This is a genomic window from Caldimonas taiwanensis NBRC 104434, from assembly GCF_001592165.1.
Classification (GTDB): domain Bacteria; phylum Pseudomonadota; class Gammaproteobacteria; order Burkholderiales; family Burkholderiaceae_C; genus Caldimonas; species Caldimonas manganoxidans.
Window position 1 is genome coordinate 57,672 of the sequence record NZ_BCWK01000003.1, and the last position, 55,812, is coordinate 113,483.

Genomic DNA, 55,812 nt, shown 5'->3' on the forward strand with positions numbered 1-55,812 from the left:
TACGCAGCTCGTCCAGCGTGTAGCCGACGGCCAACTTGGCCGCCACCTTGGCGATCGGAAAGCCCGTGGCCTTGGACGCCAGGGCCGATGAACGCGACACACGCGGGTTCATCTCGATCACGATCATGCGCCCGTTGTTCGGGTTGATCGCAAACTGCACGTTGGAGCCGCCGGTATCCACGCCGATCTCGCGCAAGATGGCGATCGAGGCGTTGCGCATCAGCTGGTATTCCTTGTCCGTCAGCGTTTGCGCAGGCGCCACGGTGATGGAGTCCCCCGTATGAATGCCCATCGGGTCGAGGTTCTCGATCGAGCACACGATGATGCAGTTGTCGGCGCGGTCGCGCACGACCTCCATCTCGTACTCCTTCCAGCCGATCAGCGATTCCTCGATGAGCAGCTCGTTGGTCGGCGACAAGTCCAACCCACGCTTGCAGATCTCCTCGAACTCTTCCGGGTTGTAGGCAATGCCACCGCCCGTGCCACCCAGCGTGAAGCTGGGCCGGATCACCATCGGGAAGCCCGAGCCCCCGATCTCCGCCTGGATGCGCTTTTGCACGGCCCAGGCCTCTTCCATCGAATGCGCGATGCCCGACTTGGCTGAATCCAGGCCGATCTTGGTCATCGCTTCCTTGAACTTCAGCCGGTCCTCGGCCTTCTCGATCGCATGCTCGTTGGCGCCGATCATCTCGACACCATACTTCGCCAGCACGCCATGGCGATGCAAGTCGAGCGCGCAGTTCAGCGCGGTCTGTCCCCCCATGGTGGGCAGGATGGCATCTGGCCGCTCCTTGGCGATGATGCGCTCGACGACCTGCCACGTGATGGGCTCGATGTAGGTCACATCGGCCATGTCCGGGTCGGTCATGATGGTCGCAGGATTGCTGTTGACCAAGATGACCTTGTAGCCCTCCTGACGCAACGCTTTGCACGCCTGGGCGCCGGAGTAGTCGAACTCGCAGGCTTGGCCGATGATGATCGGGCCCGCGCCGATGATGAGGATGCTTTGGATGTCTGTGCGCTTAGGCATTCTTGTTCTCCATCAGCGACACAAACCGGTCGAAGAGATAGCCAATGTCATGGGGTCCGGGAGAAGCTTCCGGGTGGCCTTGGAAACAAAAAGCGGGCCTGTCGGTGCGGGCCAGGCCCTGCAGCGTGCCGTCGAAAAGGCTCACATGGGTGGGGCGCAGATTGGCCGGCAGGGTCTTTTCGTCCACCGCAAAGCCATGGTTCTGACTGGTGATGCTCACGCGCCCGCTGTCCAGGTCCTTCACGGGGTGGTTGGCCCCGTGATGACCGAATTTCATCTTGAACGTGCGCGCCCCCGAGGCCAGCGCCATGATCTGGTGGCCCAGGCAGATCCCAAAGGTTGGAATGCCCGTGTCGATCAACTCACGTGCCGCCGCAATCGCATAGTCGCAGGGCTGCGGGTCGCCAGGCCCGTTGGACAAGAAGATGCCATCGGGACGCAGCGCCAAAGCCTCTTGGGCTGACGTGCGAGCCGGCACCACGGTGATCTTGCATCCACGCTGGGCCAACATGCGCAGGATGTTGCGCTTGACGCCGAAGTCATAGGCCACGACATGGAAGCGCGGCGCCGCCACGGTGCCATAGCCACGCCCCAGACGCCATTCGGTTTGCGTCCACTCGTAGGGCGCACTGACGCTCACCACCTGCGCCAGATCCTGTCCGGCCATGCTGGGCGCAGCCTTGGCTTTGGACACCGCCTCCTCGACATGCGCTTGCGTGAGGGGCTGCCCGGCCGGCAGGGCCAGAATGCAACCGTTTTGGGCGCCCGTGGTCCGCAAGATCCGAGTCAGGCGTCGAGTATCGATGTCGGCGATGGCCACCGTGCCTTCGTCGACCAGGTATTGCGACAGCGAGCGAGTTTGACGGAAGTTCGATGCCAGGACCGGCAGGTCCTTGATGATGAGGCCGGCGGCATGGACTTTCGACGCCTCGACATCCTCATCGTTGACGCCCACGTTGCCAATGTGCGGATACGTCAACGTGACGATCTGCCGGCAGTAACTGGGGTCGGTGAGGATTTCTTGGTAGCCGGTGAGCGCGGTGTTGAACACCACTTCACCGACCGTATGACCGGGCGAGCCGATCGAGGTGCCACGAAAGACCGTGCCGTCTGCGAGTGCTAAGAGAGCTTGGGGCAGTTGCGGCAGCACGGGGTTCTCCGGTGTTGTGCGCGCCCAGCGCTACGCCTCCAGCAGGCGTCCGGTCAGGATTCGGCGGGAAGTTTCGCGAGGGCGGGGGATGGTTGCAGGTAAACCTATCGATTATATCCTGCCGACCTTCCCGCCGCAGAGCCACGAAGAAGGATCACTGAAGGGTGGCCGGGGCCTTCACCCAGGGCAACCGCCCCTCGACGGCCGACGGGCTGGCCGCCCCCGCCCCGTGACGCGCCTCCGACTCGCAGCGGGCTTGCCAGCGCTGGCACAAGCCCCACAACACGGTTCTGAAGTTCGGGTTCAACAAGGGGTGCTCGCACAACGCCGCAAGGTTCTCACTGATCTTGCGCGCCAACAAGGGCCGGTGAGCCGGGCAAGCCGCCGGATCAGAGTAGCCGGTCATCAAGGCCAAGCTGGCCGCCAGCAAGCCCTCGGCGCACGGCAGCTCGTGCTCCTCCTCGTGCATCGAGACGGGGCTCAGGACATCGGGCTTCATGAGGTCTCCGGTGGGTCGATGCAAGCATATTAATGCGAACGATTCTCGTTTGCAAATCATTGGACAAATGCGGATGAGAATGCGAACGCCTGTCGCACGCACACGCAGCCCGAAGGGATCTCCAGGGATATGGCGTCACTCCTTCGGGCACCAAGGAGGATGGCCGCACAATGGAGTGTCGGTCGATCGTCCCCGACCCACGTTCAACAACACTAGGAGAGCCCCATGAAAGGTGATGCCAAAGTCATCGAGTACCTCAATGCCCAGCTCAAAAACGAGCTGACGGCCATCAACCAGTATTTCCTGCATTACCGCATGCTCAAGCACTGGGGCCTGGACAAGCTCGCGAAGAAGGAATACGAGGAATCGATCGGGGAGATGAAGCATGCCGACCGCTTGATCGACCGTATCCTCATGCTCGATGGTCTGCCCAACCTGCAGGATCTGGGCAAGCTGCTGGTGGGGGAAGACGTGGTGGAGATTCTGAACTGCGATCTCCAGCTCGAAACGGCGGCGCAATCCACCATCAAAGAGGCGATTGCCCACTGTGAGTCCGTGCGTGATTACGTGTCGCGCGACCTGCTGCAGGACATCCTGGACGACACCGAGGAGCACATCGACTTCCTGGAGACCCAGATCGAACTGGTGGGCAAAGTCGGGGTGCAAAACTACCTGCAGTCCCAGATGGGCGAGGTCTCCTGAGCAAGTGCTCCCGAATCAGCGCGGCCGCCTGGGCCACAGGCGGCCGGTGCGCTGCATGTAAGCCCGGTAGTCGTCGCCGAACACGTCGAGCATCAGCGCTTCTTCTCGGGGAACTCGCAAGGCATACAGCAGCCCGAACGCCAGCACCCCAAACGCGCCGGCCAGCCAGTTGTGCACTAGCAAGGGTTGCGCCAGAGCAAAGATCCAGATCGAGGCGTACATGGGGTGACGCACCCGAGCGTACACCCCTTGGGTGACCAGGCGATGTTCTTCATGCACTTCCAGCGAGGGCGACCAATGTCGCCCCAGGTCGGCGTGCGCCCGATGAAAATAAATCAGCGACGCCACCATCATCGCCGTGCCGACCCAGGGCGCCCAGTGCGGCAAGCGATAGTTCAGCGCATCGAACCATGGCGTGGCCAGCGCCAGCATGGGCAAGCACAGCAGCCCCAGAAACACCAGGAACATCAGCCACTGCTCGCGTCGATCCACTCGCTGCAGGCGCACCCGGTTGACCCGATTGGCCTGTACGTGCGGCCAACGAATGGCCGCCTGAACCAGCGAAGCCACCGCCCACACCAGTTCGTACCAACGCCAATCGTCGCCACGGCGCCAACAATAAGCCCCCACGACCAAGACGAACAGAACCACTGGAAACCAAAACCGCAACCGGTCGCCGTACACACCGGACGTCGCGTTCGACCGCTGAGCGGCCGAGGCTGCTTCGATGGGTTTCACGGCCGCGCCTCCATCATGGCCCCCCAACGGGGGCATACAGACAGAACGGGCCCACAGAGGCTGGTCCGAGTCGAACGCATGACGTCTACAGGAAGAGATCCAGTGCTGCGCGCAGCATGGGCACACGCTGCCCTGCGCAGTATCGAGGCAGCTTTGGGCCGTGCGCTTCCCCCAGAGGGGGGAAATCCCGTGCGGATTGGCAACCAAATGAAAGTCGCACGCCGTGCCGACCCGTACACATTCCGGACCTCAGCCGACTTGTAGTACGAATCATTCTTATTTATACTGATCCCAGTTCCAACCATGCCAAGGGCTCCGAGATGATCGTCTGTGTGTGCCGCCGGGTTTCCGACCGCGACATCGTGCATGCCGCGCATCGAGGCTGCGGGTCCCTCGAAGACCTGCAAATGGAGCTTGGCGTCGCAACTTGCTGCGGCCGCTGCGCCGATTGTGCTGCCTCGGTCTTGCGCGCCGCTCAAACGCACCCGGCCCAAGCCGCAGCCGCCTCGGTGATGGCCCCGGCCCTGGCGCTGGCCTGAGCCCACCCCATGGACTGGTTATTGAGTCTGCTGATCGTCGCCGCAGCGGCTTGGTGGGCTCTTGCCTGCTGAATCCCTGCTGCTCGGCGACCCGTTCACCATACAGGATGAGCGTCCACGCACAAAGGCCTGAGACATGAAACCGACCCTGAGTCTGCCTCGCCCGTCGACCGCACGCCTGCCCAAGCCGCCCCAGGAGCCCGAAGTCTTGGGGCAGGAGATCACCCTGCCCAGCAGCCGCCTGCTCCAGGGACGCAAATCAATCCAAATCGAACACAACGGCGCGCTGTATCAATTGCGCGCCACCAAGTTCGGCAAACTCATCCTGACCAAATAGAAGCGCCTCGGCCACGTCAGCCGAGGGCTTTTCTTCAGCCGATGAGGGCCGCAATGCCGGCACGGGCGATTTGTGCGTCTTCGGTGGATTTCACTCCACTGACCCCCACGGCCCCGACGCACTGCCCCTCCACCATGATAGGCACTCCTCCTTCGAGCAGACCATGCAACGTGGGCGCACTCAGGAACGCGGTGCGCCCCTGGTTGATGATGTCTTCGTAGACCTTGCTCTCACGCCGCCCCAGCGCGGCCGCATGAGCCTTGGCCGGTGCGATATGGGCCGAGATCGGCGCAGCACCATCCAAGCGCTGCAACCACAACAGGTGTCCGCCGTCGTCCACGATGGCGATCGACACGGCCCAATGGTGGGCCAGTGCTTCGGCCTCGGCGGCCTGGGCAATTTTCTTCACGTCTTCGAGCGTCAGCTGATATTTCTGTTGCATGGATGGTCCTTGGGAAGGAATCTGGCGACACCACGCCGCCCAGGCACAAGCCTACTCCAGAGTCGAGGCCGTCCGCGGCAGGGAGCTCAGCGTGCCCGGATCGTCGGGCATCCCAAGCACGGGTTGCACCGCAGATGGGAACCGTCTCGAACGGCTCGATGACCCAGGGTTTGCATGCGGCCTACACGGGGTGGACCGTCAGGACCGAGCCGCGCCATCCCGTGCTGCGCAACGCCTGGGGGATTGCTTGCGCTGTCCAGGGCCCCGCAGGGATCAGCCCCGCTCGAACACAGCCACGCTCTCGACGTGGGCCGTGTGAGGAAACATGTTGACCACGCCAGCGGCGGCGCAACGGTAGCCAGCCTGGTGCACCAACAGGCCGGCATCGCGGGCCAGCGTGGCAGGGTTGCATGACACGTAGACGATGCGCTGCGGAGGCTGGAAGTCTGGAGCCGACTGCGGACATTGGTGCCACTCGGCCAGGGCCTTGCTCAGTGCGAGTGCGCCTTCGCGGGGAGGATCGATCAGCCACTTCTGCGCCGACCCGTATCGCGCCAGGTCGGCCACCTCGAACTCGAACAGGTTGCGCGCCTCGAAGCGGGCCCGCCCATCCAGACCGTTGTGCCGCGCATTCTCACGCGAGCGTTGCACCAGGGTTTCGCTGCCTTCGATGCCCAAGACCTCGCGGGCTTGGCGCGCCAGCGGCAGCGTGAAATTGCCCAAGCCGCAGAACCAGTCGATGACTCGCTCATGCGGCTGAACATCCAGTAAACGCACGGCCCGCCCCACCAGCACGCGGTTGATGTGGTGATTGACCTGGGTGAAATCGGTCGGCCGAAACGGCATCTCGATCCCGAACTCCGGCAGTCGGTAGGCCAGCGGAACCTCGGCCGGGTCCAACAGATGGACGCTGTCGGGCCCTTTGGGCTGCAGCCACCACTGGATGCGATGCTCACGCGCGAAGTCCCGCAGCCGAGCCAGGTCGTGTTCGTCCAGCGGTTCGAGATGGCGCAACACCAAAGCAGTGACGCTGTGATCGACCGTGTCACCGACGGCGACCTCGATCTGCGGCAGGCGATCGCGCGAGTGCATGGCCGCGATCAGTTCGCGCAGGGGCTCCAGCAAGGCGCTGACATGCGGCGGCAGGATCTCGCAACGGCGCATATCGGCCACGTAACTGGACTTGCGCTCGTGAAAGCCCACGAGCACCCCGCCTTTCTTGGGCACGTGACGCACCGACAAGCGGGCACGGTAGCGATATCCCCAGGAAGGGCCTTCGATCGGCCGCAGCACCAAGTCCGGCCGCACCTTGCCCAAATGCCACAAGTTGTCTTCCAGTACCCTTTGCTTGACGGCCACCTGGGCGGTCACGTGGAAATGCTGCATCTTGCAGCCACCGCAGATGCCGAAATGAGGGCAGCGCGGCTGCACACGCTGCGGGCTTTGACGGCGCCAGGCCGTCACGGTGGCTTGCTCCCACTGATGCTTGCGGCGCAGCACCTTGACCTGGACTTCCTCCCCCGGCAAAGCGCCTTCGACGAACACGACCTTGCCCTGCGCATCGTGCGCCACGCCCTGCGCTTCGAGATCGAGGGACTCGATGCGCAGCCATTCATTCACTTCACTCATGACGCGGATTATCCCGCGGCCGCCGCCGACGCCGGATCGTCAAAAGATCGAATCGCGGTCCACGCCCTGCCGCATCATGCGACGCTTGAGTTTGACCAGCGCCTCCTGCTGGATCTGTCGGATGCGCTCGCGCGTGAGGCCCAGACGCTCGGCCAGCACCTCCAAGGTCTCGGGGTCGCGGTCATGCAAGCCATAACGGCCCGTCAGCACCTCGCGTTCCCGCTCGCTGAGGTCTTGCAGCCAAGTGTCGAGCAGCTGCTCGACTTCATGGTGCAACGCCAGCCCCATCGGATCGGTGGCTTGCTCGTCGGCCACCATGTCGATCATCGATTCGGTCGCGTCACGCTCCAACGGGGCATCGAGGGAGGTCGGCGTCTCCGCAAGCTTGAGCAGCTCGGCCACCTCTTGCACGGGTCGCCCCAACAGCGCCGCGACGTCTTCGACTCGGACAGGGCGATCCCCGTCGCCCAGGCGATCTTGGTGGGCTTCGATTTGCCGGCGTGCCTTGAGCACTTGATTGAGGTCGCGCACGACATGCACCGGCAAGCGCACCAGACGGGCCTGGTGCATGATGGCGCGCTCGATGCTCTGGCGGATCCACCAGGACGCGTAGGTGGAAAAGCGGAACCCCCGCTCCGGTTCGAACTTGCCGATGGCGTGCATGAGTCCGAGGTTGCCTTCCTCGATCAGATCGGTCATCGGCAGGCCGCGACCGAGGTAATTCTTGGCAATGCTCACCACCAGGCGCAGGTTGTGCTCGATCATCGCCTGGCGAGCCTGGAAGTCCCCTTCGCGGGCACGGGTGGCGGTGGCAAATTCCTCTTCCGGGCTCAGCAGCGGAGTACGGCGGATCTCGCGCAGGTAGCTCTGCAAGGTGTTGCCCACCTCGGACTCGCCGACCTCGAACTCACGGTCGGCCAGGCCCTCGGCCGAAGGCGAGCCCTCGACGGGCAGATCATGGATGGGCGGGATGTCGTCTGCGCGCGCACCGTCTTCCCCTTCGCCTCCAGGTTCGGCATGTCCGTTGGACTCGACACGCTTCCTGGTCATGGGGCCATCTCCGACAGGCGGGGCGATGTCTTCAGCGCGGTGGCAAATAGCGAGCCGGATCGACCGGCTTGCCTTCCTTGCGAATCTCGAAGTGGAGCTTCACCCGATCGGCATCGGTGGAGCCCATCTCGGCGATCTTCTGGCCACGCCGCACGGTTTGGTCTTCCTTGACGAGCAAGGCCTGGTTGTGCGCATAGGCCGTGAGGTAGCTGTTGCTGTGTTTGACGATCACGAGGTTGCCGTAGCCACGCAGCCCCGAGCCCGCATACACCACTTTGCCATCGGCCGCTGCGAACACCGGATCGCCAGGCTTGCCGGCAATGCCCAAGCCCTTGTTGCGCGTCTCGTCAAAGCCTGCGATGACCGACCCGGCGGCCGGCCAGGTCCACAGGATGTCGTCGACTTCACGCGCCTGCCCCGAAGCCACCGGCGCCGCAGCAGGCTGCGGCGGACTGGAGGGGGCCGGTGCGGACGTCGCACTGGGCGGTGCCGAGGCCGCCGCCGCAGCGCGCGCCTCCAAGGGGCGAGATTCGACCCGCGCCACGCCGACCGGCTTGGTGGAAGCCACCGTCGCATCGGCCGTCGGCGGCACCACGCGCAAGACTTGCCCGACCTCGAGAACGTTGGGGTTCTCGAGTTGATTCCACTGCATGATGTCGCGCCAGCTCTGGCCGGTCTCCAGGCCCACGCGGATCAAAGTGTCGCCAGGCTTGACGGTGTAGTAACCCGGTTGACCGGCATGGGGATGGGCCGCCGGCGCGGCCGGCGTCGCCTGGCCATTGGGAGATGATGGTGCTGCGCCGACAGAGCCGGTGAGATTGCGCTCTTCGACCGGCGCCCGATGCAGAGGCGAGGCGCAGGCGGACAACAGCACCGCTGCCGCGACGCACGTGCTCCATACCCTCCATGAACGGCCTGCGAGGCGGAAATTCATGACTTCCTTTTCGAGTGTTCAGGTCGTGCCTGATTTTAAGGGGACGAAGTGAACGGGCTCGTGCTCCGTGCGCACATAACGCCCGTCACGATGCTCGATCAACACCAGGACCTGGCCGCCCGCAGGGGTGAGCATCGGAGCCACCAAACGGCCGCCAGGGGCCAGTTGGTCGAGCCAGGCCTGAGGCAGTTGCGCACCACCGGCGGCGGCAATGATGCCGTCATAAGGAGCATTCGGGGCGTGCCCGAGCATGCCATCACCATACACCAGGCGCAGATTGTGATGCCGCAAAGGGGCCAGGAGTTCACGGGCTTTGTCGTGCAGCGGCCGCAAGCGCTCGATCGAGACGACTTGACGCGCCAGCAGACTGAGCACCGCCGCCTGATAACCGCAGCCGGTGCCGATTTCGAGCACCCGACCGAGACTCTGCGGTGAACGCCCCCCCATCATCAGCTCGATCATGCGCGCCACGACGGAAGGTTTGGAGATGGTTTGTTGCAAACCGATCGGCAAGCTGGTGTCTTCGTAGGCCTGGTTGGCCAGGGCCGAATCGACGAACCGGTGCCGTGGCACCTGCAGCATGGCCGCCAGCACATGCTCGTCGCGCACTCCTTGAGCCCGCAAGCGCTCGACCATGCGACGGCGCACCAGGTCGGAGTCCAGCCCCAGCCCCACCGGCACGGCCTGGCGGCGCTGATCCAGCGCCGCGGCCCGCACGGGCCCTTGCGGGCGCAGCAAACCATCGGCCGCACGGGGAGCCGGAGCATGGCCGCGGCTCAGCCGATCCAGACTGAGCGGGAAATGGCGCGGCCGCCTCATCCGCCCTCCGCCAGCCACTGGCGCCACGCCGGCGCTGCCGCATGGTCGGTCAGGTCGAACTGCAGGGGTGTGATCGAAACCCGCCCTTGCGCGATGGCATGGAAATCGGTGCCCTCACCGGCCTCACGTGCGTCGCCGGCCGGCCCGATCCAGTAGATCGGCTCACCACGAGGATTGGTCTGCCGAATGACCCCCGCACTGGCATGACGGCGCCCAAGGCGGCAGATTTCGCGGCCGGTCAGCGCTTCATAGGGACGGTTGGGAATGTTCACGCTGAGCAGATAAGGGCCAGACGTCATCGGGCGCGTCAGCGCTTGCTGCACCAACTCCCGAGCCACACGGGCGGCCGTCCCCAAGTGATGCCAACCCTTGTCCACCAGGGAAAACGCAATGGCCGGAATCCCAAACAGATAGCCCTCCATGGCCGCAGCGACGGTGCCGGAATACAAGGTGTCCTCGCCCATGTTCGCGCCGTTGTTGATGCCCGAGACGACCAGATCGGGCCGCTGTGACAAGATGCCCGTCAGGGCGACATGCACGCAGTCCGAGGGGGTGCCATTGACCACGTGATAGCCCTGGGAGGACATGAACACGCTCAACGGGCGGTGGATCGTCAGCGCATTGGATGTCGCACTGGCGTTTTGCTCGGGAGCCACCACATGGATCTCACCCAGATCCCGGCAGGCCTCGACCAGGGCCTGCAGCCCCGGGGCGAGGTAGCCGTCGTCATTGGCAATCAAGATGCGCATGGCAGGCATTGTAGGGACACGTCACGTCGGTGACGCGTTGGGCAGGCTTGCATGCTTATCATGGATCATGACAGCGCCCTTGCGACAACAACTTGCGACAAGCGCCCTGCGCACCCTCGAGGAGACACGACATGCATGCCTGGATTTGCGACAACCCCATCGGCCCGCAAGCCCTCACCTGGAAAGAAGTGCCCACCCCTGAACCCAAGAAGGGAGAAGTCCGGGTGGCGATCCGAGCAGCCAGCTTGAACTTTCCGGATCTGTTGATCGTACAAAACAAGTACCAGGTCAAGCCCCCCGTGCCTTTCGTGCCGGGCTCGGAATTTTCCGGCGTGGTCGATGCGGTGGGCGAAGGCGTCACGCAACTTCGGCCTGGCGATGCCGTGGCCGCCTTCGGGGGCCTGGGCGGCTTCGGCACCCATGCCTGCGTACCGGCCTCGCTCGTCATGCCCTTGCCGCCTGGCTTCAGTTTTCCCGATGCGGCCGCTTTCTTGTGCACGTACGGCACCAGCCATCACGCGCTGATGGATCGCGCTGCACTGCGAGCGGGCGAAACGGTGCTGGTGCTGGGTGCGGCCGGCGGCGTGGGCACGGCGGCCATCCAGATCGCCAAGGCCGCCGGAGCCCGCGTGATCGCAGCGGCGTCGTCGGACGAGAAATGCGCGCTATGCCGTGAGATTGGCGCCGATGCCACGATCAATTACGGCACGGCCAACTTGCGCGAGGAAATCAAGACCCTCACCGGGGGGCAGGGCCCCGATGTGATCTACGACCCTGTGGGCGGCGACTTGGCAGAGCCCGCCTTCCGCTCCATCGGCTGGCGCGGGCGCTATCTGGTCATCGGCTTCGCGCAGGGCACCATCCCGTCCCTGCCTCTGAACCTGGCGTTGCTCAAAGGGGCCTCCATCGTGGGCGTGTTCTGGGGAGAGTTCGCACGCCGCGAGCCTGCCCGCAATGCCCAAGCGCTGGCCGAGCTTGCGACGTGGTATGCCCAGGGGAAAATCCGTCCGGTGATCGAGCACCAGCTGCCCATGACCGAACTGCCCCGAGCCTTCGAGTTGATGGCAGCCAGGCAGGTGCGAGGCAAGCTGGTGCTGACCAACGCGGGCTGACCCTTCATCCGAGGGTGGGGCGGCGCGCGCGCCTGGGCTACCATGGCGTCCGTTCATTCGCCTGCATGTGCGTGCCATGGCCATCCCTGTGCTGATCGTCGAAGACAACCCGATGACGCGGAGCTTTCTGGCTCGGGTGGTGCGCGACAGTTTCAGCGATGCGCTGGACATCCGCGAGGCAGGCGACCTTCACGCCGCACACCATGCGTTGTCGCAAGAGGGAAACGACGTCGGTCTGGTGCTGATCAGCCTGGAACTGCCCGACGGCAGCGGTTTGGATCTGTTGGGCGAGATCGCCGGACATCCGGCCCTGAAGGTCGTGACCACCCTGTATGCGGATGACGAGCATCTCTTCCCGGCCCTGCAACTCGGCGCCGACGGCTACCTCCTCAAAGAAGACCGTTTCGAGGTCCTGGTCGAGGAGTTGCAACGCATCGTGCGTGGCCAGCCGCCGCTGTCACCGGCGATTGCGCGGCGGCTGCTCAGCCACTTCCGCGAAACCGGCTTCAGTCACTCCCAGTTCGGGGATTCCGGTCGCCCCCCGCTGGATGGGCCGCCAACCGCACCGGACGGTGAAAGCCTGACGCCCCGTGAGAACGAGGTGCTCACTTATCTCAGCAAAGGCTTCACGGTCAAAGAAATCGCCGGGTTGATGGGAATCCGCTGGTTATCGGTGAACGACCACATCAAGTCGATCTATCGCAAGCTCAAACTGAGCACCCAGCCCAAAGCCGGCATGGCCTGAGCCGCAGGCGGGCCCCGGCGGGGCAGCGGCCCGTCAAGCCCTCGGGCGCTTCGACTCAGGCCCTTAGAATGCCGCCCCGATGAAACCCGCCAGCTCCCCTCCCCCCTTCGAAACCTCGGACGAGGCCAGCCCGGTCCTGCGGCCCGGGGTGCGCAGCTATGTCAAGCGCGGCGGCCGCACCACCGAGGCTCAGGCACGCGCGCTGGCCACCTGGGGCCCGCGCTTCATGCTGCCCTACCGTCCAGAGCCGCTGGATCTGGCCGCCACGTTCGGGCGAGCCGCCCCGACCGTGTTGGAAATCGGCTTCGGCATGGGGGAAGCCACGGCCCAGATCGCCCAAACCCTGCCGCACACGAACTTTCTCGGCTGTGAGGTGCACGAGCCCGGCGTGGGCGCGCTGCTCAAGCGCATCGGCGAGCTCGGGCTGGACAATGTCCGCATCGTGCAACACGATGCCATCGAAGTGCTCCAGCACATGATCGCCCCGGGCAGCCTGGCCGGCGTGCATGTGTTCTTCCCCGACCCTTGGCACAAAAAACGGCACCACAAACGCCGGCTCATTCAGCCCCCTCTGGTGGCGCTGTTGGCCTCGCGATTGACCAGCGGCGGCTACGTGCATTGCGCCACGGACTGGCAGCCCTATGCCGAGCAGATGTTGGAGGTGCTCAGTGCCGAACCCACCCTGCGCAACACGGCACAGACCTACGCCGAGCGCCCCGCCTATCGACCGATGACCAAGTTCGAGCAACGCGGCTTGCGCCTGGGCCATGGCGTGTGGGATTTGGTGTTCACCCGGCTGTGAAGCCACCGCGCCCAGCGCCCACCCTCACGCCCGCCACTCCACCCAGCCCGCCCAGGCAGTCACCAGCACGAGCATGCCAAAGGCAATGCGGTACCAGGCGAACATGACGAAGCTGTGACGCGCGACGAAGTGCAGCAACCAGCGCACGCACAGCCAGGCCGACAGCCACGACACCGCCAAGCCCACGGCGAACCAGGGCCCATCGGAGGCCGACAGCAGATGCCGGTGCCGCACGAGGTCATAGACGGCCGCCCCCACGATCATCGGGATGGCGAGGAAGAAACTGAACTCCGTGGCCGCCTTGCGCGACAGGCCCAGCAACATGCCGCCGATGATGGTGGCCCCGGATCGGCTGGTCCCCGGAATGAGCGCCAGGCACTGTACCAGTCCGACCTTCAGAGCATCGCGCCAGCCCACTTGATCGGCCTCGTGGATGAGCACATGGCGCCCATCGTGCTGCCGGCGTTCGGCCCACAGGATGATGATGCCGCCCACGATGAAGCCCAGCGCCACGACGATCGGGTTGAACAGCAGCCCCTTGATGAGATCGGCCAACATCACCCCCATCAGGGCAGCTGGCGCAAACCCCAAGAGCATGTTGATGAAGAAACGCCGAGCCTGTGCCTCGCCTCGCGGCAGGCCCAAGACCACCTCACGCAGCTTGGAGGCATAGACCGAACACACCGCCAGGATCGCGCCGACTTGGATCACGACTTCGAAGACTTTGATCTTCTCCCCGGTCCACCCCAACAAGGAGCCAGTGAGGATCAGGTGTCCTGTGGACGAAATCGGCAAAAACTCCGTCAGTCCCTCGACAAGGCCCATCAGGGCCGCTTTCCACCACAGTTCGAACTCCAAGACCGATCCTTTGCTCCAAGACCCGCGATCGGGCAGGCCGGCATCATAGCGGCGCCCAGTGCACAACCGAAGCCCTCTGGGAAGGCCGCTGCGGCTTGACCCACCGGCTCCGGGGGGCTACATTACTGACTCAAGAGTCAGTATTTCCGCCATGCCCAGATCCACGCCAGGGGAACACGCCCCGGCCGAACCGATCCGCAAACGCCGCAAGGAAGCACGCCCGCAGGAGCTGCTGGATGCAGCCCTGGAGGTTTTCGTCGAACGGGGGTTTGCGGCAAGCAAGATGGAAGACGTCGCCAGTCGCGCCGGCGTGTCCAAGGGCACCGTCTACCTTTATTACCCCAGCAAGGTGGAATTGCTCAAGGCCGTGATCCGCCACAACTTGTCGCTGTCGATCGCCCAAGGCGGCGACATCGCGGCCCAGTTCAGCGGCCCCACCGATGAGTTGCTGCGTGTGCTCGCGTTGGGGTGGTGGGAGCGGGTCGGAGAGACGCAGGCCTCGGGCATCTTCAAACTCATCATCACCGAGATGCGCAACTTCCCCGAGTTCTCGGAGTTCTACACCGCTGAGGTGATCGAGCCGGGGCGGCGCTTGCTCAAGGCCGTGTTGCAGCGGGGCATCGATCGCGGGGAATTCCGCCCCGTGCCGCTGGAGGACACCGCGCATGCCCTGATCTTCCCGATGCTCATGCTGTGTCTGCACAAGCACTCGATCGCTGCCTGCTCTGGAGACATCGCCACACAAGATCCTCGGGCCTTCATCCTCAATCACATCGACCTGATGCTGCACGGCCTGCGTCGCCCCACCGCTTCGTCTTGATGCGAGTCCACCGATGAACCACCACATCCGGCGCACTTTGCCTTGGTTGATTCTGGGTCTGCTGCTGCTGGGCCTGGTCTTGGGCGTGATCCGCGCGGTCAAAGCGCGCCAGGCTCTCGCTCCTGCGGCTGCGACGGTCGTGTCTTTGGTGGAACTGGCCCCAACCGACCTGGTGAAGGTGCAACGCCAGGACATGAGCCGGCGCATCGCGATCTCCGGCACCCTCAAGGCCGTGCACACCGCGCAGGTCAAGGCCAAGGTCGCCGGCGAGTTGCGATCGCTCGAGGTCCGGGAGGGCGAAGCGGTACGTGCAGGTCAAGTGTTGGGACGCATCGACCCCACCGAATATGCCGCTCGGCTGCGGCAAGCGTTGGAGCAAGCCGCCTCCGCGCAAGCGCAACTCGACATCGCCGAGCGCACCTTGGCCAACAACCGAGCGCTGGCCGACCAGGGTTTCATCTCGCGCAACGCGCTGGAGACCTCGATGCTCAATGCCGCGGCGGCCCGCGCCGCGGTGCAGCAGGCGCAGGCCGGTGTGGATCTGGCTCGCAAGGCGCTGGACGACACCGTGCTGCGCGCGCCGATCGCGGGCCAGGTGTCGATGCGCAGCGCCCAACCCGGCGAGCGCGTCGGTGTGGAGGCCCGCATCGTCGAAATCGTCGATCTTTCGCGCTTGGAGTTGGAAGCCGCCGTGCGCGCCGACGAAGTCGTCGAGCTGCGTGTGGGCGCTCGGGCGCGCTTGCGCGTGGATGGTCTGAGCGAATCCATAGAGGCCACCGTGGCGCGCATCAACCCCAGCACGCAAGCCGGTACCCGGGCCGTGCCGGTCTATCTGGCCGTGCAAGCCCATCCGGCGCTGCGGCATGGCATGTTCGCCACCGGCCATATCGAGTGGGCCTCGAGGCAGGCGCTGGCCGTGCCGGAGTCGGCGGTCCGACACGACCAGGGTCGATCCTTCGTCCTGGTGTTGCACGAGGGCCGCATCGAGCGGCGCGACGTGCTCGTGGGCGAATCAGGGTCGACCGCCGACGGCCAGCGAATCGTGGAGATCCGCTCCGGCTTGAGCGAAGACGAACAGGTGTTGTCCGCTTCGGTGGGCGCCGTGCGCGAGGGCGTGCGCGCGCGCTTGACCGCCTTGGACCCTCTCCAGCAACGCTGAGGCACGGCCCCCTGTATGTGGTTCACCCGCGTCTCGATCGCCAACCCCGTCATGGCCACGATGGTCATGCTGGCCTTCGTCGTCTTGGGCCTGTTCTCTTATCAAAGGCTCAAGGTCGACCAATTCCCTGACATCGAGTTTCCCATCGTCGTGGTTCAGGTCGACTATCCAGGCGCCTCGCCTGAGATCGTCGAGACCGAGGTGACACGCAAGGTCGAGGAGGCCGTCAACTCGATCGCCGGCATCAAAAAGCTGTACTCGCGCTCCTATGACAGCCGCTCGGTGGTCATCATCGAGTTCAACCTCGATGTGGACGACCGTCGTGCCGCTGACGATGTGCGTGAGAAGCTCTCCATCCTGCGCCCGTCGCTGCGCGAGGAGGTCGAAGAGCCGCGTGTGCTGCGCTTCGACCCCTCGGCCCGCCCCGTCTACATCCTCGCCCTGACCTCTCCAGACGGCTCGCGCAGCGCGCTGGAGCTGAGCACTTACGCGGACCAGACGTTGAAGAAGCGCCTGGAAAACGTGCCCGGGGTGGGCTCGGTGTCGCTGGTGGGCGAAGTTCGCCGAGAGGTCAATATTTACCTGCGCCCGCAAGCCATGGAAGCGCTGGGGGTGACCGTGGATCAGGTGCTCAATGCAGTGCGCACCGACAACCGCGACTTGCCGGCCGGCGCCTTGCGTTCGCGCGAGTCCGAACGAGTGGTTCAGATCACCGCGCGCATCCAACGGCCCGAGGATTTCGCCCGCATCATCGTGGCGCGTCGCGGCCCAGGCGGCAGCGTGCCGGTCACTTTGGGCCAAGTCGCCGATATCGTTGATGGCCCTCAAGAACTCGAAACTTTGGCGCTGTACAACGGGCAACGAACCCTGGCGCTGACCGTGCTGAAGGCGCAAGGAGAAAACACCATCGAAGTGGTCGATGGACTGAACCGCGTGGTGAACGAGCTGCGCGGCGAGCTGCCCCAGGGCATGGCCCTGGAGGTGGTCACCGACAGCTCACGGCCAATCCGCGTGGCGGTCAAAAACGTGCGTCAGACGCTGATCGAAGGCGCGGTGCTCACGGTGGCCATCGTTTTTCTCTTCCTGAATTCTTGGCGCTCCACCGTCATCACCGGCCTGACGTTGCCGATCGCGCTGATCGGCACCTTCGGTGTGATGCACGCCTTCGGCTTTTCGATCAACATGGTTACCCTGATGGCGCTGAGTCTGTGCGTGGGTCTGCTGATCGACGATGCCATCGTGGTGCGCGAGAACATCGTGCGGCACATGCAGATGGGCAAGGGGCCGCGCGAGGCGGCGCTGGACGGCACCAACGAAATCGGCTTGGCCGTGCTGGCGACCACCTTGTCCATCGTGGCCGTCTTCCTGCCCATTGGCTTCATGGGCGGCATCATCGGCAAGTTCTTCCACGAGTTCGGCATCACGATGGTGGCCGCCGTGCTGATCTCGATGTTCGTGAGCTTCACCCTGGACCCGATGCTGTCCAGCGTGTGGCACGACCCGGCGGTCATGCGCCGCGACGATGGACCGAAAAGCCTGTATGACCGCACCCTGGGCCGGCTGACCGCAGCGATGGATCGCTTCTCGCATGGGCTTGGTGAGGCCTACCAGCGGATCTTGGCCTGGTCGCTGCGGCACAAGGCAGCCACGATGGGCATTGCCGCAGCCAGCTTGGTCCTGAGCTTTGCGCTGGTGCCTTTGCTGGGCACCGAGTTCGTGCCGAAGGCCGACTTTGGCGACACCAATGTGAGCTTCTACACGCCCGCCGGCTCGTCACTGGAGGCCACCGAGGCCAAGGCGCGGCAAGTCGATGCGATCTTGCGTGAGTTCCCTGAGGTACGTTACACGGTGGCCACCATCAACACCGGCTCGGCGCCGGACAAGAACCAGGCCAACCTCTTCGTGAGGTTGGTCGATCGCCACCAGCGTGAACGCAACGTCGACCAAATGTCGGTGCCGCTGCGAGAACGTTTGGCATCGGTGCCTGGCATCACCGTGACCCATGTGGGCTTGCTCGATGCCGTCGGCGGACAAAAACCCATCTCGCTGTCGTTGCAAGGCAACGACTTGCAGGAGCTGCAGCGTCAAACACAAGCCTTGCTCGAACGTTTGCGCACCATCCCGGGCCTGGTGGACTTGGACACCAGCATGAAGCCCAACAAGCCCACGGTGAACGTGCAGGTGCGCCGCGAAGCGGCCTCCGACCTGGGCTTAAGCGTGGGGGCGATCACCTCGACCTTGCGAGCCCTGGTGGCCGGGCAAACCGTGGGCAACTGGCGCGCCGAAGACGACGAGATCTATGATGTGAAGGTCCGGCTGGCGCCACAGGCGCGGCAGCAAGCCGACGATCTGGCCGCCTTGGGCTTGACCGTGGGTCAGAACGCCGATGGCAGTGCCCGCATCGTGCGTTTGGCGCAAGTGGCCGACCTCGTGCCCTCGGTGGGTCCGAGCCAGATCAACCGTCGCGATCTTCGCCGCGAGGTCGAGATCACCGCGAACGTGTCGGGACGCTCACTGGGCGAAGTGTCGGCCGACATCCGGCGCGCCATCGAGTCCATGGCGTTGCCAGCGGGCTACCGGATCAACTTCGGCGGCTCCACGCGCGACATGCAGGAATCCTTCTCGTACGCACTGTCGGCGCTGGGCCTGGCCGTGATCTTCATCTACATGATCCTGGCCTCGCAGTTCAAGAGCTTCGTGCAGCCCATCGCGCTGATGTCCTCACTGCCGCTCACGCTCATTGGCGTGGTGCTCATCTTGCTGATGTTCGGCTCGACGCTGAACATGTTCTCCATCATCGGCGTCATCATGCTGATGGGCTTGGTCACCAAGAACGCGATTTTGTTGGTGGACTTCGCCAACCGGGCGCGCTCAGGCCATGGCGCCGAAGGACTGGAAGGTCGCCGACTCGACCGCGAGGACGCCCTGATGATGGCCGCGCGCGTGCGCCTGCGCCCGATCTTGATGACCACACTGGCCATGGTCTTCGGCATGGTGCCGCTGGCCTTCGCCTTGTCCGAAGGCGCCGAGCAACGCGCCCCGATGGGCCAAGCGGTGATCGGCGGGGTGGTCACGTCCTCCTTGCTCACCCTGGTCGTCGTGCCCGTCATTTACTGCTATCTCGACGATCTGGCCGCTTGGATCCGCCGCAAGCTTGGCCGCTCCCCACTGCCCGAGGAGGCCAGCGCCAACGCAGTGCCGAAATAAAATCCGGACCTTCCCTAGCCTCGTCCCGGACAAGGACCCGTCCATGAACATCGAACAAGCCCGCTTCAACATGATCGAACAGCAGATCCGCCCCTGGGAGGTGCTGGATCCGTCGGTGCTGTCCTTGCTGTCGGTGGTGCGCCGCGAGGACTTCGTGCCAGCCGCTTATCGCTCCCTGGCGTTCGTCGACATGGAAGTGCCTCTGCTGGAAGGCGGAGCGCGGGGCATGTGCATGCTACAGCCCAAGGTCGAAGCCCGGCTGCTGCAGGAATTGGCTCTGGGTAAGCACGAGAAGGTCCTGGAGATCGGCGCTGGCTCGGGCTACATGGCCGCCTTGCTGGCCCACAAGGCCCAGCGCGTGCTGACGCTGGAAATCCATCCCGAGCTGGCCCGCATGGCCGCCGAGAATCTGCGCCGCGCGGCCATCCACAACGTCGAGGTCCGCCATGGTGACGGATCCAAGCTCACGTTGGCCGAGGGGCCTTTCGACGCGATCTTGGCTTCGGGCTCGGTGGCCCAAGTGCCGCAACAGCTGCTGTCACAGCTCAAGATCGGCGGCCGGCTCGCCGCCATCGTCGGCCATGAGCCCGTGATGCGCGCGGTCATCGTCACGCGCACCGGCGAACACGAGTTCCGCAGTGTCGAGGTCTTCGACACCGTGGCTCCCCGTCTGCAAGGCTTCGACGAGCCATCCCGGTTCCGCTTCTGACCCCTGCAACGAGAAGGACCTTCCATGCCTCTGCGTCCCCGCTTCGCGCTGGCCTGCGCGACACACCGACTGTCCCGTCTGCGCCCTTTCGTGCTTGGGTTGAGCCTGGTGTGGACCTTTCCAGCCGGGGCGCAAAGTTTGGTCGAGATCTACGAGGCCGCCCGCCAATATGACGCCACTTACCTGGCGGCCCGCGCCCAGGCCGAGTCGGCACGATTCCGTGCCGCGCAGGCCGGCGCGCTGCGGCTGCCCACCGTGGGGTTGGGTGCCTCGAGCACTCGCACCGAGGCCGATCCAGCCCTGGGCCCGGACGTCTCTGGCACGGCCCATCAGCTGGCGCTACAGGCCCGTCAGCCGCTGTTCAACCGCACCAACGCGGTGAGCATCGATCAGGCCGACAAGGCCCTGGACATCTCCCGCGCCGACCTCATCCAAGCCGAACAAGATCTGATCGTGCGCGTGGCCCAGGCCTATTTCGACGTGCTGGCCGCGCAAGACGCGCTCAATACCGCACGGGCCAACAAAACCGCCATCGCCGAACAACTGGCCTCGGCGCGGCGCAATTTCGAAGTGGGCACGGCCACGATCACCGACACCCGGGAAGCCCAGGCCCGCTTCGACCTGGCCAGCGCCCAAGAACTGGCGGCCGAAAACACCCTGCGCACGCGCCAGCTGGCGCTGGATCAGCTCGTCGGCCGCCAAGGTGTCACGCCCAAACCCTTGGCCACGCCAGTGGTCCTGCCCTCGGTGGAGCCCGCCGACCCCGAGGCCTGGGTCGCACGTGCGCTCGACGCTCCCGCGGTGCGACGTGCAGCCTTGGCCTACGAGATCGCCCGGCTGGAAACCGACAAGGCCCGTGCCGGCCATTTGCCCACGGTGGACCTGGTCGGCTCGCTGGCGCGCAATCGCAACAACGGCTCGCTCTATGAGGCCCAACGCACGGCTGGCAACAGCAGCACCGCCAGTGTCGGCGTGCAGTTCAACTTGCCGTTGTTCGCCGGTTTTGCCGTCCAGAACCGGGTCAAGGAAACGCTCTCGTTGGAAGAAAAAGCACGCAACGACCTGGAGGCGGCGCGGCGCGGGGTCACGCTGGGGACCCGCCAAGCCTACCTGGGCGTGCTGTCGTTGCAAGCCCAAGTGCAAGCCCTGGAAGCGGCAGAGGCGTCCTCCAAGCTGGCATTGGAAGCCACACAGACGGGCTACCGCGTCGGGGTGCGCGTCAATCTGGATGTGCTCAACGCCCAGACGCAGCTTTTCTCCACGCAGCGCGACCTGGCTCGCGCTCGCTACGACGTGCTCTTGGGCCACCTGCGCTTGCGCCAAGCCGCTGGCGTGCTCTCACCCGACGATCTGGCCTCGATCAACGACCTGTTGGCGCGCTGAGTCTGCTGTGGGGAGGAGCAGGCCGAGCACGCGCTCGGCCATGCGCTGCGCTGCCCCCCGGTGGGCAGCGGCAAAGCGGCGGGCCCGCGTGGCCATGTCCTCGCGCCGCCCAGAGTCGACGGCCAAAGCGACGGCTTCCTGAACCCCCTGTGACAACGTCTGGACCCGACAGGCCGCCCCGGCCTGCCAGGCCAGCTCCGCCGCCTCGGCAAAATTGAAGGTGTGAGGCCCCATCACGATCGGGCAGCCGCAGGCGGCGGCCTCGATCAGATTTTGTCCTCCCAGCGGTTCGAAGCTGCCGCCGAGCAAGGCCACATCGGCTGCGGCATAGTACGCGGGCATCTCTCCCAGGCTGTCGCCCAAGCACACGTCGGCTCGGCCGGCCGACGCCTCGGGCCGCTGCGCCCCCCACGAGGAGCGGCGCACCAAATCCAGGCCTGCGGCCTGCACCAGTGCGGCCACTTCGTCGAAACGCTGCGGATGCCGAGGCACCAGCAGCAACAGCGGTCGGGGCTGGGGCAAGGCCTGCCAAGCGCGCAACAAGGCCGCCTCCTCGCCTTCGCGGGTGCTGGCGGCCAGCACCACCGGCCGCGGCCCGGCCGCTTCCCACGCGGCCCGCCACCCCCGTCCCAAAGCCAAAAGCTCGGGCTGAGGCGTCATGTCGAACTTCAGATTGCCGCAAACCTCCACGTGCTCGACGCCCGCCTCACGCAGGCGCTGCGCATCGGCCTGCGTTTGCGCCAGGGCCCATCGAAGTTGGCGCACTGCCGGGCGCATCAAGACGCCCAAACGTTGTCCGCGCCGTAAGCTGCGTTCGCTCAATCGTGCATTGACGAGCACCATCGGCACCCCGCAGACCGCCGCCGCATGCTGGAGGTTGGGCCAAATCTCGGTCTCCATCAACAAGCCCAGAGCTGGCCGATGATGGGCCAAAAAGCGCGCCACCGCGCCAGGCGTATCGAAGGGCAGCCAGACCTGACGGTCGCCCGGCTGCAACAGGGCTTGTCCAGCCTGCCGGCCAGTAGCCGTGGCATGGGTCAGCAACAGACGCAGCTGCGGGCAACGCTCTCTGAGCGCCTTCACCAGCCCGGCCGCCGCGCGCGTCTCTCCCAGCGAGACCGCATGCAACCACACCGCCCCCGGCGGCGGCGCAGGGCCGTCATACCAACCGAAGCGCTCGGCCAACCGATGTCGATACAGCGGCTCCCGACGGGCGCGCCAACACAAACGCGCCACATACAAGGGCTGCAGCAGCCACAGGGCCACCGAGTAAAGCCGCCGAGCCCAGCGCTCGGACGCACGACCTGCCAACTCGATCAATGTGCGGCCCCGCCGATGCGGGCATCGGGCTTGACCTGACGCACCGCGGCCAAAAATTGCTCACGAATGCGATCCAAGGCTTCCGGCGTGTAGCCCTCGAAGCGCAGCACCAGCACCGGCGTGGTGTTGGAGGCGCGCACCAGGCCGAAGCCATCCTCGTACTCGGCGCGCAACCCATCGATATCCACCACCTCTCGCGCGCCCTCGAAACGAGCCTTCTTGCGCAACTGCTCGATGAGCCGATGGTGCTCGCCTTCGGCACACGCGATATTGAGTTCAGGCGTGCTATGGCTGGTCGGCAGCGCATCGAGCACGGCGCTCGGATCGTCGTGACGGCTGAGGATTTCCAGCAACCGCGCGGCGGTATAGGTCGCGTCGTCGAAACCGTACCAACGCTCCTTGAAGAAGATGTGGCCACTCATCTCCCCTGCGAACGGGGCGCCGGTTTCGCGCAGCTTGGCTTTGACCAGGGAATGCCCCGTCTTCCACATCAACGGCACCCCCCCAGACTCGCGGATCACCTGGGCCAGGCGCTGGCTGCACTTGACGTCGTAGATGATCGTCGCGCCCGGGTTGCGCTGCAGGATGTCGCGCGCGAACAGCATCATCTGGCGGTCGGGGAAAATGTTGTGGCCTTGGCGCGTGACCACTCCCAGGCGATCGCCGTCACCGTCGAAGGCCAGCCCCAGCTCTGCCCCATGCGCTTGCACCGCAGCGATCAAATCCGCCAGGTTCTCGGGCTTGGACGGGTCGGGGTGATGGTTGGGAAAGTGGCCGTCCACCTCCGAGTAGAGCTCGATCACCTCGCAGCCCAGGGCGCGCAAGATGCCCGGTGCCGAAGCGCCCGCAATCCCATTGCCCGAATCGACCACGATCTTCATCGGGCGGGCCAGGGTCACATCGCTGACGATACGCCGGGTGTACTCGGGCAACACGTCCAGCCGGTGCACGGTCCCCTGACCCTGCGCATAGTCTTCCAACTCCATGCGGCGGCGCAAGCCTTGGATGTCCTCTCCATGGATGGCGCGACCGCCCAGCACCATCTTGAAGCCGTTGTAGTCCTTCGGATTGTGGCTGCCGGTCACTTGGACACTGGAATGGCAGCCCTGCTGCGCTCGGGTGGCCGCCACGTAATAGCTCATCGGCGTGGTCACGGCCCCCAGATCGATGACATCGATCCCGGTGGCGCACAGCCCCCGGATCAACGCGGCCGACAGGGACGGGCCCGACAAACGTCCGTCACGCCCCACGGCCACCGCCTTGTCTCCCAGCGCCAGGGCTTCGGTGCCAAAGGCTCGTCCCAGGTGTTCGGCCACGGCCTCGTCCAGGGTACTCCCAACGATGCCACGGATATCGTAGGCCTTGAAGATCGATGCGGCTGGCTGCACGGACGCTCCTTCTGGACAATGGGGACGAATGCCTGCCGATTGTAGAGACCGTCCCCGTCACATTCGATGCGCCCTCTGCCACCGCCTCAGGCCGCGGGGCCCCGGAAGCGGATAATGCCCTATGCCGAGAATCTGGCTCGCAGACGCCGCCTTCCGCCTTCTTGCGCCAGCGTGTGGCGACCCGCAGCGTGCGTCAATGGTGCGCACCGTGCCCCTCGATGGCTGGCAAGCACGCACCGACGCAGCGGCCAAGCCAGGTCTTGCCGTCCTCACATCCCCCAGCCTTGCCTGACCGCACTACAACCATGACGAATGTCCCATACACCGCGCAACGCCGCTGGCCTTCGCCGCTGGGCACGATTTGGGCCGCACGCACTGCCCTTGGATTGGCCGGCCTGTGGTTTGCCGAAGGGCAAAAAGACACCCCGAAAACCCTCGACGCACCGACCTGCGAGGACGACCCCTTGCTACGAGCGGTGGAGGCCAGCCTCGACGCTTACTGGCAAGCAGGCTGCCTGAGCGAGCGGCCTCCGTTGGACCTGCATGGCACCCCCTTTCAGCGCGCGGTGTGGCAAGCCTTGCTGGAGGTGCCCCTTGGACAGACGCTGAGCTACCGCGACCTGGCCGAGCGCATTGGCCGCCCACAGGCCGTGCGGGCCGTGGGCGCGGCCGTGGGGCGCAATCCGGTGTCCATCCTCGTGCCCTGCCACCGCATCGTCGGCAGCGACGGCAGCCTCACGGGCTACGCCGCTGGCCTGGAACGCAAGATCGCCTTGCTGCGGCTCGAAGGGGTGCTGGCGGCATGAAGACTCGCGATCTGTCCGAACTCGTGGTCCTGGCCGCCATTTGGGGCGCCTCCTTCCTCTTCATGCGCCTGGCCGCCGGCCCGTTCGGCCCCGTGGCCTTGGTGGCCGTGCGGGTCGCGGGCGCTGCCCTGTTCCTCGTGCCATGGCTGGTCTGGCGCGGTCAGGCCCCATGGTTGAGCCGCCGTGCGGTCCCGCTTTTCGTGGCAGGTCTGTTCACCAGCGCCCTGCCCTTTCTCGGCTTCAGCTATGCCGCGCTGAGCATCACGGCGGGCCTGTCCTCCATCTTCAACGCCACCACGCCGCTATTTGGCGCGTTGATCGCCTGGCTGTGGCTGAAGGACAGGCTCACTTGGCCTCGCGTGCTGGGACTGGCCATCGGCTTCGTCGGCGTGGTGGGCTTGGCCTGGGACAAAGCGAGCTTTCGGCCGGATGCGTCGGGCGTAGCCTCGGGCTGGGCCGTGCTGGCCTGCCTGGGAGCCGCCCTGTGCTACGGCTTTGCGGCCAGCTACACCAAGCGCCACCTCTCCGATGTGCCGCCGCTGGCGGTGGCCGCCGGCACCCAGCTGGGTGCCGCCTTGGCACTGCTGTTGCCGGCTTGGTGGTGGTGGCCCGCATCCGCCCCCTCGGCCGGCGCTTGGGCCTCGGCCTTGGCGCTGGCCCTGCTGTGCACCGGCCTGGCCTACCTCCTGTACTTCCGCTTGATGAGTCGCGTCGGGCCCACCAACACCATCACCGTGACCTTCCTGATCCCCGGCTTCGCCGTGCTGTGGGGGTGGAGCTTCCTGGACGAAAGCATCACCCCTGCCATGCTGGCCGGCAGCGCGGTCATCCTCGTGGGCACCGCCCTCGTCACGGGCGTGTTCCCGCGTGCCAAGCCCAAGATGCCACCTTCAGGGGCTGAGCGAGAATGGAGCTCTTGACCTGCCGACGTGCCCGCACCATGAGCCACATCCCCGACCCCGCCACCGCCGAGCTCACGCTCAACCTCAGCCGCGATGCCTTTCGCGACGGCTTGGCCATGCGACGACGTGTCATGGGCCCCGACTTCGTCGAGCGCGCCTTTGCCAACGCCAACGACTTTCACGCCGAACTGCAGCAACTCGTGACCGCACTGGCCTGGGGCACGGTGTGGAGCCGCCCCGGCCTCGATCCGAAAACGCGCAGCATGATCACCGTGGCCATGCTGGTGGCCCTGGGCAAGCGCCAGGAACTCGAAGGCCATGTGCGCGGAGCACTGAACAACGGCGTGACGGTCGAGGAACTGAAGGAAATACTGCTGCACTCGGCCCTCTACTGTGGCTTTCCGGCGGCCATCGAGGGCTTCCGGGCCGCCCAATCGGTGATCGACACCGCTGGCGCCGCCCCGACCAAGCCCTCAGCCTGAGCCGCCCCGCCGCGCCCAGCGTCCACTTGGCGCAGGCGGGGTCCCTCAATCCAGCGTCACGCGGGCTTTCTTGACCAGCTGCGCATAGCGGGCCGTATCCGCTGCGATGCGCTGGGCCATCTCCTCGCTGGTGTCGCCGATCGGTTCGGCGCCGATGTCACGCATGCGCTGGCCAAACTCCGGCGAGCGAATGATCGCCACCATCTCCCGGTGCAGCCGGCTCAACACCTCCTTGGGCGTGGCCGCCGGGGCGAGCACCCCAAACCAAGTGCCCATGTCGAATCCCTTGACTGCGGCCTCGTCCAGGGTCGGGACCTCGGGCAGCGCCGACGACCGCTTGGCGGAGGTCACCGCCAGCGCACGCAGCTTGCCCGCCTTGATATGCGGCAGCACCGGGGTGATCGTGTCGAACGACATGTGCACCTGCCCCCCGATCAAATCGGTGGTCAACGGGCCGCTGCCCTTGTAGGGCACATGCGTCAAACTCACCCCGAATTGTTCGGACAGCTGCGTGCCGATCAAGTGCTGTAACGTGCCAACGCCATTGGAGCCGTAGGTCATCGCCGGCTGAGTCCGGCGAATGAGCTCCACCATGGACTTGACATCCTGCGCAGGCGTGGCGGCATTGATCACCCACACATTGGGCACCAATGCCACGGTGGTGATGGGCGCAAAGTCTCGCTCGAAGCTGTAGCTCAGCTTCTTGTACACACTCGTGGCGATCGTGTGATGCACCGCCCCCATCAACAGCGTGTAGCCATCGGCTGGCGCCCTCGCCACGGCCGCCGCCCCCAGTGTTGCGCCAGCCCCCGGCTTGTTTTCCACCACCACGGGCTGTCCCAAGGGGCCCTGAAGCCGATCGGCCAAGGCTCGCGCCAAGACATCGGTGGTGCCCCCTGGCGAAAACGGAACGACCAACGTGATCGGTTTGGCAGGCCAGGCTTGGGCCTGCACGCCCCCCATTTGCAAACCCAGACCCACGATGGCCAAGCATAGGCCCAGCCGGACGAACGACTTCATGACCATGTCTCCTCTTCGAACGGTTGAATCCGAGGCGGCGCAGATCTCTGCCGCAGCCTTACACCGCCCTCCGTGCGCCCTCAATGCGCCCAGCCTCGGCAGGCCGAGAAGCAACGACGCCCCGGTGCGCAGCCGCCAGCGCTCATCGCCGACCGGGCTCGAGAATGAAGCGACACACCGCGTCGGTCACCTGCGCCGTGGTCGCATGGCCGCCCAGATCGCCGGTGTGCAAGGACGGATCGGAAGTGACGGCCTCGATGGCTCGCATCACCTGCTGCGCTGCCTCGTTCTCGCCCAAGTGTTCGAGCATCATCACCACCGACCAGAACGTGCCGATCGGGTTGGCCAGCCCTTTGCCCATGATGTCGAAAGCCGATCCATGGATGGGCTCGAACATCGACGGATAACGACGCTGCGGGTCGAGGTTGGCCGTTGGCGCGATCCCCAGGCTGCCCGCCAAAGCGGCAGCCAAGTCGCTCAGAATGTCCGCATGCAAATTGGTCGCCACGATGGTGTCCAAGGTATCGGGCTTGTTGACCATGCGCGCCGTCATCGCATCGACCAACTCCTTGTCCCAGCGCACATCGGGGAACTCTTCGGCCACCTCGTGGGCGATTTCGTCCCACATCACCATCGCATGGCGCTGCGCATTGCTCTTGGTGACCACCGTCAACTGTTTACGCGGACGCGATTGCGCCAAGCCGAACGCAAAGCGCAGGATGCGCTGCACACCCACACGGGTCATCATGCTCACATCGACGGCCGCTTCGATCGGATGTCCCTGGTGCACCCGCCCGCCCACGCCCGAATACTCGCCCTCGGAGTTCTCCCGCACGATCACCCAGTCGAGATCTTCCGGACTGCAACGCTTCAATGGCGCGTCGATGCCTGGCAGGATTCTGGTCGGCCGCACGTTGGCATACTGATCGAATCCTTGGCAGATCCTCAGTCGCAAGCCCCACAACGTGATGTGATCGGGCAGCCCAGGATCCCCAGCCGAGCCAAACAGAATCGCATCCTTGGCGCGCAGACGGTCCAGCCCGTCGTGCGGCATCATGACTGCGTGCCGGCGGTAATAGTCCGCCCCCCAGTCGAAGTGCTCGAACTCGAAATGCAAATCCGAGCGGCTGCGGGCCAGGGCTTCCAGCACCTGACGTCCGGCCGGCACCACTTCTTTGCCGATGCCGTCGCCGGGAATCAGCGCGATCGCATAGGTTTTCATGACCGATGTCGCAAACGATGTGAAGAGACACCGTCACTGTAGGAGCCCGGCCCGGCCTTGCGAGCGCGCACGACTCAACGCATCATTTACTTCAAGTTCACAATCAAGCCACGCTCCTGCGCCATGCCCAAAGTGGTTCAAGCGTCCGATCTTGGGTTCTTCAGCACCCTGGCCCGTGCCGGCAGCCTCAGTGCCGCCGCGCGCGAGCTGGGCATCACCACCCCAGCGGTGAGCAAACATCTGGCCCTCATCGAAGCCAGGTTGGGCGTCAAGCTGATCAACCGAACCACGCGCCGCATGAGCCTCACGCCCGAAGGCGAGCTCTACCTGGAACACGCGCGTCGCATCTTGTCGGAGATCGACAGCATGGAGCAGCTCCTGGGGATGAGCAAACAAACCCCCAAAGGGTTGCTGCGCGTCAATGCCACGCTGGGCTTTGGGCGCAGCCATGTGGCCCCCCTGATTTCCCGGTTCGTTCGCAAATACCCCGACGTCGAGGTCCAACTGCAACTATCGGTCGATCCGCCGCCACCTTCCGAAGACGCCTACGATGTGTGCATCCGCTTCGGCGCCCCCCCAGATGCCCGGCTGATCGCGCACTACTTGGCGCCCAATCGCAGATTGCTATGTGCCAGTCCGGCTTATCTGCAAAAGCACGGGGTGCCCAAAACCCCGCAAGACTTGGTCCGCCACAACTGCATCGGCATCCGGCAGGGTGAATTGGCCTACGGCGTGTGGAAACTCACCAGCGTGCGTGCGGGCCATCTGCGCACCGAGACGGTGAAGATCCGCGGCAACCTCACCACCAACGATGGCGAAATCGCGGTGAACTGGGCTCTGGACGGTCATGGCATTCTGATGCGTGCCCAGTGGGACATCGAACGCTATTTGCGCAGCGGCCGGCTGGTTCAAGTGCTGGCGCAGTACAGCACGCCAGAGGCCGACATTTACGCGGTGTATCCCCCTCGCCACCAAACCTCGGCGCGCGTGCGTGCCTTCGTCGACTACTTACGCACGGCCCTGGCGCACAAGGCCGACCTGCTGATGTGAGCCCTTCAGTGCGTTGACGACGGTGCGGCGGCCTCCTCACCGACGGGATCGTGCCGGTTGCGCAGCCATTGCGGCGCCAAAGAGCCGACCACCATGCCCACCAAACCCGCCAGCAGCCCGGCCAACTGCCCGGGGAACACCGTCCCTAGACGGCTGACCTGCGGCAAGAACAGCACCCAAGTGCCGATGCCGGCGCCCAGGCTGACGATGGCACCCTGCGTGCTGGCCCGACGCCAATACAGACCACACACCAAGGGCACGAAGGCCCCAACCAAGGTGATCTGATAGGCCGAGGACACCAGTTCATAAATCGAGGTGCCCTCCATGGCGATCGCATAAGTCAGAACCAAGGCGGCAAAGATCACCAAGGTCCACCGCATGGCCAAGAGCTGCTCGCGGTCACTCATTTCGGGGCGCAAGTTTTTCAAGATGTTCTCGACGAAGCTGGTCGTCGGCGCCAACAGCGTCGCGGAAGACGTGCTTTTGATGGCTGACAGCAACGCGCCGAAGAACAAGATCTGCATCACCAGCGGCATGTGCGTCAGCACAAACGTCGGCAGCAGCTTTTGATAGTCCTCCTGAGCCAGATCCAGCGCCTGCTGTCCCATCACGGCCACTGCCGCGCAGACGATGAACATCGGCACGGCCGCAAACAGGATGTAACTCACCCCGCCGATGACCGCGCCACGCCGCGCGGTGCGCTCGTCCTTGGCCGACATCACGCGCTGAAACACGTCTTGCTGCGGAATCGAGCCCAGCATCATCGTCAGCGCCGCACCGACGAACATCGCCACGTCGGTAAAGTTCGGCTGCGGCCAAATGTGCAACAACTCGCGCGAACGGGCCACCTCCATCACCGCTGCAGCGCCACCGGCCAAATCGGCCGAAAACAGCGCAATGGCCGACAGACCCAGCACCAACACGATCATCTGGATGAAGTCGGTCCAGGCCACCGCCAAGAATCCGCCGATCACCACATAGATCAACACCGCCAGCGTCCCGACGATCATGCCCGCCGTCTCGCTCATCGCGCCTTGCGTCAACACCGAAAACACCAGGCCCAAGGCCGTGATCTGCGCTGCGACCCATCCGAGATAACTCAGAATGATGGCCGCAGAGCAGAACACCTCTACGCCCTTGCCATACCGGCGACGGTAAAAGTCGCCAATGGTCAGCAGGTTCAAGCGATACAGCTTGCCGGCAAAAAACGCGCCGACCAACACCAGACACAGCCCTGCCCCAAAAGGATCTTCAACGATGGCATGCAGCCCGCCCTGGATGAACTTGGCCGGGATGCCCATCACCGTCTCGGCGCCGAACCAAGTGGCAAATGTCGTGGTCACCACCATGATCAAGGGCAGGCTTCGCCCAGCCACGGCGAAGTCGCGGGTGTCATGGATGCGCGTGCCCGCCCACACCCCCAGGGCCAAGGTGGCCAGCAAGTACAACACCACGAAAGCGATCAGCAAGGCGTTCATGTCGGAAGATCAAGGGTTGAGCGGGAATCGAACGAGCCCGACGGCGGCTGGCACACAGCATTGCTGGCGTGGCCAAGAGGGCAGCCCATGATGTCACACGCCAAGGCCGAAGCCTAGGCAGACGACGCCCAAGGCACGCGCCATGCGCCATGGCTGGCGCACGCCGGCCCTGGATTCGGCCCCGATCGCTGCATCACCACGGCTCGATGCCCTCACCGACATGCCCATCGCTGCAAACCTGCCTACGGAAAGACCCTTTGGCCTCTCAAATGAAAACGGGGCAAGCACTGATCGTGCTTGCCCCGTGGCGTCAAACATTGGCGGAGTGGACGGGACTCGAACCCGCGACCCCCGGCGTGACAGGCCGGTATTCTAACCGACTGAACTACCACTCCGCGTCGGTAGCGGGTTTTTCGCATCGCTGCGACAAGCACCGCCAAACTTGGCGTCCCCTAGGGGATTCGAACCCCTGTTACAACCGTGAAAGGGTCGTGTCCTAGGCCTCTAGACGAAGGGGACTGAAATCTTCGTCCACTTGAACCGCACGCCGCCTGACTTGGTGGAGGTAAGCGGGATCGAACCGCTGACCTCTTGCATGCCATGCAAGCGCTCTCCCAGCTGAGCTATACCCCCATCGAGGCTTCAGAAATCATCGCTGATTTCTTTTTCGTCGCGCCGTTCAAGCGAGAACGAAAGTATAAACCGAAAATTCTCAGACTTGCAAGCGGTCGAGCACGGTGGATCGATCGAAAAGTTCGAGCACCGCATCGATCGACGGCGTCTGCGCACGGCCGCACACCAGCACACGCACGGGAATGGCCAACTGGGGCATCTTCAAGCCATGGGCAGCGATGGTGTCTTTGATCGCCTGCTGCAGGGCAGCCTTCTCCCAGGTCACCGTGGCGAGCTTTTCGCGCAGCGATTGCAACGCGGGTTTGACGGCCTCGGTCACATGGACCGCCATGTCTTCCGCGCTGGGCTGCACCGGCGCAAAGTACATCGCCAACCACTGGGCCAGCTCCACCGTGGTGCTGCAGCGGTCTTTGAACAAGCCGCACATGCGGGCCAGCTTCGCATCATCGTTGGCCGACAGTCCCAGCCGGGCCAGCTGCTGCCGCACCAGCGGCACGAGCTTGGCATCCTCGGTCATCTTCAGGTGCTGGGCATTCACCCAGCGCAGCTTGGCTTCGTCGAACTGGCCCGCGCTCTTGCCCAAGTGATCCAGGTCGAACCACTGCAAGAACTGCTCGCGCGTGAAGATCTCGTCATCGCCATGGCTCCACCCCAGGCGCGCGAGGTAATTGATCATCGCATCGGGCAGGTAGCCTTCGTCACGATACTGCGTCACGGGCTTGGCCCCGTTGCGCTTGCTCATCTTCTCGCCCCGCTCATTGAGCACGGTAGGCAGATGCGCGTACACCGGAGGCTCTTTGCCAAGCGCTCGGAAGATGTTGATCTGACGCGGCGTGTTGTTCACATGGTCATCGCCCCGGATCACATGGGTGATGCCCATGTCGATGTCATCCACCACCACGCAGAAGTTGTAGGTGGGCGTGCCGTCCGGTCGAGCGATCACCAGATCGTCCAGCTCGTCGTTGCTGATCGAGATGCGGCCCTTGACCTTGTCATCCCATACCACCGCCCCGCCGATCGGGTTTTTGAAACGAATCACCGGCTGCACCCCTTCGGGCACCGGCGGCAAGGTCTTGCCAGGCTCGGGGCGCCACGTGCCGTCGTAGCGCGGCTTTTGCTTGGCTGCCATCTGGCGCTCGCGCAGCGCATCCAGCTCGGCCGGGGTCATGTAGCAGCGGTAGGCCAGGCCTTGCTCCAACATCTGCGCGATCACGGCCTTGTAGCGGTCCATGCGCTGCATTTGGAAATAGGGGCCTTCATCGGGGTCCAGCCCGAGCCACTTCATGCCTTCGAGGATGACATCGACGGCGGCCTGAGACGAACGCTCCAGGTCGGTGTCCTCGATGCGCAGGATGAACACGCCCTGGTTGGCCCGCGCGAAGGCCCAGGGATACAGGGCCGAGCGGATGTTGCCCAGGTGGATGAAGCCCGTCGGAGACGGGGCAAAGCGGGTGCGAACTTGGGTCATGCGGTCAGAGTGTCGAGGCCGCGCTGCAGATCGGCCTTGAGGTCTTCGACGTCGTCCAATCCCACGGCCACGCGGATCAAGCCTTGGGTGATGCCAGCAGCCAAGCGCTGCTCTTCGCTCAGGCGTCCGTGTGAGGTGCTGGACGGATGGGTGATGGTGGTCTTGGTATCGCCCAGATTGGCGGTGATCGAGCAGATACGGGTACTGTCGATCACGTGGAAGGCACGCTTGCGCGCCAGCTCGGCCCCCCCTTGGGCCTGGCCTTTGACGATGAAGGACAGCACCGCCCCGCCCAGGCCGTTTTGCTGGCGCATGGCCAGCTCGTGCTGCGGGTGCGAGGCCAGGCCCGGGTAGTAAACGCGCTCGACCTGCGGGTGCGCTTCGAGCCATTGGGCCAGCGCCAAAGCACGCTCGCTTTGCGCCTTCATACGGATGGACAGTGTCTCCATGCCCTTGAGCACCACCCAGGCATTGAAAGGCGACAGGCACATGCCAGCGCTACGCATCAAAGGCACGAGCTTGCCCTCGATCTCGGCCTGCGGCCCGCAGATGGCCCCCGCAATGACGCGGCCTTGGCCATCGAGGTACTTGGTGCCAGAGTGGATCACGAAGTCGGCGCCCCACCGCAGGGGCTGCTGCAGCGCCGGCGAGCAAAAGCAATTGTCCACGGCCAGCCAGGCGCCGGCGGCATGAGCGATATCTGCCAGCGCAGCAATGTCGCAGGCTTCGGTGAGCGGGTTGGTGGGCGTCTCGGCAAAGAGCAGCTTGGTCTGGGGTCTGAGCGCCGCACGCCATTGATCCACGTCGGTCTGTGACACGAACGTGGTCTCGACGCCGAACTTGGCCATGTCCCCGCCCAGCAGCTTGATGGTCGAGCCAAAGACGCTTTGCGAGCAAATGATGTGGTCCCCTGCCTTGAGCAGGCCCATCACGAGCAGCAAGATGGCAGCCATGCCACTGGAGGTGGCGATGCAGGCCTCGGCCCCTTCCAAAGCGGCCAGGCGCCGCTCCATCATCATCGTGGTGGGATTGGTGAAGCGGGTATAGACAAAAGCTTCTTCCTCATTGGCAAACCGTGCAGCCGCGGTGGCCGCATCCGGGTGCACGAAGCTGCTGGTGAGGAACAGCGCCTCGGAGTTTTCGCCCCAGGGCGTGGCGGGCAGCCCCTCGCGCACGGCCAAAGTATCTAGGCGGGCATCGAGGGGCAGATCCACACGAGGGATGCCAGGCTTGTCGCTCATCGTCGCCCCTTCAAGCCTCGTCCGAACTTTGCAGCGCCAAGCGGGTGCGCCCAGGCTCTTCGTCCTCGCCCTGCGAGGTCCGTTGGGTCTCGATGGCCGCGAAGTCCTCGGCGCTGACATCGCCAGTGATGTAGTGGCCGTCGAAACAGGAAGCCTCCAGGCCGTCGATCCGGGGGTTCAGCGAACCCACTGCCTTCTTCATGGCCGCCACGTCTTGGTAGATCAACGCATCGGCGCCAATGAACTCACGAATTTCTTCGATGCTGCGGCCGTGCGCGATCAGCTCGCTCTTGGTGGGCATGTCGATCCCATAGACATTCGGATAGCGCACCGGCGGCGCCGCCGAAGCCATGTAGACCCGGCGCGCACCGGCTTCACGGGCCATCTGCACGATTTCACGGGAGGTGTTGCCTCGCACGATGGAATCGTCCACCAGCAGCACGTTGCGGCCTTTGAACTCCTGCGGCATCGCATTGAGCTTTTGGCGCACCGATTTGCGACGCACCGCCTGCCCCGGCATGATGAAGGTGCGCCCCACGTAACGGTTCTTCACGAAACCTTCCCGATAGGGCTTTCCGATTTTCTGCGCGAGTTGCATGGCCGAGGGACGACTGGACTCCGGAATCGGAATGACCACGTCGATCTCGCTGGGTGGCATGGTCGAGATGACACGCTGGGCCAACGTCTCGCCCATGTTGAGCCGCGCCTGATACACCGAAATGCCGTCGATCACGGAATCCGGACGCGCCAAGTACACGAACTCGAAAACACATGGATTCAAACTGGGACGCTCGGCGCATTGCTGTGCATGCACCTGCCCCTCGAGGTCGATGAAGATCGCCTCGCCCGGCGCCACGTCGCGGACGAATCGATGACCGGTGCCTTCGAGCGCCACCGACTCGCTGGCCACCATCCACTCGGTGCCTTCTGGCAGGTCGGCCTGCCCGTAACACAGCGGGCGAATGCCATACGGGTCGCGGAAGGCCAGCAAGCCATGGCCGGCAATCAGGCAGACCACCGCATAAGAGCCCTTGATCCGCTTGTGCACACCTCGCACGGCCTTGAAGATTTCCTCCGGCGTCAGCGGCAATTCACGCGCGGCCAGCTCCAGCTCATGGGCCAGCACGTTGAGCAAGACTTCAGAGTCGCTCTCGGTGTTCAGATGACGTCGATCGATGGCAAAAAGCTCTTTGCGCAAGGCATGGGCATTGGTGAGGTTCCCGTTGTGCGCGAGCACCAAGCCAAACGGCGCGTTCACGTAGAAGGGTTGTGCCTCCTCCTCGCTGTAGGCATTGCCCGCCGTGGGGTAACGCACTTGACCCAAACCCACGGTGCCGGGCAGTGCCCGCATGTTGCGGGTGCGGAAGACGTCGCGCACCATGCCGCGGGCCTTGTGCATGAAAAACTTGGTGTCCATCGCGGTGACGATGCCCGCGGCGTCTTGGCCACGATGCTGCAGCAGCAGCAGCGCGTCATAAATGAGCTGGTTGACCGGCGCCTTCGAAATGACGCCCACGATGCCGCACATGGTTTACCTTCCAGACAGTTCAACGGGTCACGAGCCGCTCGGCCAGCTCGCGAGGCATGAGGGGCTTGAGCCCCTGGAGCATTTCTTGCAACAGCGCCGCTCCATGAGAGGCTCGCCACGGTTCACTGCGCGCCAGCGGCGTCCAGGTCACGAGCAAAGTCACCACCAAAGCGATCAGCACACCCCGCACCAAACCGAAAGCCGCCCCCATGAGCCGGTCGAGCACACTGAGCGCGCTGGCGTGAACGAGCTTCTTGATCAGCCACGCCAGCAGCCCCCAGACGAACAGCGTGGCCACAAACACGATCGCAAAGGTGCTGACGTGGTTGATCATCGACCCGGGCGCACCGATGGGCACTGCTGCACTCCACTGCGGCGTGATCCACTGCGCAGCGAAAAAGGCCACCACCCATCCAGCCAGCGCAAGCACCTCGAAGACCAGCCCTCGCACCAGCCCCAGCACCACCGACACCAGCAGCAGCGCAAGAAAAGCAATGTCGACCCAGCCCATGGCAGCCATGGTTCTCATAGCGTGAGCACTGCCGCGGGCAGGCCAGCCGCTTTGAGTCGGCTGGCCGCCTGCTGGGCTTGCTCCCGAGACGCGAAAGGCCCCACCCGCACACGGATGCGCTGTCCTGCTGCCGTCTCGATGACCTGGGTGTAGGTTTTGAACCCGAGCTTCTCGACCTTGGCTCGCACCTCGCGCGCACTGGCGGTCTCGCCAAAGGCACCCACCTGCACCACAAAGCGAGCCGCGGTCTCCTCGGCTGCCGCGGCCGGACGGCCTTCGAGCAAGGCCCGGGCCCGGGCGGCCTCGGCCTGTTCGGCAGGCGATGCGGGCGCCGGAGCCGACGCCGGCGCCGGACTTGGAGCGGCCGCCGCCGGCCTGGGCGGCGCATCAGACACGTTGGACGGAGGGGGGGCCACTGCCACCGGGCTGGAAGCCGCCTCCTGCTCGCCAGCGGCATTGGCCACGCGCTCTTCGAGCGCGCTGGGCTGCGCAGCGCGTGCCGCGGAAGCCGCAGAATCTGGAACATCCCCTCGGGCACGAACCACCGGCGCATCCTTGGCCGGAATCTCGATCGGCAAGTCCGTGGGAATCGGGCGAGGCTCGGTCTCGAACAGCAAGGGGAAGCCGATCACGGCCGCCCCCACGAGCACCACGGCCCCGATGAGCCGATGTCGGGCCCGGGTGCGCGCCTGCTCCACCGAGTCTTCCGGGCGGGGCGAGGCCGCAGGCGCCTCGCCAGAGGCTGCGACACGCTTGAAAAAGGAAAGCAGACCCATGCGTCTCGGAATGTGGGAACGCCGGCCCTGCAGCCCACCCGCCGGCCAGCCAGGCCGCTTCAGCCCAAGTGCCGGGCCGACAAACGGGGCAGGCCGCCTTGCAGCACGCCCCCAACGGTGAAGAAGGACCCGAAGACCACGATTCTATCAGCCGGGTCGGCCGCAGACAGGGCCGCCTGCAAGGCCTCCGCCGCAGATGGATGCACCGAGGCGACCGCCGGCGCCGGCGAGCGCGTTGGCAGAGCCTGCCAGCGGCGCAACAGGTCAGCGCCCGGAAGGGCCCGGGCCGTGGGCAGGTCGGTGAAATACCAGGCGTCGACCAAGGGATGCATGCGTCGCAGGATGCCGCTCACGTCCTTGTCGGCCATGGCACCGAACACCGCATGCGTGCGCGGGAAAAAGCCCATCTGGTCGAGGTTCTCGGCCAGTGTGGCCACTGCATGGGGGTTGTGTGCAACATCCAGCACGAGCGTGGGTTGCCCCGGAACGATCTGGAAACGCCCGGGCAGCTCCACCATGGCCAGACCGTTGCGCACAGCCTGGGCGTTGATGGGCAGAGACTCATGCAGCGCTTCGAATGCGGCCAACACGCCCGAGGCATTGAGCAATTGATTGGCACCGCGCAAGGCCGGATAGGCCAGCGCGTTGTAGCGGCGATGCCGTCCCGCCCAATTCCATTGCTGACGATCGCCGCTGTAGCGGAAATCGCGCCCAAACAGGTGCAAGTCGGCCCCCAAGGCCTGAGCATGTTCGATCACGCTGCGCGGTGGCATGGGATCGCTCACCACCACGGCACGCCCGGCACGCATGATGCCCGCCTTTTCTCGCCCGATGCTCTCGCGGTCGGGCCCCAGGTATTCCATGTGATCCAGATCGATGCTGGTGATGACCGCACAGTCGGCATCGATGACATTGACGGCATCCAGCCGCCCTCCCAGGCCCACCTCCAGCACCACCAGATCCAGTTCGGACTGGGACAACAGCCGCAAGATCGCCAAGGTCGTGAACTCGAAATAGGTCAGCCCCTGACCTGCACGTGCGATCTCCACGGCTTCGAAATGTGGCAGCAGGGCCTCGGCCTTCACCACCTCCCCGCGCAATCGGCAACGCTCTTCGAAATGCACGAGATGAGGCGAGGTATAGACCCCTGTGCGATACCCAGCCTGCAAAGCGATGGCCTCCAGCATGGCGCAGGTGGAGCCCTTGCCGTTGGTGCCAGCCACCGTGACCACCGGACACTCGAAGCGCAGGTTCAACCGGGCTGCCACGGTCTGCACGCGCTCGAGCGTCAGATCGATCGTCCTGGGATGCAGGCGCTCACAATGCAGCAGCCAGTCGGCGAGGGTCTGGGGACGAGTCATGGAGCGATGGTAAAGGCCTGGCGGTTGTCCGCACAGGCTGCAATGTCTCTGCGAATCAAGGCAAAGGGCCGGCGCGAAGCCGGCCCCGCACACCGATGGGGGAACACGAGGCTCAGGCCACCGCGTCGGCCGGCTGCCGCAGCAGCTTGGCCAGCAATCGGGCCACCGTGGGCCGCAGCTCGCGCCGGTCGACGATCATGTCCAGCGCCCCCTTTTGCATCAAAAACTCAGAGCGCTGAAAGCCTTCCGGCAGTTTTTCTCGCACGGTGTTTTCGATCACCCGCGGGCCGGCAAAGCCGATCAGCGCCTTGGGCTCGGCAATCACCACATCGCCCATGAAGGCGAAGCTGGCCGACACACCGCCCATGGTGGGGTCGGTCAGCACACTGATGTAGGGCAGCTTCGCCTTGGCCAGGCGGGTGAGCGCCGCATTGGTCTTGGCCATTTGCATCAGGCTGAGCAGACCTTCCTGCATCCGCGCCCCTCCTGTGGCGGTGAAGCAGATGAAGGGGGTTTTCTGCTCCAGCGCAGTCTCGACGCCGCGCACAAAGCGCTCGCCCACCACCGAGCCCATGGAGCCGCCCATGAAGTCGAACTCGAAGCAGGCTGCCACCACTGGCATGCTCAAGACGGCGCCGCCCATGACCACGAGCGCGTCGGTCTCGCCCGTGGCCTCCAGGGCATCCTTCAGGCGATCGGGGTATTTCTTGCTGTCCCGGAACTTCAAAGCATCGACCGGGATGACCTCCTGGCCGATCTCGTACCGCCCCTCGGCGTCGAGGAACTTGTCCAGCCGCGCGCGCGCGTTGATGCGATGGTGGTGAGCGCACTTGGGGCAGACATAGTGGTTGTGTTCGAGGTCGGTTTTGTACAGCACCGATTCGCACGATGGACACTTGATCCACAACCCTTCCGGCACCGAGCGGCGCTCGGCCGGATCGGTCTGCTGGATCTTCGGCGGCAGCAGTTTTTCAAGCCAACTCATCGATGAACTCCTTCCAGGCTGTCCAGGGCCGCACGGATCTGCGCGATGAATTCGCGCCCGGCCTGCACCACGCGGTCACGGGGCTGATCTTCCAGCAATTGCACGAGACGCGAGCCGATGACCACCGCATCCGATACGGCGGCCACGGCCCGGGCAGACTCGGCATCACGAATACCGAAACCCACGCCCACAGGCACCCCCACATGCTTGCGAATGCGAGGCAGCATCTGCGCCACCGACGCCGTGTCCAAGTGCGCGGCGCCAGTGACGCCTTTCAACGACACATAGTACACGTAGCCGCTGGCGATCCGTCCAACCTGCTGCATGCGCTCGTCGGTCGATGTCGGCGCCAGCAGGAAGATCGGGTCCAGGCCCTGGGATTGCAGCGTGGCGGCAAACGACTCGCACTCCTCTGGCGGGTAATCGACCACCAGCACGCCATCGACGCCCGCCTCACGGGCCGCCTGCGCGAAGGCGCCCTGGCCACGACGCTGGTCGTAGCGCTCGATCGGGTTGGCGTAGCCCATCAGAACCACCGGAGTGGTCGTGTTGCCCACGCGAAACGCCCTGACCTGATCGAACACCTGGGGCAAACCGATGCCCCGGGCCAACGCCCTTTCGGCCGCCTTTTGGATCACCGGGCCATCGGCCATGGGATCGGAAAAAGGCACCCCTAGCTCGATCACATCGGCCCCGGCATCGGCCAAGCCCAACATCAGCTCGGGTGTGACATCGGCAAACGGGTCGCCAGCCGTGATGTAGGGAATGAGGGCCTTGCGACCCTGCTGGCGCAAGCGGGCAAAGGTGGCAGCGATACGGCTCATTTCGGCCCCTTCATCACGGAAGCGTCACCGCCCTTGACGCCGAGGCCCCGGCACGATGGCCGACAAAAGAACTCGGCCCCGCTGAGATCGGCCACGGTCCCGATGTCCTTGTCCCCACGGCCCGACAGATTCACGAGCAAGATCTGGTCCGGGCGCATCGTCGGCGCCATTTGCATGGCATAAGCCACCGCATGGCTGGATTCCAGCGCCGGAATGATCCCTTCGGTGCGACACAGGCGGTGAAACGCCTCCAGCGCCTCTTGGTCGGTCACGCCCACATACTCGGCACGACCGATGTCCTTCAGATAGGCATGCTCGGGCCCCACGCCCGGATAGTCCAGACCGGCCGAGATCGAATGCGTCTCCAAAATCTGGCCGTTGTCGTCCTGCAGCAGATAGGTGCGGTTGCCATGCAACACCCCTGGCGAGCCCGCGTTCAGTGACGCGGCGTGCTTGCCAGTGTCCAGCCCCTGCCCGGCCGCCTCGACACCGATGAGGCGCACCGATTCATGCGTGATGTACGGGTAGAAGATGCCCATCGCATTGCTGCCACCACCCACGCAGGCGATCACGGCATCCGGCTGCCGACCGGTCATCTCGGGCATCTGCACGAGGCATTCCTCGCCAATGACGCTCTGGAAGTCACGCACCATGGCCGGATACGGCGCGGGCCCGGCCACCGTGCCGATGATGTAAAAGGTGTTCTCCACGTGAGTGACCCAGTCGCGCAAGGCTTCGTTGAGCGCATCCTTCAGCGTGCGAGAGCCGCTTTCGACCGGCACCACTTTGGCACCCAACAAGTGCATGCGATAGACATTGGGTGACTGGCGCTTGACATCCTCGCTGCCCATGTACACCACACATTCCATGCCATAGCGGGCACAAATGGTGGCCGTGGCCACACCGTGCTGCCCGGCACCGGTCTCGGCAATCACGCGCGGCTTGCCCATGCGGCGCGCCAGCAAGGCTTGACCGATGGTGTTGTTCACCTTGTGGGCGCCGGTGTGGTTGAGATCTTCGCGCTTGAGGTAGATCTGCGCCCCTCCCAACTCACGACTGAGCCGCGCGGCATGGTAGATCGGGCTGGGACGGCCGACGAAATGGGCCAGCTCGCGGCGAAACTCGGCTTGGAAGTCGGGATCGCGGCGATAGCGCTCATACGCCGCCTTGAGCTCCTCCAGCGCATGGGTCAGCGTTTCGGCGACGAAGGAACCACCGTAGGGGCCGAAATGCCCTCGGGCATCGGGTTGCTGATAGTTCAACATGACTTCAGGTGTTGGGGGGGTCAGGCAACGGCGGCTGCGATGCGCGCATCGGCTTCGCGAACCGCTTCGCAGAACCGGCGTATCGCGCTGGCATCCTTGATGCCTTTGGCGGATTCGACGCCGGAGCTTACGTCAACGGCCCAGGGCCGGACCTGAAGCACCCCATCGGTCACGTTTGCAGGATTCAACCCACCAGACAAAACGACCGGACAGGGCACGCCGGGGGGAATGAGTGACCAATCGAAGACCTTTCCACCGCCACCATATCCCTCGACATGCGCATCCAGCAGCACGGCTTGGGCAGTGGCAAAACGCTGGGCAAAGTGTAGCAAATCGAAGCCGGGGGCCATGCGCGCCGCACGCAGATAGGCACGGCCGGCGGCTTCGCATTGCTGCGGCGTTTCATCGCCATGGAACTGCAACACCAGGTGCGGGATGGCCTCGCAAACCCGGCGCACCTCCTCCGGCGTGGCGTTCACGAACAAACCCACTGGCGTGACAAACGGCGGCAGCTCGCGCACCAAGGCCATGGCTCGCTCCAAGCTGACGTAACGGGGGCTGCGTTCGTAGAACACCAAGCCAATGGCATCCGCCCCAGCAGCCACCGCCGCCTCCACATCGACCTCGCGGGTGAGGCCACAAATCTTGATGCGCGTGCGTTGTGCAGGCAAAGTCATCGAGAACCCTCCGAGGCCACCGCCGCGGGCAGCCAGTCATGGGCTGCGGTATGGATCGGCAGCCCCAAATGCGCATCGTACCGAGGCCCAAGAAAGTACAGACCGTCTGGCGCGAAGGTAGGCGCCGCCAATGTCCGATCGCGGCCGGCCAACACCCGAGCCACCCAGTCCGGATCGCGTCCGCCGCAGCCCACCGCAATCAAACAGCCCATGAGGTTGCGCACCATGTGATGCAAGAAGGCATCGGCCTCGAACTCGAACCGCCAATAAGCGCCACGGCGCACGATCGAGATGTCGATCAAGTGTTTGACCGGACTGCGCGCCTGACACTCGGAAGAACGAAACGCGCTGAAGTCATGCCGTCCCACGAGGTGATCGGCCGCCCGGCGCATCGCGGACTCGTCCAGCGGCCGAAACACCCAGCCCACCAAACCAAGCTCCAAGGCCGGCCGCACGGGCGACTCGCGCAACACGTAGACGTAGCGGCGTGAGCGGGCACTGTTGCGGGCGTGGAAGTCCGGCGGCACCGGCCGGCACCATTGCACCGCAATGTCCTCGGGCAAGAAAGTATTGGTGCCTCGCACCCAGGAAAACGGCTCACGCTGGCGCTCGGTGTCGAAATGCACCACCTGATTGAGGCCGTGCACCCCGGCGTCGGTACGCCCTGCACACACCACCCGCACCGGGTGATCGGCAAAACGCGACAAGGCCCGTTCGAGCTGATCTTGCACCGTACGACCATTGGGCTGGCTTTGCCAACCCAGATAAGCCGTTCCCCGGTAGCTGACGCCCAATGCAATCCTCACGACACCTCTTTTCTGATCGGTTCTGGCGCGACTCGAAAAAACAAAGGGCCAGGTGGCGACCAGCGCCCTCCTGGCCCACGACGGGCACGGCCCGTTCAGGTCAGCTCGGCAAGCATGCTCTGCGCCTTGGCCTTCAGAGCCCCGCTGGACTTGGACACGACCTCTTGGAGCAGCTCACGCGCGCCTTCACGGTCACCGATCTGGCGAAACTCTTCAGCCAACTCCAATTTGCGCTCCATCGGATCGCCAGGCACCTCGCCTTCACCGAGATCCAGCTCGGCCAAGGGATCCTCGGCCCGCGAGGGCTGCGCCTCGGCCGAGGGGCGGGGCTCAAGATCCAGCGACAAGCCTTCGAGTTCGAACTCCATGGGCTGCGAGCTCGGCGCACCGGCACCGGCCTCAGCCCCTGCCGAAGCCACTTCGGGCAGCTCCGGCAGTTCGAATGCCATGCCCGCCTCGGGCGCCGCCGCGGGTGGCAACGAGGCTTGCAGCTCCTGGGGCGCCGTCGGGGCGGGCTCCGGGTCCACCGGCGCGGCCGTCAGCGGCTGCGTCGATTCCGAATTGAAGCCGCCGGCCGGCGCTGGCGGCTCGTCCAAAGGCAGATCCAAATCGAGGTCGACCTTGAGCGCAGCCTGCGGTTCGTCGGCATACGTCGACGGCGTAGGCATCACCGATTGGGGCATGGTGCTCGCCCCAAGCGGCTCGTAGCCCCCTTCGGGCAGTTTGGCGGCATCCGCGGGCGCGCCACCCGGTTGGTACAACGCATTGTCCGGATCGATCTGGCGCCCCAACTCCTGGGCGCGAGCCCAATCCTCGCCCTGGCCACCCGTCAGGCCGTACAACTGCGTGGCCAACAGCTCGAACCCCTTGGCATCACGACGCTTGGCGTAAACCTCCAGCAACTTGGTACGGATGGCCAGCCGCTCGGGATTGGCACGCATGGCCTCCTTGAGGATTTCCTCGGCCTGCAAGTCACGGCCATACGCCAAGTACACATCGGCCTCGGCCACCGGATCGACATCACCGATGGCATCGAGCTGGCTGAGCGAATAACTCAACGACGAGGGAGCGCCGGTCGCATCCTTGGTATCCACGCGCTGGCCACCACTGGCGCCGAAGAAGGAATCGGGCTGCAAGCGGCTCTCGAGGAAGGACGTCTCACCGCTGTCCTTCTTGTTCTGCGAGCGCAAACGGTAAACCCCCAAGCCCACGAGCAGGGCCACCAAGCCGCCCGCCAACGGCAGGGTGAGCGGATTGGCCAACAAGTCATCGATCAGACTGGGCTCCGCGGGCACGGGCGCCGGCGCAGGTGCGGCCGCCGGCGCAGGCGCAGAGGCTGCGGCCTGGGCCACTGCCGGTGCCGAAGCCTCCGCAGCGGCCACACCGACCGCATCGGAGGCCGCGCTGGCCGCGGCCTCCACAGCGGCAGCTGGCTGCGATGGCGCTGCCTCGGGCGCCGAGGCCAGCGGCGCTGGCGCAGCCGCCACTGGCACGCTCACACCGAGCGCGGGCGAAGCCGCCGGCGCAGGCGCGGGTGCGGCGGCCGGGGTGCCAGCCGGCGCGATGCGCTTGAGTTCTTCGACATTGCGCGACAGTTCGGCCACACGCTGAGCGGCTTCCTGCTGTTGCCGCTGCTGCGCGATGCGATCTTCGGCGGAAGGCGCACCGGGGGCGGCCGCCACGGCCCCCTTGCTCAGCGTCAGCCGATCCGGTGGGGCATCGGCGGCCTGTCGGCGATCCTGTACCTCGGCCTCGACCCGTCCAGACGCTTGTCGCGTGGGTTCTTCGGTGGCCGTCTGCCGGGTCGCGGCAGCCAGACGCTGGCGATAAGCATTGAAGTCGGCGCTTTGGGCCTGGATCAGCTGGCGTGCCTCCCGGGGCGAGACGCTGGCCGCTTGCTCGCTAGCAGGAATCGACAACACGGCCCCGGCGCGCAAGCGGTTCATGTTGCCGCCAGAGAACGCCTGTGGGTTGGCCTGAAACAGCGCCACGAGCATCTGGTCGAGCGAGACGCCGGGACGCTGGACACGTGCGGCGATGCCGTACAAAGTGTCGCCACGGCGCACTCGGTACTCGTCTGCAGCATTGGCCGCGGCCGGCGCAGCCGATGGCGCGAGCGCAGCCGCTGCTGCGGCCGGCCGCGCTGGCCCAGCCGCCGGCGCCGGGGGCGCGGCGATCGACGCCGCTGGCGCCGGGGGGGCGCTGATGATCGGTGCCGTCGCCGGTGCCGCCGCACGGCGCGTGGACGATGGCGGATCGAGCAGCAAGGTGTACTCACGCACCAAGCGACCCGAGGTCCAGGACAGCTCCAGGATCACATCGACGAACGGCTCTTGCACCGCACGATCGCTGACGACCTTCAGGTATGGGCGACCATCCGACCGACGCTCGAGGGTGACACGCGCGCCGCTCAGGACAGCGTTGTACTCCACGCCGGCGGCCCGGTAAGCATCGGGAGCCGCGATGCGAGCCTGCAAATTGGCCGCCTCCTCCGGCGTCAGGCTGGTGACGTCGATCTCCGCCCGCAGGGCCTCGCCAAGCGCCGACTGAACCGTCACCCGACCCAGCCCCAGCGCCGCGGCCTGGCCGGCTGCCAAAAACATGGCAGCAGCCGCCACCCCAGACAGAGCGAAACGCCCTAGGGAACGTGAAGATGATTTCAAGGCGTCTCCCAATGAAACAGGCCGCCAGCGCGCAAGCGGGCCTGCAGAGTCATCGATAGTGATGGATTTTCCGCAGGAAAGTCGGAAATCACAATAGCATCAAGTAGATACGATGACAAGCTCATGCAATGGCTGACGTTTGCCTTCACCACCACAGGCGTCAACATTGCACGGACTGTGGGGCGCACGCCACAGTCCGGGGCTGCTCTCACTGGTCGATGATGATGCGCAGCATGCGGCGCAAGGGTTCAGCCGCCCCCCACAGGAGCTGATCACCGATCGTGAAGGCGCCAAGGTATTCCGGCCCCATGGCCAGCTTGCGCAGGCGCCCCACCGGGATCGTCAGCGTACCGGTGACGGCCACCGGCGTGAGCTCGCGCAACGTGTCCTCCCGGGTGTTGGGAACCACCTTGACCCAAGCATTGTCGGCCGCGATCATGGCCTCGATGTCGGCCAGCGGCACATCCTTCTTCAGTTTGAAAGTCAGTGCCTGGCTGTGGCAACGCATCGCGCCGATGCGCACACAAAATCCATCCACCGGAATGGCCGGCGTGCCGAAGCCCTCGCCGATGCCCAGGATCTTGTTGGTCTCGGCCCCGCCCTTCCATTCTTCGCGGCTCACCCCGTTGCCGAGGTCCTTGTCGATCCAGGGAATCAGCGATCCCCCCAGAGGCACACCGAAATGGGCCACTTCCTCGGCCGACAAACTGCGCTGCTTGGCGATGATGCGCCGGTCGATCTCCAGAATCGCGCTCTTGGGGTCGTCCAGCAGCTCGCGCACCTCGGCATTGAGCGTGCCGAACTGCGTGAGCAGCTCCCGCATGTGCTGCGCGCCGCCGCCGGAGGCCGCTTGGTAGGTCATGGTGCTCATCCACTCGACCAAGCCGGCCTTGTACAACGCCCCCACGCCCATGAGCATGCAACTGACGGTGCAGTTGCCACCAATCCAGTTGCGCCCGCCCTTGGCCAGCGCATTCTTGATCACAGGCATGTTGACCGGGTCCAGGACGATGACCGCATCGTCCTTCATGCGCAGCGTAGAGGCCGCGTCGATCCAATGCCCCTTCCAACCCGCTGCACGCAGCTTGGGGAAGACCTCGGTGGTGTAGTCGCCCCCCTGCGCGGTCAAGATGATGTCGCAGCGCTTGAGCGCTTCGATGTCGAAAGCGTCCTTCAGCGTGGTCTCGTTCTTTGCCATCTCAGGGGCGGCGCCACCTGCATTGCTGGTGCTGAAGAACAGCGGCTCGATCAACTCGAAATCACCTTCGGCACGCATGCGATCCATGAGCACCGAGCCGACCATGCCGCGCCAACCCACCAAACCTACCAGAGTCGTTGCCATCGTTGTCTATCGCCAGAAGTTGCTTTGAGGGACGGGAGTCCATGCCACGGACTCCCACAATGCCAGCGTCGATAGCCGGCCTCGTGGGCTCAGCCCTGCGCTTTCAGACGGGCGACCACGGCGTCGCCCATCTCCTTCGTGCCCACGCGAGTGGTGCCTTCACTGAAGATATCCGCCGTGCGCAGGCCCTGGGCCAGCACGTCCTGCACGGCACGTTCGATGCGATCGGCCGCTTCGGGCTGATCCAAGCTGAAGCGCAGCATCATCGCCGCACTGAGAATCGTGGCCAAGGGGTTGGCCACCCCCTTGCCCGCAATGTCCGGCGCCGAGCCATGGCTGGGCTCGTACAGCCCCTGCTTGCGTTCGTTCAGGGAGGCCGACGGCAGCATGCCAATCGAGCCCGTCAGCATCGCCGCCTCGTCGGACAGGATGTCGCCGAACATGTTGCCGGTGACGATGACATCGAACTTCTTCGGCGCCTTGACCAGCTGCATCGCGGCGTTGTCGACATACATGTGCTCGAGTTCCACGTCGGGGTACTGCGCATGCACCTCCGTGACCACGTCCTTCCAGAACTGGAAGGTCTCCAGCACATTGGCCTTATCGACGCTGGTGACTTTCTTGCCGCGCTTGCGAGCCGCCTGAAAAGCCACGTGAGCGATACGCTCGATCTCCGGGCGGCTGTAGCGCATCGTGTCGAAAGCTTCGGGCGCCCCTTGGAATGCCCCATCGGGCGACGCCCTGCGCCCCCGCGGCTGACCGAAATAGATGTCGCCGGTGAGTTCGCGGATGATGAGGATGTCCAGCCCCGCCACCAACTCGGGCTTGAGGCTGGAGGCATGCGTGAGCTGCTCGTAACAAATCGCCGGACGGAAATTGGCGAACAGCCCCAGATACTTGCGCAGCCCCAGGATGGCCTGCTCGGGCCGCAATGCGCGCTCGAGTTTGTCGTATTTCCAATCGCCCACGGCACCGAAAAGCACCGCGTCGGCTTGCTGCGCCAGCTTTAACGTCGATTCGGGCAGCGGGTGGCCGTGCGCCTCGTAGGCCGCACCGCCCACCAGCGCCTGCTCCATCTCGAAGCGCAGATCGAGCGCGCCGAGCACCTTGACGGCCTCGGCCACGATCTCGGTGCCGATGCCGTCACCCGGCAGGACTGCGATCTTCATGGTCTTCCTTGCGTGTGATTGAAATTCCTGGTCCGTCTCAGCCGACCAATCGCTGGTCCAGCCAAGGCATGCGTGCCAAACGCTCGGCTTCAAAAGCCTTGATCTTGTCGGCATGACGCAAGGTCAGGCCGATGTCGTCCAAGCCATTGAGCAGGCAATACTTGCGGAAGGGTTGCACCTCGAAGGCCAATTCCGTGCCGTCGGGTTTGACCACCACCTGTCTTGGCAGATCGACGGTGAGCTCATAGCCCACGAAGGCATACACCTCGTCGAACAGACGGGCGACTTCGTGCTCGGGCAGCACGATGGGCAGCAACCCGTTCTTGAAGCAATTGTTGAAGAAGATGTCGGCAAAGCTCGGCGCGATCAAGGCACGGAAACCGTATTGCTCGATCGCCCATGGGGCATGCTCGCGACTGGAGCCACAACCGAAATTCTTGCGCGCCAGCAACACCGAGGCCCCTTGGTAACGCGCTTGGTTCAGCACGAACTCAGGGTTGGGCTTGCGGGTGGCGGGATCCTGCCCCGGCTCGCCACGATCGAGATAACGCCACTCGTCGAACAAATTCGGACCAAAGCCGGTGCGCTTGATCGACTTCAGAAACTGCTTGGGAATGATGGCATCGGTATCGACGTTCTCTCGATCGATGGGCGCCACCAGGCCTTTGTGAACGGTAAAGGGCTTCATGGGGTTACTTCTTGCGGCTGGCCGCTTCTTCCATCTTTTCGCCGACTTTCTGGACATCCTTGCCCAGCCCTTCGATGGTGTTGCAACCGGCCACAGCCACCCCGAAGGCCGTCAACATCAGCACGATCCACAGACGTTTCATGGATGCGGTCCTCCTCACGCAATGCGACGCACGTCGACGAAATGCCCCTCGATGGCTGCTGCCGCGGCCATCGCCGGACTGACCAGATGGGTGCGCCCACCCGCACCCTGCCGCCCTTCGAAATTGCGGTTGGAGGTGGACGCACAGCGTTCACCCGGCTCCAAACGATCCGCATTCATCGCCAAACACATCGAACAGCCGGGCTCGCGCCATTCGAAACCAGCCGCTTTGAAGACTTGGTCCAAGCCTTCTCGCTCGGCCTGCTCTTTGACCAGGCCGGAGCCAGGAACCACCATGGCCAGCTTCACGTTCGCGGCGACCTTGCTCCCCAAGCGACGCACGACAGCGGCCGCCTCACGCAGGTCTTCGATGCGCGAGTTGGTGCACGAGCCAATGAACACTTTGTCGATGCGAATGTCTTGGATGGGCTTGTTCGGCTCCAGGGCCATGTATTGCAAGGCCCGCTCCATGGCACTGCGCTTGACGGGGTCTTTCTCGCGCTCGGGGTCTGGCACCCGCTCGTCGATGGACACCACCATCTCGGGCGAAGTACCCCAGGTGACTTGTGGGCGGATCTGGCTGGCATCGAGCTCGACCACGGCATCCCAGTGCGCATCGGGGTCGGAGTACAGCGTACGCCAATAGGCCACAGCCTGGTCCCAGGCCACGCCGCTGGGCGCGAAGGGGCGGCCCTTGATGTATTGGATCGTGGTGTCGTCCACGGCCACCAAGCCGGCGCGCGCGCCGGCTTCGATGGCCATGTTGCACACCGTCATGCGGCCTTCCATGCTGAGCGCACGAATGGCGCTGCCGGCAAATTCGATGGTGTAGCCAGTGCCGCCTGCCGTGCCGATACGGCCAATGATGGCCAGCACGATATCCTTGGCGCTGCAGCCCTTGGGCAATACCCCCTCCACCTTGACGAGCATGTTCTTGGCCTTCTTGGCCAGCAGTGTCTGGGTGGCCAGCACATGCTCGACCTCACTGGTGCCAATGCCGTGGGCCAAGGCACCGAAAGCGCCATGGGTGGAGGTGTGGGAATCACCGCAGACCACCGTCATGCCCGGCAGCGTGGCGCCCTGCTCGGGGCCGATCACGTGAACGATGCCCTGGCGCTTGTCGTTCATCTTGAACTGGGTGATGCCGAAACGGTCGCAGTTGCGGTCCAGTGTTTCGACCTGCAGGCGCGACACGGGGTCGGCAATGCCTTGACTGCGATCGGTCGTGGGCACGTTGTGATCACTGACGGCCAGATTGGCCGACAGACGCCAGACTTTGCGACCAGCCACCTCCAGCCCCTCGAAGGCTTGTGGGCTGGTCACCTCGTGCAGCAGATGTCGGTCGATGTAGAGGATGGCCGTGCCATCTTCCTCGGTGTGGACGACATGCTCGTCCCAAATCTTGTCGTACAGCGTGCGGCCCATAGCAAGCTCTCGGTGCAGCCTCGTGGGTGGGGGACCTGTGATTTTAAGCTTTGAATAAACAAAAACCCCGGCTCGGGGCCGGGGTCGGAAAAGGGGTTGGCCTCGAATGGCCCGGGGCGGCCCAGCCCCGCGCTCAGCCCCGCTGGGCTAGGGGTTTGACGTCGCGCTTGGGCGAGCCGACGAACAGCTGACGTGGACGGCCGATCTTGTACTCCGGGTCGCCGATCATCTCGTTGAGCTGGGCAATCCAGCCCACCGTGCGCGCCAAGGCGAAGATGGCCGTGAACAGGCTCACCGGAATGCCGATGGCGCGCTGAACGATCCCCGAGTAAAAATCGACATTCGGGTACAGCTTGCGAGCCACGAAGTACTCGTCTTCCAACGCGATCTTCTCGAGTTCCATCGCAAGCTTGAACAACGGGTCGTTGCCCAGGCCGAGCTCGCCCAGCACCTCGTGGCAGGTTTCGCGCATCAACTTGGCGCGCGGATCGTAGTTCTTGTAGACCCGATGCCCGAAGCCCATCAGGCGCACGCCGGAGTTCTTGTCCTTGACCTTGGCAATGAACTCGCCGATCTTGGCCACGCCCCCCATGCGCTGGATTTCCTCCAGCATGTTCAGGCAGGCCTCGTTGGCCCCACCATGCGCGGGGCCCCACAAACAGGCCACACCGGCGGCGATGGCCGCAAATGGATTGGTGCCGGAGGAGCCGCACAGACGCACCGTGGAGGTGGACGCGTTTTGCTCGTGGTCAGCGTGCAGGATGAAGATGCGGTCCAGCGCCCGCACCAACACGTCGTTGGGCTCGTACTCCTCGCACGGTGTGGCGAACATCATGCGCAGGAAGTTCGCGGTGTACGACAACGAGTTCTTCGGGTAGATGTAGGGCTGGCCGACCGAGTACTTGTAGGCCATGGCCACCAGGGTCGGCATCTTGGCGATCAGCCGGATCGCCGAGATCTCGCGGTGCTGCGGGTTGTTGATGTCGGTGCTGTCGTGATAGAAGGCCGACATGCCACCGACCAGCCCGGTCAGCACGGCCATCGGGTGGGCATCTCGCCGGAAGCCGCGCAAGAAGAACTGCATTTGCTCGTTGACCATCGTGTGATGGGTCACACGCGCATCGAACTCCTTCTTCTGGGCAGCGTTGGGCAGCTCCCCATACAACAGCAGATAGCAGGTCTCCAGAAAATCGCAGTGCTCGGCCAGTTGCTCGATCGGATAGCCACGATAGAGCAGCTCACCCTTGTCACCGTCGATGTAGGTGATCGACGAATTGCACGAAGCGGTGGACAGGAAGCCCGGATCGTAGGTGAACTTGCCCGTCTGTGCATACAGCTTGCGAATGTCGATCACATCCGGGCCGATCGTTCCCTTGTAGATGGGAAGCTCAATTGACGGGCTGCCGTCCGAAAACGACAGGGTGGCTTTCACATCAGACGGTGTCATGGCTCTTCCTTGAGGCTATCCAAAAAACGTCATCCGCGCTGTCGCAGCAAGGCCAGCACCTCGCGCACTTCGGCGCGGTCGAGCTCACCCTGCGGCTCCTTGCGGGCCAGCAGCAGGTCCAGCAGGTCGTTGTCAGCCAAATCCATCAGAGCCTGCAGCCCTTCGGCCTGGCGAACCGTGATCGTCGACCCGTGGCGTTCGAAGAAGCGCTCGATGAACAAGTCGTTCTCGAGCAAGCCACGGCGGCAGCGCCAGCGCAGCTTGCTTCGCGAGTGTTCGTCGAGTGCAGTGTCCATCATGCGTCTTGCAGGAACCTTATCACGACAGGCACAAGCGCCTCAGACGGCGCGGCGCACCATCAGCTCCTTGATCTTCCCGATGGCCTTCGTGGGGTTCAGGCCCTTGGGGCACACATCCACGCAATTCATGATGGTGTGGCAGCGGAACAGGCGGTACGGGTCTTCCAGATTGTCGAGCCGCTCGTTCGTGGCCTGGTCGCGGCTGTCGGCAATGAACCGGTAAGCCTGCAACAAGCCCGCGGGGCCGACGAACTTGTCCGGGTTCCACCAGAAGCTCGGACAGCTCGTGGAGCAGCTCGCGCACAGAATGCATTCATACAAGCCATTGAGCTCGTCTCGCTCTTCGGGCGATTGCAGACGCTCCTTTTCGGGCGGCGGCGTGTCGTTGACGAGGTAGGGCTTGATCGAGTGGTACTGCTTGAAGAACTGCGTCATGTCGACGATCAGATCACGCACCACCGGCAGACCCGGCAGCGGCTTGAGCACCACCACCTCGGGCAGCGTGCGCATGTTCGTCAGACAGGCCAGGCCGTTTTTACCGTTGATGTTCATCGCATCCGAACCGCAAACGCCTTCACGGCAAGAGCGGCGGAAGGACAGCGACGGATCGACGGCCTTGAGCTTGACGAGGGCATCCAGCAGCATGCGCTCGGAGCCATCCAGCTCTACTTGCAGGGTCTGCATGTAGGGCTTGGCGTCCTTGTCCGGATCGTAGCGATAGATCTTGAAGGTTCGCAGGGTCATGAAAGTACTCCGGGCGCAGACTTCAGAAGGAACGGACCTTGGGCTCGATGGAATCGACGGTCAGCGGCTTGAGGTTGACCGGCTTGTACTCCAGGCGATTGCCCTCGCTGTACCACAGGGTGTGCTTCAACCAGTCACGGTCGTTGCGACCGTTCGGGAACTCGGGCGAGTCGCCGTAATCGTTCACCGTGTGGGCGCCACGGCTTTCCTTGCGAGCAGCCGCCGACACCATCGTGGCTTGAGCCGCCTCGATCAGGTTCTCGACCTCCAACGCCTCGATGCGGGCCGTATTGAAGACTTTGGATTTGTCCTTCAGAACGATCGCTTTGACGCGCTCGGCGATCTGGGCGATCTTGCGCACCCCTTCATCCATGCTGGCTTGCGTGCGGAACACGCCGGCATGCTGCTGCATGGTTTTGCGAATGTCGTTGGCCACGTCTTGCGCATACTCGCCCGAGGTGCTGGCCTCCAGACGCGCCAAACGCGCCAAGGAACGGTCCGCCGCGTCCTTGGGCAAAGGCTTGTGGGCTTTGGGCTCTTTCTTGAGGGTCTCGACGATGTGGTTGCCGGCCGCACGCCCGAAAACCAGCAGGTCGAGCAAGGAGTTGGTGCCCAGACGGTTGGCACCATGCACGCTCACGCAGGAGCATTCGCCCACCGCATACAAGCCCGGCACGACGGTATTGGGATTGCCATTCTTGGGCACGACCACTTGCCCGTGGATGTTGGTCGGAATCCCGCCCATCTGGTAGTGGATGGTCGGCACCACCGGGATCGGTTCTTTGGTGATGTCGACGTTGGCAAAGTTGAGGCCGATTTCGTAGACCGAGGGCAAGCGCTTCATGATGGTCTCGGCGCCCAGGTGGGTCATGTCGAGAACCACATAGTCCTTGTTGGGGCCGCAGCCGCGCCCTTCCTTGATTTCCTGGTCCATGCAGCGCGAGACGAAGTCCCGCGGAGCGAGATCCTTCAGCGTGGGCGCGTAGCGCTCCATGAAGCGCTCGCCATTGCAGTTGCGCAGGATCGCCCCTTCTCCACGGCAGCCCTCGGTCAGCAACACGCCCGCGCCAGCCACACCGGTGGGATGGAACTGCCAGAACTCCATGTCTTCCAGCGGAATGCCAGCGCGTGCAGCCATGCCCAAACCATCACCGGTGTTGATGAAGGCATTCGTCGAGGCTGCATAGATGCGCCCAGCACCGCCGGTGGCCAGCAGCACCGTTTTGGCCTCGAGGATGTACACCTCACCGGTTTCCATCTCCAAGGCGGTGACCCCGACGACATCGCCGTCGGCATCGCGGATCAGGTCCAGCGCCATCCACTCGACGAAGAACTGCGTGCGAGCCTTGACGTTTTGCTGGTAGAGCGTGTGCAGCATGGCATGGCCGGTCCGGTCGGCGGCGGCGCAGGCACGCTGCACTGGCTTTTCGCCATAGTTGGCGGTATGCCCCCCGAAGGGCCGCTGGTAAATCGTGCCGTCTGGGTTGCGGTCGAAGGGCATGCCGAAATGCTCGAGCTCGTAGACGACCTTGGGCGCCTCGCGGCACATGAACTCGATGGCATCTTGATCGCCCAACCAGTCCGACCCTTTGACAGTGTCGTAAAAGTGGAAATGCCAGTTGTCTTCGGACATATTGCCCAGCGAGGCGCCGATGCCGCCCTGCGCGGCCACGGTGTGGGAACGCGTGGGGAAGACCTTGGACAAAACGGCCACGTTCAGGCCGGCCAGAGCCAGCTGCAGGGATGCGCGCATCCCGGAGCCACCGGCTCCGACGATGACGACGTCAAACTTGCGCTTGGGCAGAGAAGTTCCGATTTGCATTTACAGCCTCCACAACACCTGGATCGCCCAGCCGGCGCAGCCGACCAACCACACGATCGTGAACACCTGCAGCACGAGCTTGATGCCCACGGGCTTGATGTAGTCCATCCAGATGTCGCGCATGCCCACCCAGGCGTGGTAGAGCAAAGCGATGATCACGGTGAAGGTCAGCACCTTCATCCACTGGCTCGAAAAAATGCCAGCCCAACGGTCATAGCCCAGTTCACCGGGCATCAAGACCTGCACGAGCAGCACGAGAGTGAACAGCGCCATCAGCGCCGCCGTGACGCGCTGGGCCAGCCAGTCGCGAAAGCCGTAATGCGCCCCAACCACCAGGCGCTTGGATCCGTAGTTTTTGCTCATCGCGGGATTCCGTTTCTGTTGTTCTGTGAGGCCCCTCAGTACAACCCGAAGAGCTTGGCGCCCAGCAGCACCGTCAGCAGCAGGCTGGAGGCCAAGGTGAAGATCGCGGAATGGCGACCCTGCTCTTTGGAGACCGTGTGATAGACGTCCATCCAAAGGTGGCGAAGGCCGGCGATGAAATGGTGCAAATAAGCCCAGATCAACGCCAGCACGACCAACTTGAGCAGCCACCCCGGAACGAAGCCCAAGCCCACATGAAATGCGCTGGCAAAGCGATCGAAGGAGACCTGCGAGCTCACGCTGTTGTCGAACATCCAGATGACCAGCGGCATCAACAAGAACATCAACGCGCCGCTGATGCGATGCAAGATCGACACGATGCCGGCCGCCGGTAGCCGGTACTTGATGATCTCCGTGACATGGATGTTTCGGTAGACCGGTCTTTCTTTGGCGATCTCAGGCATACCCAACCTTGTGTAACAGATGTGAAACCTTTCGATTTTATTGCAACGCAACAGCCACCGAGGGCCTTCGTTGCGAGCAGCGCACGGTC

The 55,812-nt window shown here is 64.4% G+C and carries 54 protein-coding genes, 3 tRNA genes and 1 pseudogene (2 of these 58 running past the window's edge); 15 read left to right on the plus strand and 43 right to left on the minus strand.

All coding sequences use genetic code 11. From position 1 onward, the window contains the following. From carB to CTA01S_RS03605, 3 genes are all read right to left on the minus strand, one after another. Positions 1-1,030, minus strand: the beginning of a protein-coding gene (carB, locus tag CTA01S_RS03595) for a carbamoyl-phosphate synthase large subunit (protein WP_062192289.1). The gene continues 2,225 nt to the left of window position 1, outside the view; 1,030 of the gene's 3,255 nt are visible here — the first part of the coding sequence; it begins with the start codon at positions 1,028-1,030; its stop codon lies beyond the left edge, outside the window. Next, a complete protein-coding gene (gene carA, locus CTA01S_RS03600) occupies positions 1,023-2,180 on the minus strand; it encodes a glutamine-hydrolyzing carbamoyl-phosphate synthase small subunit (protein ID WP_062192293.1) in 1,158 nt (385 codons plus the stop codon). Before carA ends, carB begins: the two co-directional genes overlap by 8 nt. 154 nt (positions 2,181-2,334) lie before the next feature. Continuing rightward, a complete protein-coding gene (locus tag CTA01S_RS03605) occupies positions 2,335-2,679 on the minus strand; it encodes a hypothetical protein (protein WP_062192297.1) in 345 nt (114 codons plus the stop codon). A gap of 225 nt (positions 2,680-2,904) precedes the next feature. Here CTA01S_RS03605 and bfr point away from each other — a divergent pair, with 225 nt between their 5' ends. Beyond that, positions 2,905-3,381 (plus strand): bacterioferritin, encoded by a 477-nt coding sequence (gene bfr, locus CTA01S_RS03610; RefSeq protein ID WP_019559293.1) that lies wholly within the window; start codon positions 2,905-2,907, stop codon positions 3,379-3,381. A 15-nt stretch (positions 3,382-3,396) separates the two neighbouring features. Here bfr and CTA01S_RS03615 read toward each other — a convergent pair whose 3' ends face one another. Beyond that, entirely contained in the window at positions 3,397-4,119 is a 723-nt protein-coding gene (locus CTA01S_RS03615) for a protein-S-isoprenylcysteine O-methyltransferase (protein WP_019559292.1), read from the minus strand. 320 nt (positions 4,120-4,439) lie between these two features. On the opposite strand from CTA01S_RS03615, the gene CTA01S_RS03620 reads away from it, so the two are divergent. Together CTA01S_RS03620 and hemP are read left to right on the plus strand one after the other, a co-directional pair. Beyond that, positions 4,440-4,658, plus strand: a complete 219-nt coding sequence (locus CTA01S_RS03620) for a (2Fe-2S)-binding protein (RefSeq protein WP_019559291.1) — start codon at positions 4,440-4,442, stop codon at positions 4,656-4,658. A 136-nt stretch (positions 4,659-4,794) separates the two neighbouring features. Then, positions 4,795-4,995: a hemin uptake protein HemP gene (gene hemP, locus CTA01S_RS03625; RefSeq protein WP_062192304.1), complete on the plus strand. Its 201-nt coding sequence runs from the start codon at positions 4,795-4,797 to the stop codon at positions 4,993-4,995. Positions 4,996-5,029: 34 nt separating this feature from the next. Here hemP and CTA01S_RS03630 read toward each other — a convergent pair whose 3' ends face one another. The 6 genes from CTA01S_RS03630 to surE all read right to left on the minus strand — a co-directional run bounded on the left by CTA01S_RS03630 (position 5,030) and on the right by surE (position 10,618). Continuing rightward, positions 5,030-5,437 (minus strand): heme-binding protein, encoded by a 408-nt coding sequence (locus CTA01S_RS03630; protein WP_019559289.1) that lies wholly within the window; start codon positions 5,435-5,437, stop codon positions 5,030-5,032. Between the two features lie 273 nt (positions 5,438-5,710). After that, the gene (gene rlmD / locus CTA01S_RS03635; RefSeq protein ID WP_062192308.1) at positions 5,711-7,066 is read right to left on the minus strand and encodes a 23S rRNA (uracil(1939)-C(5))-methyltransferase RlmD; all 1,356 of its coding nucleotides are present in this window, start codon (positions 7,064-7,066) and stop codon (positions 5,711-5,713) included. 39 nt (positions 7,067-7,105) lie between these two features. Beyond that, complete coding sequence (rpoS, locus tag CTA01S_RS03640; protein WP_062192313.1) at positions 7,106-8,116, minus strand: RNA polymerase sigma factor RpoS; 1,011 nt, start codon at positions 8,114-8,116, stop codon at positions 7,106-7,108. 31 nt (positions 8,117-8,147) lie between these two features. Then, positions 8,148-9,050 carry a peptidoglycan DD-metalloendopeptidase family protein gene (locus CTA01S_RS03645; protein WP_062192317.1) on the minus strand — a complete coding sequence of 301 codons (903 nt, stop codon included), beginning with the start codon at positions 9,048-9,050 and terminating at the stop codon, positions 8,148-8,150. 18 nt (positions 9,051-9,068) lie between these two features. Next, positions 9,069-9,869: a protein-L-isoaspartate(D-aspartate) O-methyltransferase gene (locus CTA01S_RS03650; protein ID WP_062192636.1), complete on the minus strand. Its 801-nt coding sequence runs from the start codon at positions 9,867-9,869 to the stop codon at positions 9,069-9,071. Then, positions 9,866-10,618 carry a 5'/3'-nucleotidase SurE gene (gene surE, locus CTA01S_RS03655; protein ID WP_062192321.1) on the minus strand — a complete coding sequence of 251 codons (753 nt, stop codon included), beginning with the start codon at positions 10,616-10,618 and terminating at the stop codon, positions 9,866-9,868. The genes CTA01S_RS03650 and surE overlap by 4 nt, the downstream gene beginning before the upstream one ends. Positions 10,619-10,749: 131 nt before the next feature. On the opposite strand from surE, the gene CTA01S_RS03660 reads away from it, so the two are divergent. From CTA01S_RS03660 to trmB, 3 genes are all read left to right on the plus strand, one after another. Further along, positions 10,750-11,730, plus strand: a complete 981-nt coding sequence (locus CTA01S_RS03660; RefSeq protein ID WP_019559283.1) for an NADPH:quinone oxidoreductase family protein — start codon at positions 10,750-10,752, stop codon at positions 11,728-11,730. A gap of 76 nt (positions 11,731-11,806) precedes the next feature. Further along, complete coding sequence (locus tag CTA01S_RS03665; RefSeq protein WP_019559282.1) at positions 11,807-12,475, plus strand: response regulator; 669 nt, start codon at positions 11,807-11,809, stop codon at positions 12,473-12,475. A 79-nt stretch (positions 12,476-12,554) separates the two neighbouring features. Next, a complete protein-coding gene (gene trmB, locus CTA01S_RS03670; protein WP_062192324.1) occupies positions 12,555-13,277 on the plus strand; it encodes a tRNA (guanosine(46)-N7)-methyltransferase TrmB in 723 nt (240 codons plus the stop codon). Between the two features lie 24 nt (positions 13,278-13,301). On the opposite strand, the gene CTA01S_RS03675 is transcribed toward trmB, so the two are convergent. Beyond that, complete coding sequence (locus CTA01S_RS03675; RefSeq protein ID WP_062192329.1) at positions 13,302-14,135, minus strand: undecaprenyl-diphosphate phosphatase; 834 nt, start codon at positions 14,133-14,135, stop codon at positions 13,302-13,304. A 151-nt stretch (positions 14,136-14,286) separates the two neighbouring features. On the opposite strand from CTA01S_RS03675, the gene CTA01S_RS03680 reads away from it, so the two are divergent. From CTA01S_RS03680 to CTA01S_RS03700, 5 genes are read left to right on the plus strand one after another with little or no spacing between them, the layout of a single operon-like run. Continuing rightward, positions 14,287-14,955 carry a TetR/AcrR family transcriptional regulator gene (locus CTA01S_RS03680; protein WP_019559279.1) on the plus strand — a complete coding sequence of 223 codons (669 nt, stop codon included), beginning with the start codon at positions 14,287-14,289 and terminating at the stop codon, positions 14,953-14,955. Positions 14,956-14,968: 13 nt separating this feature from the next. Further along, complete coding sequence (locus CTA01S_RS03685) at positions 14,969-16,114, plus strand: efflux RND transporter periplasmic adaptor subunit (protein WP_062192332.1); 1,146 nt, start codon at positions 14,969-14,971, stop codon at positions 16,112-16,114. A gap of 15 nt (positions 16,115-16,129) precedes the next feature. Continuing rightward, positions 16,130-19,321 (plus strand): efflux RND transporter permease subunit, encoded by a 3,192-nt coding sequence (locus CTA01S_RS03690; protein WP_062192337.1) that lies wholly within the window; start codon positions 16,130-16,132, stop codon positions 19,319-19,321. A 43-nt stretch (positions 19,322-19,364) separates the two neighbouring features. After that, positions 19,365-20,030, plus strand: coding sequence for a protein-L-isoaspartate O-methyltransferase family protein (locus CTA01S_RS03695; RefSeq protein WP_019559276.1), 666 nt, complete (start codon positions 19,365-19,367; stop codon positions 20,028-20,030). A 24-nt stretch (positions 20,031-20,054) separates the two neighbouring features. After that, positions 20,055-21,413: a TolC family outer membrane protein gene (locus CTA01S_RS03700; protein ID WP_062192340.1), complete on the plus strand. Its 1,359-nt coding sequence runs from the start codon at positions 20,055-20,057 to the stop codon at positions 21,411-21,413. Here CTA01S_RS03700 and waaA read toward each other — a convergent pair. Beyond that, positions 21,369-22,733 carry a lipid IV(A) 3-deoxy-D-manno-octulosonic acid transferase gene (gene waaA, locus CTA01S_RS03705; protein ID WP_062192343.1) on the minus strand — a complete coding sequence of 455 codons (1,365 nt, stop codon included), beginning with the start codon at positions 22,731-22,733 and terminating at the stop codon, positions 21,369-21,371. The genes CTA01S_RS03700 and waaA overlap by 45 nt on opposite strands. Continuing rightward, positions 22,730-24,121, minus strand: a complete 1,392-nt coding sequence (locus CTA01S_RS03710) for a phosphomannomutase/phosphoglucomutase (protein WP_062192347.1) — start codon at positions 24,119-24,121, stop codon at positions 22,730-22,732. The genes waaA and CTA01S_RS03710 overlap by 4 nt, the downstream gene beginning before the upstream one ends. 305 nt (positions 24,122-24,426) lie before the next feature. Here CTA01S_RS03710 and CTA01S_RS03715 point away from each other — a divergent pair, with 305 nt between their 5' ends. Genes CTA01S_RS03715 through CTA01S_RS03725 form a run of 3 tightly spaced genes read left to right on the plus strand, consistent with a single transcriptional unit; the run spans position 24,427 to position 26,311 of the window. Then, positions 24,427-24,927, plus strand: a complete 501-nt coding sequence (locus CTA01S_RS03715) for a methylated-DNA--[protein]-cysteine S-methyltransferase (RefSeq protein WP_062192351.1) — start codon at positions 24,427-24,429, stop codon at positions 24,925-24,927. After that, positions 24,924-25,847 (plus strand): DMT family transporter, encoded by a 924-nt coding sequence (locus tag CTA01S_RS03720; RefSeq protein ID WP_062192356.1) that lies wholly within the window; start codon positions 24,924-24,926, stop codon positions 25,845-25,847. Before CTA01S_RS03715 ends, CTA01S_RS03720 begins: the two co-directional genes overlap by 4 nt. Positions 25,848-25,867: 20 nt before the next feature. After that, positions 25,868-26,311 carry a carboxymuconolactone decarboxylase family protein gene (locus tag CTA01S_RS03725; protein WP_232300979.1) on the plus strand — a complete coding sequence of 148 codons (444 nt, stop codon included), beginning with the start codon at positions 25,868-25,870 and terminating at the stop codon, positions 26,309-26,311. A gap of 45 nt (positions 26,312-26,356) precedes the next feature. Here CTA01S_RS03725 and CTA01S_RS03730 read toward each other — a convergent pair whose 3' ends face one another. Next, a complete protein-coding gene (locus CTA01S_RS03730; RefSeq protein ID WP_062192645.1) occupies positions 26,357-27,331 on the minus strand; it encodes a Bug family tripartite tricarboxylate transporter substrate binding protein in 975 nt (324 codons plus the stop codon). A gap of 142 nt (positions 27,332-27,473) precedes the next feature. Then, positions 27,474-28,553, minus strand: a complete 1,080-nt coding sequence (locus CTA01S_RS03735) for a tartrate dehydrogenase (RefSeq protein WP_062192361.1) — start codon at positions 28,551-28,553, stop codon at positions 27,474-27,476. A gap of 123 nt (positions 28,554-28,676) precedes the next feature. Between CTA01S_RS03735 and CTA01S_RS03740 the strand changes: the two genes are divergently transcribed. Next, positions 28,677-29,603: a LysR family transcriptional regulator gene (locus CTA01S_RS03740; protein WP_026329898.1), complete on the plus strand. Its 927-nt coding sequence runs from the start codon at positions 28,677-28,679 to the stop codon at positions 29,601-29,603. A gap of 5 nt (positions 29,604-29,608) precedes the next feature. Here the strand turns inward: CTA01S_RS03740 and CTA01S_RS03745 are convergent, their stop codons facing one another. The 28 genes and pseudogenes from CTA01S_RS03745 to CTA01S_RS03880 all read right to left on the minus strand — a co-directional run. Continuing rightward, positions 29,609-31,081: a high affinity choline transporter 1 gene (locus CTA01S_RS03745; protein ID WP_198150770.1), complete on the minus strand. Its 1,473-nt coding sequence runs from the start codon at positions 31,079-31,081 to the stop codon at positions 29,609-29,611. A gap of 318 nt (positions 31,082-31,399) precedes the next feature. Further along, positions 31,400-31,476 (minus strand) — tRNA-Asp (locus CTA01S_RS03750). A gap of 48 nt (positions 31,477-31,524) precedes the next feature. Further along, positions 31,525-31,600: transfer RNA gene (locus tag CTA01S_RS03755), tRNA-Glu, on the minus strand. Positions 31,601-31,638: 38 nt separating this feature from the next. Then, positions 31,639-31,714: transfer RNA gene (locus CTA01S_RS03760), tRNA-Ala, on the minus strand. Between the two features lie 79 nt (positions 31,715-31,793). Next, the gene (gene gltX, locus CTA01S_RS03765) at positions 31,794-33,182 is read right to left on the minus strand and encodes a glutamate--tRNA ligase (protein WP_062192364.1); all 1,389 of its coding nucleotides are present in this window, start codon (positions 33,180-33,182) and stop codon (positions 31,794-31,796) included. After that, the gene (locus tag CTA01S_RS03770; RefSeq protein ID WP_019559264.1) at positions 33,179-34,423 is read right to left on the minus strand and encodes an O-succinylhomoserine sulfhydrylase; all 1,245 of its coding nucleotides are present in this window, start codon (positions 34,421-34,423) and stop codon (positions 33,179-33,181) included. Before CTA01S_RS03770 ends, gltX begins: the two co-directional genes overlap by 4 nt. 10 nt (positions 34,424-34,433) lie before the next feature. Further along, the gene (purF, locus tag CTA01S_RS03775; protein ID WP_019559263.1) at positions 34,434-35,951 is read right to left on the minus strand and encodes an amidophosphoribosyltransferase; all 1,518 of its coding nucleotides are present in this window, start codon (positions 35,949-35,951) and stop codon (positions 34,434-34,436) included. Between the two features lie 19 nt (positions 35,952-35,970). Continuing rightward, a complete protein-coding gene (locus CTA01S_RS03780; protein ID WP_019559262.1) occupies positions 35,971-36,471 on the minus strand; it encodes a CvpA family protein in 501 nt (166 codons plus the stop codon). Between the two features lie 5 nt (positions 36,472-36,476). Continuing rightward, positions 36,477-37,238 carry an SPOR domain-containing protein gene (locus tag CTA01S_RS03785; RefSeq protein WP_062192367.1) on the minus strand — a complete coding sequence of 254 codons (762 nt, stop codon included), beginning with the start codon at positions 37,236-37,238 and terminating at the stop codon, positions 36,477-36,479. Positions 37,239-37,297: 59 nt separating this feature from the next. Further along, complete coding sequence (gene folC, locus CTA01S_RS03790) at positions 37,298-38,599, minus strand: bifunctional tetrahydrofolate synthase/dihydrofolate synthase (protein ID WP_062192371.1); 1,302 nt, start codon at positions 38,597-38,599, stop codon at positions 37,298-37,300. 112 nt (positions 38,600-38,711) lie between these two features. Then, positions 38,712-39,584 carry an acetyl-CoA carboxylase, carboxyltransferase subunit beta gene (gene accD, locus CTA01S_RS03795; protein ID WP_062192374.1) on the minus strand — a complete coding sequence of 291 codons (873 nt, stop codon included), beginning with the start codon at positions 39,582-39,584 and terminating at the stop codon, positions 38,712-38,714. Further along, positions 39,581-40,408 (minus strand): tryptophan synthase subunit alpha, encoded by an 828-nt coding sequence (gene trpA / locus CTA01S_RS03800; RefSeq protein WP_062192377.1) that lies wholly within the window; start codon positions 40,406-40,408, stop codon positions 39,581-39,583. The genes accD and trpA overlap by 4 nt, the downstream gene beginning before the upstream one ends. Further along, on the minus strand, positions 40,405-41,673 hold the full coding sequence (gene trpB / locus CTA01S_RS03805; protein WP_019559257.1) for a tryptophan synthase subunit beta: 1,269 nt from the start codon (positions 41,671-41,673) through the stop codon (positions 40,405-40,407). The genes trpA and trpB overlap by 4 nt, the downstream gene beginning before the upstream one ends. A 20-nt stretch (positions 41,674-41,693) precedes the next feature. Next, positions 41,694-42,350: a phosphoribosylanthranilate isomerase gene (locus CTA01S_RS03810; protein ID WP_019559256.1), complete on the minus strand. Its 657-nt coding sequence runs from the start codon at positions 42,348-42,350 to the stop codon at positions 41,694-41,696. Next, positions 42,347-43,156, minus strand: coding sequence for a tRNA pseudouridine(38-40) synthase TruA (gene truA, locus CTA01S_RS03815; protein WP_062192382.1), 810 nt, complete (start codon positions 43,154-43,156; stop codon positions 42,347-42,349). Before truA ends, CTA01S_RS03810 begins: the two co-directional genes overlap by 4 nt. A gap of 95 nt (positions 43,157-43,251) precedes the next feature. Further along, positions 43,252-45,759 carry a motility hub landmark protein FimV gene (locus CTA01S_RS03820; RefSeq protein ID WP_062192653.1) on the minus strand — a complete coding sequence of 836 codons (2,508 nt, stop codon included), beginning with the start codon at positions 45,757-45,759 and terminating at the stop codon, positions 43,252-43,254. Positions 45,760-46,027: 268 nt separating this feature from the next. After that, complete coding sequence (asd, locus tag CTA01S_RS03825; RefSeq protein ID WP_033370781.1) at positions 46,028-47,161, minus strand: aspartate-semialdehyde dehydrogenase; 1,134 nt, start codon at positions 47,159-47,161, stop codon at positions 46,028-46,030. 89 nt (positions 47,162-47,250) lie between these two features. Next, positions 47,251-48,330, minus strand: coding sequence for a 3-isopropylmalate dehydrogenase (leuB, locus tag CTA01S_RS03830; RefSeq protein ID WP_062192387.1), 1,080 nt, complete (start codon positions 48,328-48,330; stop codon positions 47,251-47,253). Between the two features lie 37 nt (positions 48,331-48,367). Further along, on the minus strand, positions 48,368-49,018 hold the full coding sequence (gene leuD / locus CTA01S_RS03835) for a 3-isopropylmalate dehydratase small subunit (protein ID WP_019559251.1): 651 nt from the start codon (positions 49,016-49,018) through the stop codon (positions 48,368-48,370). Between the two features lie 4 nt (positions 49,019-49,022). After that, the gene (locus CTA01S_RS03840) at positions 49,023-49,160 is read right to left on the minus strand and encodes an entericidin A/B family lipoprotein (protein WP_019559250.1); all 138 of its coding nucleotides are present in this window, start codon (positions 49,158-49,160) and stop codon (positions 49,023-49,025) included. 14 nt (positions 49,161-49,174) lie between these two features. Beyond that, positions 49,175-50,584 carry a 3-isopropylmalate dehydratase large subunit gene (gene leuC, locus CTA01S_RS03845; protein WP_019559249.1) on the minus strand — a complete coding sequence of 470 codons (1,410 nt, stop codon included), beginning with the start codon at positions 50,582-50,584 and terminating at the stop codon, positions 49,175-49,177. 133 nt (positions 50,585-50,717) lie between these two features. After that, the gene (locus CTA01S_RS03850) at positions 50,718-52,031 is read right to left on the minus strand and encodes a citrate synthase (RefSeq protein WP_026329894.1); all 1,314 of its coding nucleotides are present in this window, start codon (positions 52,029-52,031) and stop codon (positions 50,718-50,720) included. Positions 52,032-52,060: 29 nt separating this feature from the next. Continuing rightward, positions 52,061-52,327 (minus strand): FAD assembly factor SdhE, encoded by a 267-nt coding sequence (locus CTA01S_RS03855; RefSeq protein WP_083932358.1) that lies wholly within the window; start codon positions 52,325-52,327, stop codon positions 52,061-52,063. Between the two features lie 42 nt (positions 52,328-52,369). Further along, entirely contained in the window at positions 52,370-53,074 is a 705-nt protein-coding gene (locus CTA01S_RS03860; RefSeq protein ID WP_019559246.1) for a succinate dehydrogenase iron-sulfur subunit, read from the minus strand. A 22-nt stretch (positions 53,075-53,096) separates the two neighbouring features. Then, positions 53,097-54,896: a succinate dehydrogenase flavoprotein subunit gene (sdhA, locus tag CTA01S_RS03865; RefSeq protein WP_019559245.1), complete on the minus strand. Its 1,800-nt coding sequence runs from the start codon at positions 54,894-54,896 to the stop codon at positions 53,097-53,099. After that, a complete protein-coding gene (gene sdhD, locus CTA01S_RS03870) occupies positions 54,897-55,259 on the minus strand; it encodes a succinate dehydrogenase, hydrophobic membrane anchor protein (RefSeq protein WP_062192390.1) in 363 nt (120 codons plus the stop codon). 35 nt (positions 55,260-55,294) lie between these two features. Continuing rightward, on the minus strand, positions 55,295-55,723 hold the full coding sequence (gene sdhC, locus CTA01S_RS03875) for a succinate dehydrogenase, cytochrome b556 subunit (RefSeq protein ID WP_062192394.1): 429 nt from the start codon (positions 55,721-55,723) through the stop codon (positions 55,295-55,297). A gap of 87 nt (positions 55,724-55,810) precedes the next feature. Next, positions 55,811-55,812 (minus strand): annotated as a pseudogene (locus CTA01S_RS03880) (GntR family transcriptional regulator); it runs 767 nt beyond the window's last position.

What these genes read in the sequence shown, in the direction of transcription:
- CTA01S_RS03605 (WP_062192297.1), bottom strand. Translation starts at nt 2,679, where the DNA reads ATGAAGCCCGATGTCCTGAGCCCCGTCTCGATGCACGAGGAGGAGCAC.
- bfr (WP_019559293.1), top strand. Translation starts at nt 2,905, where the DNA reads ATGAAAGGTGATGCCAAAGTCATCGAGTACCTCAATGCCCAGCTCAAA.
- CTA01S_RS03620 (WP_019559291.1), top strand. Translation starts at nt 4,440, where the DNA reads ATGATCGTCTGTGTGTGCCGCCGGGTTTCCGACCGCGACATCGTGCAT.
- hemP (WP_062192304.1), top strand. Translation starts at nt 4,795, where the DNA reads ATGAAACCGACCCTGAGTCTGCCTCGCCCGTCGACCGCACGCCTGCCC.
- CTA01S_RS03630 (WP_019559289.1), bottom strand. Translation starts at nt 5,437, where the DNA reads ATGCAACAGAAATATCAGCTGACGCTCGAAGACGTGAAGAAAATTGCC.
- rlmD (WP_062192308.1), bottom strand. Translation starts at nt 7,066, where the DNA reads ATGAGTGAAGTGAATGAATGGCTGCGCATCGAGTCCCTCGATCTCGAA.
- rpoS (WP_062192313.1), bottom strand. Translation starts at nt 8,116, where the DNA reads ATGACCAGGAAGCGTGTCGAGTCCAACGGACATGCCGAACCTGGAGGC.
- CTA01S_RS03645 (WP_062192317.1), bottom strand. Translation starts at nt 9,050, where the DNA reads ATGAATTTCCGCCTCGCAGGCCGTTCATGGAGGGTATGGAGCACGTGC.
- CTA01S_RS03650 (WP_062192636.1), bottom strand. Translation starts at nt 9,869, where the DNA reads ATGAGGCGGCCGCGCCATTTCCCGCTCAGTCTGGATCGGCTGAGCCGC.
- surE (WP_062192321.1), bottom strand. Translation starts at nt 10,618, where the DNA reads ATGCGCATCTTGATTGCCAATGACGACGGCTACCTCGCCCCGGGGCTG.
- CTA01S_RS03660 (WP_019559283.1), top strand. Translation starts at nt 10,750, where the DNA reads ATGCATGCCTGGATTTGCGACAACCCCATCGGCCCGCAAGCCCTCACC.
- CTA01S_RS03665 (WP_019559282.1), top strand. Translation starts at nt 11,807, where the DNA reads ATGGCCATCCCTGTGCTGATCGTCGAAGACAACCCGATGACGCGGAGC.
- trmB (WP_062192324.1), top strand. Translation starts at nt 12,555, where the DNA reads ATGAAACCCGCCAGCTCCCCTCCCCCCTTCGAAACCTCGGACGAGGCC.
- CTA01S_RS03680 (WP_019559279.1), top strand. Translation starts at nt 14,287, where the DNA reads ATGCCCAGATCCACGCCAGGGGAACACGCCCCGGCCGAACCGATCCGC.
- CTA01S_RS03685 (WP_062192332.1), top strand. Translation starts at nt 14,969, where the DNA reads ATGAACCACCACATCCGGCGCACTTTGCCTTGGTTGATTCTGGGTCTG.
- CTA01S_RS03690 (WP_062192337.1), top strand. Translation starts at nt 16,130, where the DNA reads ATGTGGTTCACCCGCGTCTCGATCGCCAACCCCGTCATGGCCACGATG.
- CTA01S_RS03695 (WP_019559276.1), top strand. Translation starts at nt 19,365, where the DNA reads ATGAACATCGAACAAGCCCGCTTCAACATGATCGAACAGCAGATCCGC.
- CTA01S_RS03700 (WP_062192340.1), top strand. Translation starts at nt 20,055, where the DNA reads ATGCCTCTGCGTCCCCGCTTCGCGCTGGCCTGCGCGACACACCGACTG.
- CTA01S_RS03715 (WP_062192351.1), top strand. Translation starts at nt 24,427, where the DNA reads ATGACGAATGTCCCATACACCGCGCAACGCCGCTGGCCTTCGCCGCTG.
- CTA01S_RS03720 (WP_062192356.1), top strand. Translation starts at nt 24,924, where the DNA reads ATGAAGACTCGCGATCTGTCCGAACTCGTGGTCCTGGCCGCCATTTGG.
- CTA01S_RS03725 (WP_232300979.1), top strand. Translation starts at nt 25,868, where the DNA reads ATGAGCCACATCCCCGACCCCGCCACCGCCGAGCTCACGCTCAACCTC.
- CTA01S_RS03730 (WP_062192645.1), bottom strand. Translation starts at nt 27,331, where the DNA reads ATGAAGTCGTTCGTCCGGCTGGGCCTATGCTTGGCCATCGTGGGTCTG.
- CTA01S_RS03735 (WP_062192361.1), bottom strand. Translation starts at nt 28,553, where the DNA reads ATGAAAACCTATGCGATCGCGCTGATTCCCGGCGACGGCATCGGCAAA.
- CTA01S_RS03740 (WP_026329898.1), top strand. Translation starts at nt 28,677, where the DNA reads ATGCCCAAAGTGGTTCAAGCGTCCGATCTTGGGTTCTTCAGCACCCTG.
- CTA01S_RS03745 (WP_198150770.1), bottom strand. Translation starts at nt 31,081, where the DNA reads ATGAACGCCTTGCTGATCGCTTTCGTGGTGTTGTACTTGCTGGCCACC.
- gltX (WP_062192364.1), bottom strand. Translation starts at nt 33,182, where the DNA reads ATGACCCAAGTTCGCACCCGCTTTGCCCCGTCTCCGACGGGCTTCATC.
- CTA01S_RS03770 (WP_019559264.1), bottom strand. Translation starts at nt 34,423, where the DNA reads ATGAGCGACAAGCCTGGCATCCCTCGTGTGGATCTGCCCCTCGATGCC.
- purF (WP_019559263.1), bottom strand. Translation starts at nt 35,951, where the DNA reads ATGTGCGGCATCGTGGGCGTCATTTCGAAGGCGCCGGTCAACCAGCTC.
- CTA01S_RS03780 (WP_019559262.1), bottom strand. Translation starts at nt 36,471, where the DNA reads ATGGCTGCCATGGGCTGGGTCGACATTGCTTTTCTTGCGCTGCTGCTG.
- CTA01S_RS03785 (WP_062192367.1), bottom strand. Translation starts at nt 37,238, where the DNA reads ATGGGTCTGCTTTCCTTTTTCAAGCGTGTCGCAGCCTCTGGCGAGGCG.
- folC (WP_062192371.1), bottom strand. Translation starts at nt 38,599, where the DNA reads ATGACTCGTCCCCAGACCCTCGCCGACTGGCTGCTGCATTGTGAGCGC.
- accD (WP_062192374.1), bottom strand. Translation starts at nt 39,584, where the DNA reads ATGAGTTGGCTTGAAAAACTGCTGCCGCCGAAGATCCAGCAGACCGAT.
- trpA (WP_062192377.1), bottom strand. Translation starts at nt 40,408, where the DNA reads ATGAGCCGTATCGCTGCCACCTTTGCCCGCTTGCGCCAGCAGGGTCGC.
- trpB (WP_019559257.1), bottom strand. Translation starts at nt 41,673, where the DNA reads ATGTTGAACTATCAGCAACCCGATGCCCGAGGGCATTTCGGCCCCTAC.
- CTA01S_RS03810 (WP_019559256.1), bottom strand. Translation starts at nt 42,350, where the DNA reads ATGACTTTGCCTGCACAACGCACGCGCATCAAGATTTGTGGCCTCACC.
- CTA01S_RS03820 (WP_062192653.1), bottom strand. Translation starts at nt 45,759, where the DNA reads ATGTTTTTGGCAGCCGGCCAGGCCGCGGCGCTGGGGCTGGGTCGGGTG.
- asd (WP_033370781.1), bottom strand. Translation starts at nt 47,161, where the DNA reads ATGGCAACGACTCTGGTAGGTTTGGTGGGTTGGCGCGGCATGGTCGGC.
- leuB (WP_062192387.1), bottom strand. Translation starts at nt 48,330, where the DNA reads ATGAAGATCGCAGTCCTGCCGGGTGACGGCATCGGCACCGAGATCGTG.
- leuD (WP_019559251.1), bottom strand. Translation starts at nt 49,018, where the DNA reads ATGAAGCCCTTTACCGTTCACAAAGGCCTGGTGGCGCCCATCGATCGA.
- CTA01S_RS03840 (WP_019559250.1), bottom strand. Translation starts at nt 49,160, where the DNA reads ATGAAACGTCTGTGGATCGTGCTGATGTTGACGGCCTTCGGGGTGGCT.
- leuC (WP_019559249.1), bottom strand. Translation starts at nt 50,584, where the DNA reads ATGGGCCGCACGCTGTACGACAAGATTTGGGACGAGCATGTCGTCCAC.
- CTA01S_RS03850 (WP_026329894.1), bottom strand. Translation starts at nt 52,031, where the DNA reads ATGACACCGTCTGATGTGAAAGCCACCCTGTCGTTTTCGGACGGCAGC.
- CTA01S_RS03855 (WP_083932358.1), bottom strand. Translation starts at nt 52,327, where the DNA reads ATGGACACTGCACTCGACGAACACTCGCGAAGCAAGCTGCGCTGGCGC.
- CTA01S_RS03860 (WP_019559246.1), bottom strand. Translation starts at nt 53,074, where the DNA reads ATGACCCTGCGAACCTTCAAGATCTATCGCTACGATCCGGACAAGGAC.
- sdhA (WP_019559245.1), bottom strand. Translation starts at nt 54,896, where the DNA reads ATGCAAATCGGAACTTCTCTGCCCAAGCGCAAGTTTGACGTCGTCATC.
- sdhD (WP_062192390.1), bottom strand. Translation starts at nt 55,259, where the DNA reads ATGAGCAAAAACTACGGATCCAAGCGCCTGGTGGTTGGGGCGCATTAC.
- sdhC (WP_062192394.1), bottom strand. Translation starts at nt 55,723, where the DNA reads ATGCCTGAGATCGCCAAAGAAAGACCGGTCTACCGAAACATCCATGTC.